The 57,671-nt window shown below is 69.2% G+C and carries 42 protein-coding genes and 1 riboswitch; of the genes, 15 read left to right on the top strand and 27 right to left on the bottom strand.

Annotated features, from left to right (window positions below; all coding sequences use genetic code 11):
* Positions 1-94 precede the first annotated feature (94 nt).
* The 11 genes from leuB to BMZ45_RS21760 all read right to left on the bottom strand — a co-directional run bounded on the left by leuB (position 95) and on the right by BMZ45_RS21760 (position 12,085).
* Positions 95-1,183: a 3-isopropylmalate dehydrogenase gene (gene leuB, locus BMZ45_RS20370; RefSeq protein ID WP_091638352.1), complete on the bottom strand. Its 1,089-nt coding sequence runs from the start codon at positions 1,181-1,183 to the stop codon at positions 95-97.
* Positions 1,173-1,754: a 3-isopropylmalate dehydratase small subunit gene (leuD, locus tag BMZ45_RS20375; protein ID WP_091638353.1), complete on the bottom strand. Its 582-nt coding sequence runs from the start codon at positions 1,752-1,754 to the stop codon at positions 1,173-1,175. Before leuD ends, leuB begins: the two co-directional genes overlap by 11 nt.
* Entirely contained in the window at positions 1,754-3,178 is a 1,425-nt protein-coding gene (gene leuC, locus BMZ45_RS20380) for a 3-isopropylmalate dehydratase large subunit (protein WP_091638354.1), read from the bottom strand. Before leuC ends, leuD begins: the two co-directional genes overlap by 1 nt.
* Before the next feature lie 144 nt (positions 3,179-3,322).
* On the bottom strand, positions 3,323-4,912 hold the full coding sequence (locus BMZ45_RS20385; RefSeq protein WP_091638355.1) for a 2-isopropylmalate synthase: 1,590 nt from the start codon (positions 4,910-4,912) through the stop codon (positions 3,323-3,325).
* Positions 4,909-6,057, bottom strand: a complete 1,149-nt coding sequence (locus BMZ45_RS20390) for a threonine dehydratase (RefSeq protein ID WP_091638356.1) — start codon at positions 6,055-6,057, stop codon at positions 4,909-4,911. The genes BMZ45_RS20385 and BMZ45_RS20390 overlap by 4 nt, the downstream gene beginning before the upstream one ends.
* Positions 6,058-6,061: 4 nt before the next feature.
* A complete protein-coding gene (locus tag BMZ45_RS20395; RefSeq protein WP_175489180.1) occupies positions 6,062-6,970 on the bottom strand; it encodes an aminotransferase class IV in 909 nt (302 codons plus the stop codon).
* A 47-nt stretch (positions 6,971-7,017) separates the two neighbouring features.
* Entirely contained in the window at positions 7,018-7,254 is a 237-nt protein-coding gene (locus BMZ45_RS20400) for an ACT domain-containing protein (RefSeq protein WP_056180214.1), read from the bottom strand.
* Positions 7,238-8,986: an acetolactate synthase 2 catalytic subunit gene (gene ilvG, locus BMZ45_RS20405; protein ID WP_091638358.1), complete on the bottom strand. Its 1,749-nt coding sequence runs from the start codon at positions 8,984-8,986 to the stop codon at positions 7,238-7,240. Before ilvG ends, BMZ45_RS20400 begins: the two co-directional genes overlap by 17 nt.
* Positions 8,986-10,017, bottom strand: a complete 1,032-nt coding sequence (gene ilvC / locus BMZ45_RS20410) for a ketol-acid reductoisomerase (RefSeq protein WP_091638359.1) — start codon at positions 10,015-10,017, stop codon at positions 8,986-8,988. The genes ilvG and ilvC overlap by 1 nt, the downstream gene beginning before the upstream one ends.
* 53 nt (positions 10,018-10,070) lie before the next feature.
* Entirely contained in the window at positions 10,071-11,804 is a 1,734-nt protein-coding gene (locus BMZ45_RS20415) for a dihydroxy-acid dehydratase (protein ID WP_091638360.1), read from the bottom strand.
* Between the two features lie 116 nt (positions 11,805-11,920).
* Complete coding sequence (locus tag BMZ45_RS21760) at positions 11,921-12,085, bottom strand: hypothetical protein (protein WP_175489181.1); 165 nt, start codon at positions 12,083-12,085, stop codon at positions 11,921-11,923.
* Between the two features lie 630 nt (positions 12,086-12,715).
* On the opposite strand from BMZ45_RS21760, the gene BMZ45_RS22180 reads away from it, so the two are divergent.
* From BMZ45_RS22180 to BMZ45_RS20435, 4 genes are all read left to right on the top strand, one after another.
* A complete protein-coding gene (locus BMZ45_RS22180; RefSeq protein ID WP_175489182.1) occupies positions 12,716-15,574 on the top strand; it encodes a prealbumin-like fold domain-containing protein in 2,859 nt (952 codons plus the stop codon).
* Between the two features lie 371 nt (positions 15,575-15,945).
* Positions 15,946-16,419, top strand: coding sequence for a hypothetical protein (locus BMZ45_RS20425; RefSeq protein ID WP_091638362.1), 474 nt, complete (start codon positions 15,946-15,948; stop codon positions 16,417-16,419).
* Between the two features lie 94 nt (positions 16,420-16,513).
* Positions 16,514-16,834 (top strand): hypothetical protein, encoded by a 321-nt coding sequence (locus tag BMZ45_RS20430; RefSeq protein ID WP_091638363.1) that lies wholly within the window; start codon positions 16,514-16,516, stop codon positions 16,832-16,834.
* A 26-nt stretch (positions 16,835-16,860) separates the two neighbouring features.
* Positions 16,861-17,211: a hypothetical protein gene (locus tag BMZ45_RS20435; protein WP_091638364.1), complete on the top strand. Its 351-nt coding sequence runs from the start codon at positions 16,861-16,863 to the stop codon at positions 17,209-17,211.
* Between the two features lie 30 nt (positions 17,212-17,241).
* Here BMZ45_RS20435 and BMZ45_RS20440 read toward each other — a convergent pair whose 3' ends face one another.
* The gene (locus BMZ45_RS20440) at positions 17,242-20,217 is read right to left on the bottom strand and encodes a serine/threonine-protein kinase (RefSeq protein ID WP_091638365.1); all 2,976 of its coding nucleotides are present in this window, start codon (positions 20,215-20,217) and stop codon (positions 17,242-17,244) included.
* A gap of 406 nt (positions 20,218-20,623) precedes the next feature.
* Between BMZ45_RS20440 and BMZ45_RS20445 the strand changes: the two genes are divergently transcribed.
* Both BMZ45_RS20445 and BMZ45_RS20450 read left to right on the top strand, forming a co-directional pair.
* Positions 20,624-22,705, top strand: a complete 2,082-nt coding sequence (locus BMZ45_RS20445; RefSeq protein ID WP_139215603.1) for a hypothetical protein — start codon at positions 20,624-20,626, stop codon at positions 22,703-22,705.
* A 236-nt stretch (positions 22,706-22,941) separates the two neighbouring features.
* Positions 22,942-23,685 (top strand): enhanced serine sensitivity protein SseB C-terminal domain-containing protein, encoded by a 744-nt coding sequence (locus tag BMZ45_RS20450; protein WP_175489183.1) that lies wholly within the window; start codon positions 22,942-22,944, stop codon positions 23,683-23,685.
* 131 nt (positions 23,686-23,816) lie between these two features.
* Here BMZ45_RS20450 and BMZ45_RS20455 read toward each other — a convergent pair whose 3' ends face one another.
* The gene (locus BMZ45_RS20455; protein WP_091638368.1) at positions 23,817-25,268 is read right to left on the bottom strand and encodes a serine hydrolase domain-containing protein; all 1,452 of its coding nucleotides are present in this window, start codon (positions 25,266-25,268) and stop codon (positions 23,817-23,819) included.
* A 350-nt stretch (positions 25,269-25,618) separates the two neighbouring features.
* Here BMZ45_RS20455 and BMZ45_RS20460 point away from each other — a divergent pair, with 350 nt between their 5' ends.
* Entirely contained in the window at positions 25,619-26,863 is a 1,245-nt protein-coding gene (locus BMZ45_RS20460; protein ID WP_175489184.1) for a pentapeptide repeat-containing protein, read from the top strand.
* A 196-nt stretch (positions 26,864-27,059) separates the two neighbouring features.
* A complete protein-coding gene (locus BMZ45_RS20465) occupies positions 27,060-28,022 on the top strand; it encodes an MBL fold metallo-hydrolase (protein WP_091638370.1) in 963 nt (320 codons plus the stop codon).
* Positions 28,023-28,073: 51 nt separating this feature from the next.
* On the opposite strand, the gene BMZ45_RS20470 is transcribed toward BMZ45_RS20465, so the two are convergent.
* The 3 genes from BMZ45_RS20470 to BMZ45_RS20480 are packed head-to-tail and all read right to left on the bottom strand — an operon-like array spanning position 28,074 to position 30,452.
* A complete protein-coding gene (locus tag BMZ45_RS20470; protein ID WP_091638371.1) occupies positions 28,074-28,970 on the bottom strand; it encodes a DMT family transporter in 897 nt (298 codons plus the stop codon).
* Positions 28,967-29,578: a class I SAM-dependent methyltransferase gene (locus tag BMZ45_RS20475; protein WP_091638372.1), complete on the bottom strand. Its 612-nt coding sequence runs from the start codon at positions 29,576-29,578 to the stop codon at positions 28,967-28,969. The genes BMZ45_RS20470 and BMZ45_RS20475 overlap by 4 nt, the downstream gene beginning before the upstream one ends.
* A 37-nt stretch (positions 29,579-29,615) precedes the next feature.
* Positions 29,616-30,452, bottom strand: coding sequence for an AraC family transcriptional regulator (locus tag BMZ45_RS20480; RefSeq protein WP_175489185.1), 837 nt, complete (start codon positions 30,450-30,452; stop codon positions 29,616-29,618).
* 278 nt (positions 30,453-30,730) lie between these two features.
* Here BMZ45_RS20480 and BMZ45_RS20485 point away from each other — a divergent pair, with 278 nt between their 5' ends.
* Positions 30,731-31,510 carry a hypothetical protein gene (locus BMZ45_RS20485; RefSeq protein ID WP_091638374.1) on the top strand — a complete coding sequence of 260 codons (780 nt, stop codon included), beginning with the start codon at positions 30,731-30,733 and terminating at the stop codon, positions 31,508-31,510.
* Positions 31,511-31,523: 13 nt separating this feature from the next.
* On the opposite strand, the gene BMZ45_RS20490 is transcribed toward BMZ45_RS20485, so the two are convergent.
* Together BMZ45_RS20490 and BMZ45_RS20495 are read right to left on the bottom strand one after the other, a co-directional pair.
* Positions 31,524-32,132, bottom strand: coding sequence for a GyrI-like domain-containing protein (locus BMZ45_RS20490; protein WP_091638375.1), 609 nt, complete (start codon positions 32,130-32,132; stop codon positions 31,524-31,526).
* A gap of 130 nt (positions 32,133-32,262) precedes the next feature.
* Complete coding sequence (locus tag BMZ45_RS20495; protein WP_091638376.1) at positions 32,263-33,690, bottom strand: tectonin domain-containing protein; 1,428 nt, start codon at positions 33,688-33,690, stop codon at positions 32,263-32,265.
* A gap of 571 nt (positions 33,691-34,261) precedes the next feature.
* Here BMZ45_RS20495 and BMZ45_RS20500 point away from each other — a divergent pair.
* Positions 34,262-35,770: an FAD-dependent monooxygenase gene (locus BMZ45_RS20500; RefSeq protein WP_091638422.1), complete on the top strand. Its 1,509-nt coding sequence runs from the start codon at positions 34,262-34,264 to the stop codon at positions 35,768-35,770.
* A 126-nt stretch (positions 35,771-35,896) separates the two neighbouring features.
* Here the strand turns inward: BMZ45_RS20500 and BMZ45_RS20505 are convergent, their stop codons facing one another.
* Positions 35,897-36,382 carry a VOC family protein gene (locus BMZ45_RS20505; RefSeq protein WP_091638377.1) on the bottom strand — a complete coding sequence of 162 codons (486 nt, stop codon included), beginning with the start codon at positions 36,380-36,382 and terminating at the stop codon, positions 35,897-35,899.
* Between the two features lie 242 nt (positions 36,383-36,624).
* Here BMZ45_RS20505 and BMZ45_RS20510 point away from each other — a divergent pair, with 242 nt between their 5' ends.
* Complete coding sequence (locus BMZ45_RS20510) at positions 36,625-37,302, top strand: class I SAM-dependent methyltransferase (RefSeq protein WP_091638378.1); 678 nt, start codon at positions 36,625-36,627, stop codon at positions 37,300-37,302.
* Positions 37,303-37,345: 43 nt separating this feature from the next.
* Here the strand turns inward: BMZ45_RS20510 and BMZ45_RS20515 are convergent, their stop codons facing one another.
* The 7 genes from BMZ45_RS20515 to BMZ45_RS20545 all read right to left on the bottom strand — a co-directional run bounded on the left by BMZ45_RS20515 (position 37,346) and on the right by BMZ45_RS20545 (position 48,915).
* Positions 37,346-38,461 carry a serine/threonine protein kinase gene (locus BMZ45_RS20515; RefSeq protein WP_091638379.1) on the bottom strand — a complete coding sequence of 372 codons (1,116 nt, stop codon included), beginning with the start codon at positions 38,459-38,461 and terminating at the stop codon, positions 37,346-37,348.
* A gap of 124 nt (positions 38,462-38,585) precedes the next feature.
* Positions 38,586-41,636, bottom strand: a complete 3,051-nt coding sequence (locus BMZ45_RS20520) for a serine/threonine protein kinase (RefSeq protein ID WP_091638380.1) — start codon at positions 41,634-41,636, stop codon at positions 38,586-38,588.
* A gap of 43 nt (positions 41,637-41,679) precedes the next feature.
* Complete coding sequence (locus tag BMZ45_RS20525) at positions 41,680-42,255, bottom strand: ECF-type sigma factor (protein WP_175489186.1); 576 nt, start codon at positions 42,253-42,255, stop codon at positions 41,680-41,682.
* Positions 42,256-42,691: 436 nt separating this feature from the next.
* Positions 42,692-43,987, bottom strand: coding sequence for a threonine synthase (thrC, locus tag BMZ45_RS20530; RefSeq protein WP_091638382.1), 1,296 nt, complete (start codon positions 43,985-43,987; stop codon positions 42,692-42,694).
* A gap of 462 nt (positions 43,988-44,449) precedes the next feature.
* Positions 44,450-45,403, bottom strand: coding sequence for a homoserine kinase (locus BMZ45_RS20535; protein ID WP_091638383.1), 954 nt, complete (start codon positions 45,401-45,403; stop codon positions 44,450-44,452).
* Positions 45,400-47,907, bottom strand: a complete 2,508-nt coding sequence (gene thrA, locus BMZ45_RS20540; protein ID WP_254776716.1) for a bifunctional aspartate kinase/homoserine dehydrogenase I — start codon at positions 47,905-47,907, stop codon at positions 45,400-45,402. The genes BMZ45_RS20535 and thrA overlap by 4 nt, the downstream gene beginning before the upstream one ends.
* A 315-nt stretch (positions 47,908-48,222) precedes the next feature.
* Complete coding sequence (locus tag BMZ45_RS20545; RefSeq protein WP_091638385.1) at positions 48,223-48,915, bottom strand: hypothetical protein; 693 nt, start codon at positions 48,913-48,915, stop codon at positions 48,223-48,225.
* A 420-nt stretch (positions 48,916-49,335) separates the two neighbouring features.
* Between BMZ45_RS20545 and BMZ45_RS20550 the strand changes: the two genes are divergently transcribed.
* Positions 49,336-50,490 (top strand): M23 family metallopeptidase, encoded by a 1,155-nt coding sequence (locus tag BMZ45_RS20550; protein ID WP_139215605.1) that lies wholly within the window; start codon positions 49,336-49,338, stop codon positions 50,488-50,490.
* A gap of 95 nt (positions 50,491-50,585) precedes the next feature.
* On the opposite strand, the gene BMZ45_RS20555 is transcribed toward BMZ45_RS20550, so the two are convergent.
* Positions 50,586-51,197, bottom strand: a complete 612-nt coding sequence (locus BMZ45_RS20555) for a hypothetical protein (RefSeq protein WP_175489187.1) — start codon at positions 51,195-51,197, stop codon at positions 50,586-50,588.
* Positions 51,198-51,408: 211 nt separating this feature from the next.
* Positions 51,409-51,513, top strand: a riboswitch (TPP riboswitch).
* A gap of 91 nt (positions 51,514-51,604) precedes the next feature.
* Between BMZ45_RS20555 and thiC the strand changes: the two genes are divergently transcribed.
* The 3 genes from thiC to BMZ45_RS20570 all read left to right on the top strand — a co-directional run bounded on the left by thiC (position 51,605) and on the right by BMZ45_RS20570 (position 57,577).
* Positions 51,605-53,482 carry a phosphomethylpyrimidine synthase ThiC gene (thiC, locus tag BMZ45_RS20560; RefSeq protein WP_091638388.1) on the top strand — a complete coding sequence of 626 codons (1,878 nt, stop codon included), beginning with the start codon at positions 51,605-51,607 and terminating at the stop codon, positions 53,480-53,482.
* A 754-nt stretch (positions 53,483-54,236) separates the two neighbouring features.
* Positions 54,237-54,923: an ion channel gene (locus tag BMZ45_RS20565; RefSeq protein ID WP_091638389.1), complete on the top strand. Its 687-nt coding sequence runs from the start codon at positions 54,237-54,239 to the stop codon at positions 54,921-54,923.
* Between the two features lie 311 nt (positions 54,924-55,234).
* Positions 55,235-57,577: a winged helix-turn-helix domain-containing protein gene (locus BMZ45_RS20570; RefSeq protein WP_091638390.1), complete on the top strand. Its 2,343-nt coding sequence runs from the start codon at positions 55,235-55,237 to the stop codon at positions 57,575-57,577.
* Positions 57,578-57,671: the final 94 nt, after the last annotated feature.

A 57,671-nucleotide genomic window follows, 5' to 3' on the forward strand; every position in this document is an offset into this window, starting at 1 on the left:
GCAACCGCAACCGCAACCGCAACCGCAACCGCAATCGCAATCGCGGTTGGTCTATTCAAGGCCTGGGCTGCGCGTTCGAATGCGCAGCCCGCACTCAGTCGCGCAACTCCGCCACCTGACACGGCAACTCCAACTGCGCCAACACCGCTGCGGTCACCTCGGCTGTGCTCGCCCCGCGGCCGCCCGGCGCCAGATCGGCGCTGAGCACGCCGCGCTCCAGCACCGCCGCCACCGACTGCTCGATGCAGTCGGCTTCGTCGCTCAGACCCAGCGAGTGGCGCAGCAGCAGCGCCGCGCTGAGGATGGTGCCGACCGGGTTGGCGATGCCGCGGCCGGCGATGTCGGGGGCGGAGCCGTGGATGGGTTCGTAAAGGCCGATCTTGCCTTCGCCCAGCGAAGCAGAGGGCAGCAGGCCCAGCGAGCCGGCCAGCATCGAGGCTTCGTCGGTGAGGATGTCGCCGAACATGTTCTCGGTCACGATCACGTCGAAGGCGCGCGGCTTGGCGATCAAGTGCATGGCCATCGAATCGACCAGCTGATGCTCCAGGGTCACGTCCGGGAACTCGTCGCGGGCGACGCGAGCGGCGACTTCGCGCCACAGACGCGAGGTCTCCAGCACGTTGGCCTTGTCCACCGAGACCACGTGGCCGCGGCGGCCGCGCGCGAGCGCGCAGGCGCGGCGGACCACGCGTTCGATTTCGGCCACGCTGTATTCGCACAGGTCGCTGGCGCTGTCGGCGCCGCGCTGCTTCTGGCCGAAGTAGATGCCGCCGGTGAGCTCGCGCACCACCAGCAGGTCGACGCCGGCCAGCAGGTGCGGCTTGATCGGCGAGGCGCCCAGGGTGGCCGCGTGCGGTTTCACCGGGCGCAGGTTGGCGTACAGGCCCAGGCCTTTGCGCAAGGCCAGCAGGCCTTGTTCGGGGCGCACTTTCGCCTTGGGGTCGGACCACTTCGGGCCGCCGACCGCGCCCAGCAGTACGGCGTCGGCCTTGCGGCAGGCGGCCAGCGTGGCTTCGGGCAGGGGCTCGCCGGTGGCGTCGATCGCGGCGCCGCCGATCGGGTGCTCGCGTAGCGCGAAGGCGTGGCCGTAGCGACGGCCGACCGTGCGCAGCACTTCGACCGCGGCGGCGGTGACTTCGGGGCCGATGCCGTCGCCCGGCAATACGACGATCTCAGCGTGCATGACGCAGTTCCTCATAACGTTGGATGGCGGGTTGTTGTTTGAGCAGATAGCCCAGCTGGTCCACGCCTTCGAGCAGGCAGGTCTGGGCGAAGGCGTCGAGTGGGAACTGGACGCGGCTGCCGCCGGGCAGGATCACGCTGCGGCTGGCGACGTCGATGGACAGCTCGATGCCGGGCCGCTGCAGCAGCTCGTCGACCACGTCGTTGTCCAGCACGATCGGCAGCAGGCCGTTCTTGAGCGCGTTGCTGCGGAAGATGTCGGCGATCTCGGTGCTGATCACCGCGCGCAGGCCCAGGTCGGTCAAGGCCCAGGGCGCGTGCTCGCGCGAGGAACCGCAGCCGAAGTTGCGCCCCGCGACCAGGATCTGCGCGCCGGCGTTCTCGGGCCGGTTGAACGCGAACTCGGGGTTGGGCGAGCCGTCGGCCAGATAGCGCCAGTCGTTGAAGGCGTAGCGGCCCAGGCCCTGGCGCTGCGTGGTGGTGAGAAAGCGCGCGGGGATGATCTGGTCGGTGTCGATATTGCGTTCGCGCAGAACGACGGTGCGCGAGGTCAGTGCGGTGAAAGCGCTCATCACGCGGCCTCCGTTGCGACGGCTTGCAGGTAGGCGCGCGGGTCGGTGACCTCGCCCGCGATCGCGCAGGCGGCCGCGGTCAGCGGCGAGGCCAGCAGCGTGCGCGCGCCCTTACCCTGACGGCCTTCGAAATTGCGGTTGCTGGTGGAGACGGCGAGCTGGCCCGGGCCGACCAGGTCGCCGTTCATGGCGATGCACATCGAGCAGCCCGGCTCGCGCCACTCGGCGCCGGCCGCGCGCACGATGCGGTCGATGCCTTCGGCTTCGGCCTCGCGCTTGACCTGCTCGGAACCCGGCACCACCAGCATGCGCACGCGCGGATGCACGCGCCGGCCCTGCAGCACCTGCGCGGCCTGGCGCAGATCGGTGAGGCGTGAGTTGGTGCAGCTGCCGACGAAGACCACGTCGACCGGCGCGCCGGCCAGTGCCGCACCGCCGCTCAGGCCCATGTAGGCCAGCGCCTTGGCGGCGTCGGCGTCCTGCGCGATCGGCAGCTGCGCGTCGACCGCGGCGACCTGGCCGGGGTGGGTGCCCCAGGTCAGGGTGGGTTTGATCGTGCTGGCGTCGATATGCACTTCGCGATCGAAGCGCGCGCCCTCGTCGCCGACGAATGCGCTCCAGCGCGCGACCGCGCGTTCGAACTCCGCGCCCTGCGGCGCGCGCGGGGTCGTGGCGAGGTAGTTATAAGTGACCTGGTCGGGCGCGATCAGGCCCGCGCGCGCGCCGGCCTCGATCGACATGTTGCAGACCGTCATGCGCTCGTCCATCGACAGCGCGCGCACGGTGGAGCCGCGGTACTCGATCACCTGGCCGGTGCCGCCGTTGACGCCGATCTCGCCGATCACGTGCAGGATCAGGTCCTTGGCGCCGACGCCCGGCGCGAGCTCGCCTTCGATGTTGATCGCCAGCGTGCGCGGCTTGCGCTGCAGCAGGCATTGGGTGGCGAGAACGTGACCGACCTCGCTGGTGCCGATGCCGAACGCGAGCGCGCCGAACGCGCCGTGAGTGGCGGTGTGGCTGTCGCCGCAGACGATGGTCATGCCGGGCTGGGTCAGGCCCAGCTCCGGCCCGATCACGTGCACGATGCCGCGGTGCGGGCTGTCGTAGTCGAACAGCTCGATGCCGTGGCGCGCGCAGTTGCGGCGCAGGGTATCGACCTGACGCTCCGCCTCGTCGGTGTAGTAAGGCAGACGGCCATCGGCGCCGCGCGGCAGGGTCGGCGTGGAATGGTCGAGGGTGCCCTTGGTCAGGTCCGGCCGGCGCGGCGACAGGCCGCGCGATTCCAGCTCGGCGAAGGCCTGCGGGGTGGTGACCTCGTGGATCAGGTGCAGGTCGACGTAGAGCACGGCGGGCACGGCCTCGGTTTCGGGCGTGACCAGGTGGGCGTCCCACAGCTTGTCGAACAGGGTTCTGGGTGCGGTCATGGCGGGATGTGCGGCTTCGATGTTGGGCGGCTGTTGCGTTGGCGGGAGCGGTTCGGGGCGTGGGGCGCTGTGCGGAGCCGTCGTCGTGGCTGCTTGGCGCGTGTCCTCATCCCAACCCGTCTCCCGCAGGCGGGAGAGGGGCTCTTAGGCGGTGGCGGCTAAGCGCTGCGGGGGCTGCTGCTGGGTGCGCAGCACGCGATTGGCGATCTCCAGCCAGGCCAGCGCGCTGGCCTCGAGGATGTCGGTGCTGGTGCCCGAGCCGGTCAGTTCGACGCCGTCCACGCGTGTGGTCACGCTGGCCTGACCCTGGGCGTCGTCGCCGGTGGTCACGCTGGACACGTGGTAGCTGTCGATCTGCAGCTGCACGCCGGTCGCGCGCGCCAGCGCGGCGAACAGCGCGTGCACCGGACCGTCGCCGACCGCGGCTTCGCTGATCGCCCCGCCGTCGGGATCGACCAGCTGCACGCTGGCGGTCGGCAGGCTGTCGCTGGCGATGCCGGTGCTTACGTGCGCGCGCACCAGGCGATGGCCGCGCGCGGCGCGCGCGTCGGCGCCCAGTACCAGCGCTTCCAGGTCGGCGTCGAAGACCTCGCGCTTCTTCTCGGCCAGGGTCTTGAAGCTGGCGAACACCGCGTTCAGACGCGCCTCGTCGACCACGAAGCCCAGGGTTTGCAGGCGATCGCTCAACGCGGCGCGCCCGCTGTGGCGGCCCAGCACCATCTGCGACTGCGCCCAGCCCACGTCCTCGGGATTCATGATCTCGTAGGTGCCGCGGTGCTTGAGCATGCCGTGCTGGTGGATGCCGGATTCGTGCGCGAACGCGTTCTGGCCGACGATGGCCTTGTTGCGCTGCACGGCCATGCCGGTGATGCGCGACAGCAGGCGCGAGGTCGGCACCAGGCGGCGCGTGTCGATGCGGGTCTGGGCGTTGTAATAGCCGCCGCGCACGCGCAGCGCCATCACCAGCTCTTCCATCGCGCAGTTGCCGGCGCGTTCGCCGATGCCGTTGATGGTGCACTCGACCTGACGCGCGCCGCCTTCGATCGCGGCCAGGCTGTTGGCCACGGCCAGGCCCAGGTCGTTGTGGCAGTGGGCGCTGAAGATCGCGCGTTCGGCGTCGCGCACGTTCGCGCGCAGGTACTCGAACAGCGCGCGGATCTCGCTGGGGGTGGTGTAGCCGACGGTGTCGGGAATGTTCAGGGTGCGCGCGCCGGCGGCCAGCGCGGCGCCGCAGACCTCGGCCAGGAACTCGGGTTCGGTGCGCAACGCGTCCTCGGCCGAGAACTCCACGTCGTCGACGTAACGGCGCGCCAGTTCGACGCCCATCACCGCGCGTTCCAGCACCTGCTCGCGGCTCAGGCCCAGCTTGTGCTCGCGGTGCAGCGGGCTGGTCGAAATGAAGACGTGGATGCGCGGCTTGCCGGCGCCGTCCAGCGCGCGTGCGCAGGCCTCGATGTCGCCGACATGGCAGCGCGCCAGGGTGGCCAGGGTCGAGCCGCGCACTTCGCGCGCGATCGCCTGGGTGGCTTCGATTTCGGCGCCGGAGCTGGCCGGGAAGCCGGCCTCGATCACGTCCACGCCCAGCTCGGCCAGCGCGTGCGCGAAGCGCAGCTTCTGGCTGGAGCTCATGCTGCAACCGGGCGATTGCTCGCCGTCGCGCAGGCTGGTGTCGAAGATGGCGATGTGCTGCGGGGCGTGGTCTATGGGTACTACCGGTCCGGGCGACTCGTTCATGCGGGGACGTCCTCGATCAAAGTGGAATGCGGGGCAAGGGAGGGCGTGTGGGTCGTGCGCGCGGGCGGCGACGACCCGGATCTAAGTCGTGCCAGCCTGAAGATGTCGCTCTCGATGGCGGCGGCCTCGCGCGCGGGCGCCTCGCGGCTGCGTCGGCGCGGGCGGCGCGGTGCGCGCGGACGCACCTCCGACAGCAGTCGCGCGAGCACGCCGGCGTCGAGGTTGCCGCCGGAGACCACCGCGCATTTGCGCTTGCCGGCGATGCGGCGGCCGGCCGCCAGCGCGAGCGCGCCGGCGCCTTCGGCGATGATGTGTTCCTCCAGCGCCAGCCGGACCAGGGTTTCGCGCAATTCGGCCTCGCGCACGATCACCACATCGTCCAGCAGGGCGCTCAGCACGCGTTCGGTGATCCGGCCCGGGTCCTTGACCCGCACACCGTCGGCCAGCGTCGCGGCCGGCTCGATCAGACGACGGTCGCCGCGCAGGGCGCGCGCCATCGAGTCCACGCCTTCGACCTGCGCGCCGATCACGCGCACCCGGCGCGCGGCAGCGCTGCCGCACAGCAGCTCGGATTTCAGTGCCAGGGCGACGCCGGCGGCCAGGCCGCCACCGCCGATCGGCACCAGCAGCACGTCGGGCGCGAACGCGGCCAGTTCCAGCGCCACCGTGCCCTGGCCGGCGATCACGTCGGGGTCGTCGAAGGCCGACAGCAAACGGTAGTCGTGTTGCTCGGCCAGCTCGATCGCGAAGGCCTTGGCTTCGTCGTAGCTGTCGCCGTGCAGGCGCACGGTGGCGCCCCAGTGGGCGACGCCGGCGATCTTGGTTTGCGGCGCGCAGCGCGGCATCACCGTGATCGCGTTGACGCCCAGGCGATAAGCGGCCCAGGCCAGGCCCTGGGCGTGGTTGCCGGCGGAGGCGGCGATCACGGTGCGGTGATCGCCGCGCTCGCGCGCGGCCAGCAGCGCATTGAGCGCGCCGCGCACCTTGTAGGAACCGGTGCGCTGCAGGTTCTCCAGTTTCAGCCAGCAGCCGAAGCGCTCGGCATGGTGCAGCGGCGTCGGGTCCAGGTAGCGGCGCAGGCGCGCCTGCGCCGCCAGCAGGTCGGCGGCGCTCACGGGTACCGCGCTGGCTACGTCGCCGTCCATGCGCTCAGACCGGCGTCAGCCACGCGCGGTAGCGCGGGTCTTCGCCGCGCACCACGCGCGCGTACTGCGCAGACAGCTCGCGCGTGACCGGGTTGTCGCCGAACTCGCGACGGTCCAGCACGGCGATCGGCGTGGCCTCGGCGGCGGTGCCGCAGACGAACACTTCGTCGGCATCCAGCAGTTCATGTAAGGTGACTTCGCGCGATTGCGCGCCGGACAGCGCGATCATGGTGTCGCGGGTGATGCCCGGCAGCGCGTCGCGGTGCTCGACCGAGGTGATCGCGCCGTTCTTGACCATGAACACGTTGGCGCCGGTGCACTCGACCACATAGCCCTTGTCGTCGGTGAACAGCGCCTCGTCGAAGCCGCGTTGCTTGGCTTCGCGCTTGGCCAGGATCGAATTGACGTAGGCGCCGCTGAGCTTCAGCGCCGGCAGCGAGGTGGCCGGGTTGCGCTTCCAGGGCGAGACCGTCAGGCGCGTGCGCGCGCCGCCCAGGTGCACGACCTTGGCCATGGTCGCGATCATCAGATGCTGGCTCAGCGGGTCCACGTCCAGGCCGATGGTGCCGGTGCCCATCCAGGTCAGCGGGCGGATGTAGGCGTCGCGATGGCCATTCGCGCGCAAGGTCTGCACGGTCGCGGCGCTCGCGCGTTCGACGTCGAAATCGATGCCGAACAGCTCGGCGCCCTTGCGCATGCGCTCCATATGCTCGGGCAGGCGGAACACCGCCGCGCCGCCGTCGGCGGTGGCGTAGCTGCGGATGCCTTCGAACACCGCGGTGCCGTAGTGCATGGCGTGGGTGGTCAGCGGCGCTTCCGGGGCATCGGCGGCGACGAATTCGCCGTCGAACCAGATCAGCGGCGTTTGCGTGTCCAGGCGCAGCGAGATGCTCGCCGGAGCGGTGGAGAGCATTGGAGAGTCCGCACATGGATGTGCGGGGTTTTGCGAGGGATTCGCACTCAAGTACATGGAGACACCTCGACGGCTAGGCAGTCGTAGAGCTTGGCGAGCTGGCTCTGCAGGGCGGTGTCGGCGCGTTCGCCTTCCACCGTCATGCGCAGGTGCCAGCGATCGCCGTCGGGTTGCGCTTCGCCGTCCACCGACAGGGGACGGAAACCGCGCCGTTCGGCGGCGCCCAATACGCGAGCCAGCGCGCCCTCGGCCTGGCGCAGGGTCAGTTCAAGCTGGTATCGCATGGGCATCCTCCTTGTCGGTGGTGGGGGTGGCAGAGGCGGCCGCCGCGATCGCGTCGGCCTCGGGGTCCAGCATTTCGGCATTGCTGCGGTTGGGCGGCACCAGCGGCCAGACGTTGGCTTCCTGATCGATCGCCACATGCAGCAGCGCCGGGCCCTCGCAGGCCAGCATCGCGGCCAGCGCGTCCTCGACCGCGTCGGCGCGTTCGACATGGAACGAGGCCACGCCGAAGGCCGCGGCGATCGCGCAGAAGTCCGGGTTGTCGGACAGGTCGATCTCGGAGTAGCGGCGTTCGAAGAACAGCTCCTGCCACTGCCGCACCATGCCCAGGGCCTGGTTGTCGAGCAGCACGATCTTCACCGGCAGGCGATAGCGCGCCACGGTGGCCAGCTCCTGCACGTTCATCAGGAACGAGCCGTCGCCGCTCACGCAGATCACGCGCGCCGACGGGTCCTGCATCTGCGCGCCGATCGCGGCCGGCAGGCCGAAGCCCATCGCGCCCAAGGCGCCGCTGGTCAGGTGCTTGCGCGGATCGTCGAAGCGCCAGTGCTGGGCCACCCACATCTGATGCTGGCCGACGTCGCAGGTCACCACCGCATCGGGGGCCAGGTCGGACAGGCGCCGCAGCAGCGCCGGCGCGTACACGGTCTCGCCGGGCGCGTCGTAACGCGGGGCGCAATCGCGCTTGCGTTGCAGGCAGGTGTCGCGCCAGGCGCGGCGCGCGCCGCCGTTGCGGCCCTGGGTCTGGGCGGTGCAGGCCGGCGTCAGCGCCTCCAGCGAGCGCCGCAGATCGCCGTTGACCGCGGCGTCGGCGTGACGCAGCTTGCCGATCTCGGCGGGGTCCAGGTCCAGATGGACCACGCGCGCGTTCGGCGCGAACTCGGCCAGCTTGCCGGTGGCGCGATCGTCGAAACGCGCGCCGACCACGATCAGCAGATCGCATTCCTGCACCGACAGATTGGCGGCGCGGTTGCCGTGCATGCCCAGCATGCCCAGGTTCAACAAATGCTCGGCCGGCAGCGCGCCCAAACCTTTCAGGGTCAGCACGGCCGGGATCTGGCTGCCCTCGACGAAATTGCGGAACGCGCCCACCGCGTCGCCCAAGGCGATGCCGCCGCCGCCGTAGATCAGCGGCTTGCGCGCATGCGCGATCAGCGCCGCGGCTTCGTGGTAGGCCGCATCCGGTGCGCTGGGCAGCGGATCGGTCGGCAGCGGCACGTGCGCGGCCAGATGCGCGGCGTCGGCGTTCTGCACGTCCTTGGGCAGGTCGATCAGCACCGGGCCCGGTCGTCCGGAGCGCGCCAGGCGGAAGGCCTCGGCGACCATGCGCGGCAGATCGTCGACGCTGCGCACCAGGAAGCTGTGCTTGACGATCGGCAGGGTCATGCCGAACACGTCCAGTTCCTGGAATGCGTCGGTGCCCATCAGCGACGTCGCGACCTGGCCGGTGATCGCGACCATCGGCACCGAGTCCAGCATCGCGTCGGCGATGCCGGTGACCAGGTTGGACGCGCCGGGACCGGAGGTCGCCACGCATACGCCGACTCGCCCGCTGGCACGGGCATAGCCGTTGGCAGCGAAAGCGGCGCCTTGCTCGTGGCGGACCAGCACATGCTTGAGGTCCGACCCGTGCAGGGCGTCGTAGAAAGGCATGATGGTGCCGCCCGGATAACCGAACAGCGTGTCCACGCCTTCTGCGGCCAGCGCTTGCGCCAGCCAGCGGGCACCGTTCATCACGCAGCCTCTTCCTGTCGTTCGCCGCGCGTGGCGGCGGGAGCGGGAGCGGCCGGCTGCGCCTTCGGCGCGGTGTCCAGCCACTTCATGTTGGCGCGCAGCTTCTTGCCGACCGCTTCGATCGGGTGATCCAGATCGGCCTGCTTGAGCGCCTTGTAGTTGGCATTGCCCGAGGCGTACTCGGCGATCCATTGGCGGGCGAAAGTGCCGTCCTGGATTTCCTTGAGCACGCGCCGCATCTGCGCGCGGGTGTCCTCGTCGACCACATAGGGGCCGCGGGTGAGCGCGCCGTACTGCGCGGTCTCGCTGATGAACTCGTGCATGCGCGTCACGCCGCCCTCGTAGAACAGATCGACGATCAGCTTCAGTTCGTGCAGGCACTCGTAGTAGGCGACCTCGGGCTGGTAGCCGGCCTCGACCAGGGTTTCCCAGCCGGCCTGGACCAGCTTGGTCGCGCCGCCGCACAGCACGGCCTGCTCGCCGAACAGGTCGGTCTCGGTCTCTTCCTTGAACGTGGTCTTGATCGCGTTCTGGCGCGCGCCGCCGATGCCGGCGCAGTAGGTCAGGGCGAATTCCTCGGCGCGGCCGCTGCTGTCCTGATGCACCGCGTAAACGCTGGGCACGCCGCGGCCGATTTCGTATTCGCGACGCACCAGCGCGCCCGGGCCCTTGGGCGCCACGAGTACGACGTCGAGGTCCGCGCGCGGCGCGATCTGGGCGTAGTGGACATTGAAGCCGTGCGCGAACAGCAGGCAGGCGCCCTGGGCGATGTTGGGTTCGATCACGTCGCGATAGAGCTGGGCCTGGACCATGTCCGGCGTGAGCACCGCGACCAGTTCGGCGCCGGCCACCGCCTCGGCGGGCGACTGGACGGTGAAGCCGTCGGCCTTGGCCTTGAGCTCGGTCGGGCCGCCCGGGCGCAGACCGACGGTGACGTCGAAGCCGGAGTCGCGCAGGTTGAGCGCGTGGGCGCGGCCCTGGCTGCCGTAGCCGACGATGGCGATCTTGGGGCGGAAGGTCGTAGCGGTCATGTCTGTGATCTCTGAGCGAGGAGTGAGCGGAGAGGAGTGCGGAGCGGGTGGGGTCAAGCGGTTTCGGTAGGGGCGTGTTCGACTAAAGCGGCTGGGATCGTTCGCGGCGGCGGCGACTGCAGCGGACCGGGCGCGGTGACCGCGCCTTGCGAGGCCGAGCCGACCAGCAGCGCGTACTTGGCGAGCACGCCGGTGGTCACGCGCGGTGCGATGCGCGCGGGCTCGCGCGCGGCCAGGTCGGCGGCGACGTTCAAGCGGCGCGTGCGCACATCGATGCTCACGCGGTCGCCTTCGCGCAGACGCGCGATCGGGCCGCCGTGCGCGGCTTCCGGCGAGATGTGTCCGACCATGAAGCCGTGAGTGGCGCCGCTGAAGCGGCCGTCGGTGATCAGGGCGACGTCGTTGCTCAGTCCCTGTCCGACCAGGGCCGCGGTCACCGCCAGCATTTCGCGCATGCCGGGGCCGCCGGCCGGGCCTTCGAAGCGGATCACCACCACGTCGCCGGCCTGGATGCGGCGCGACTGCACCGCGGCGAACGCGTCCTCCTCGGAGTCGAACACCCGCGCCGGGCCTTCGAACTGCTCGCGGCCGTGGCCGGCCAGCTTGAGGATGCAGCCCTCCGGCGCGAGATCGCCGTACAGCACCGAGTAGCCGCCGCGCGGCTTGATCGGATCGGCGACCGGACGCACCACGTCCTGCTGGTCGGCCATGCAGGCGTCGGCCAGCTCCTGGAAAAAGGAACGGCCGGTGACCGTCGGAATATCCTCGATCAAGCCGGCCGCTTTGAGTTCGCGCGCCACCAGTGCCGCTCCGCCGAATTCGTACATCTCCGCGGCGGTGTAGCGGCCGCCCGGTTTCAGGTCGGCGATCACCGGCGTATGCGCGGCGGCTTCGAATTCTTCCAGATCGAAGGGCACGCCGGCTTCGTGCGCGATCGCCAGCAGATGCAGCGCGGCATTGGTGGAGCCGGCGGTGGCCGAGACCGCGCGCGCGGCGTTGCGCAGCGCGGAGGGAGAGAGGAGCGCGCGCGGCCTCGGTCCGCCCTTACGCAGTTGCTGCATGACCAGCTCGCCGCAGCTGCGCGCGGCTTCGGCCTTGTCGGCATGGATCGCCGGAATGTCGTTCAGGCCCAGCGGCGACAGGCCCAGGAAGGTCAGCACCATCGCCATGGTGTTGGCGGTGAACTGGCCGCCGCAGGCGCCGGCGCCGGGGCAGGCATGCGACTCGATGCGGTGCAGTTCGGCGTCGTCGATGCGGCCGGCCGAATGCGCGCCGACGGCTTCGAACACGTCCTGCACGGTCAGCGGCTTGTCGTCGGCCGCGCCCCGCTTGGACGGGCAATGGCCCGGCATGATGGTGCCGCCGTAGAGGATCACGGTCGGGATATCCAGGCGCGCCGCGGCCATCGCCGCGGCCGGGATGGTCTTGTCGCAGCCCACCAGCAGCACCATCGCGTCCAGGCAATGCCCGGACACCGCCAGCTCGATCGAGTCGGCGATGGTTTCGCGCGAGGCCAACGAGGCGCGCATGCCGTCGGTGCCCATGGCGATGCCGTCGGTGACGGCGATGGTGTTGAACTCGATCGGCGTGCCGCCGTTGTCGACCACGCCGCGGCGCACGTGCTGGGCCAGATCGCGCAGGGTGATGTTGCACGGCGAAACGTCGGACCAGGTATGGACCACGGCGACCAGCGGTCTGGCGATGGCCGCGTCGTCGAGACCGGTCGCGCGCAGCATCGCGCGTGCGGGGGCTCGGGCCGGGCCTTGCTTGATGGCGTTGCTTCTCACGGAAAAACGTTCCTGCAGTCGTAGTCGACAAGGAACCCGAGGCCTCAGAAACGAAAAACCCCGCGCCTTTTGGGCGCGGGGTTCAGGTTCTTTCGACCTTGGGTTGTGTGGTTTTGCTACACGAACCCGACTCCCGCGCTGGTAAGCGAGGTAATAAGTACGAGGACGAGAATAATCGTGGCGATCGCGGGTGCGAGGCGGAGCGCAACGCGCGCGGCGTCGTTCGAGGCCGTGGCGGCCTTGAGCGTCGTCGTCTGCGAATGGTTGTTGCGCTGCGTCATGCGATCGAGAAGATCACGGCCGATTGCGGCTTGTCAATAGTTTCTTTGCCAACCGTTCGCATTGCGTGGCGGCGGTCGCAATCCGCCGCACCCCGCGAACGCAGGCGGCCGACGACGCCCGGAGGACCTGCATCGCCTGCGTTTCCCCGCAGATCCCGCGCTCGCGCCGAGGCGGCGGCAGCGACGGGAGCTGCGCCCCGCGAGTGCATCGTTTGCGTACGAATAGCCCAGGCAATGCGCGCTTTATGTCATTGATTGCATGAGATTTTAGTGCCTTTCGTATTGACCAGCGGCGCAGAAGAAATGCCATCGCCCGCCGCTCTCGCGTCCTTGTGTGACCAGGTTGCGATTTTTCTGTGACGAATAATAAGTTTCCTATAGGATATCGACCGTCCTGTTGTGGCGTGCCGGCGCAGACGGTGGGATCGACTCTGCGACGGGGTCGCGGGCACGCCCGCGACGCGTCGAGCGCGCATGGGACAGGGGCGAATTCGGTGGCGGGACCTGCGGCGGCACACGCATGGCGTGGGCTCGCCACGGGGTGCGCGAGACCGATGGACGATCAAGGCTAGGTTCGCGGCGCGTCGTCTGGCGCGTCGCGCCGAGGTGCAGCAAGGGGATAGGCATCCGATGGAGCGTGTGCAGCAGTGGTTGGGTGGCCTGTTGGTGCTGGCCTGCCTGGTTTGGGTATTCGACGCGAGCGCGCAGACGACGGTGCGTTACCAGCAGGTGCTGAAGGGCGGCGCCGCGATGATCGGCAATGCGCATTACCTGCGCTCGTCCGACTTCGGCAATCCCATCGTGGTCAACGATATCGACGGCGACGCGAGCACGGCGATTTCGTCGTCGGCGGATCTGATCCTGCCGTCGGGCTCGACCATCGTGTACGCCTATCTGACCGTGCAGACGGGGTATCAGACCAGCCAGGGCATCGGCGCGATGACCAGCGTCAAGTTCCGCGTGCCCGGCGGCAGCTATACCACCCTGACCGGCGCCTCGCCGCAGTTCCTGCAGGCGCGCACCACCACCGAAGCGGCCAGCGGCGGCACCCGCTTCTATCGCCAGATCATGTTCAACGTGACCAGCCTGATGCCGGCCAACGGCTACGTCAGCAATGCCGGCGGCAGTCCGCTGGCGCGCTACTTCGTCGCCGACCCGGTGCCGGGTTTCACCGCAACCGGCACGGGCGACGCCGCGCGCAGCCGCCTCGGCGGCTGGTCGCTGATCGTGGTCTATCGCCACGCCAACGCATTGCCGCGCTCGGTCACGGTGGCCGACAACTGGCAGTTCTTCGGCTCCGGCGCCTTGTCCATCGATACCGACGTGCCGAACGTGCAGTTGCCCAACGGCGGTACGGTCACCGCCACCGTCGGCGTGGCCGCCACCTACGGCGATCCGTCGGGAACCACGGGCGGCTTCACCTGCGGCAATTGCGACGATTTCCTGTCCTTCGGCATCGCCGGCGGCGCGCTCACCGATCTGAGCGATCCGGTGCGCAACGTCACCAGCGATGCGCTCAATTCCACCATCGGCTGGGCTGCGGGCAACGACGTCAGCACCGACGGCGGTCCGGCGATCTCGGGCAGCTATGCCGCGCGCAACCCGGCCACGGGCTTCACGCCGTCCACCTACACCACCGTCGGCACCTGGGGATCGGCGGACTACGACTCCGACATCTTCAATGCCAGCAGCATCCTGCCTGCCGACGGTTCGATCCGCACCTTGCGCTTCCGCCAGCGCAGCCTCGGCAACGACTGGCTGGTCAGCGGCTCCTACTTCGTGTCGGTGGAAACCGGTACCGCGGCCCTGCGCAAATCGCTGACGCCGGCCACGATCGTCGATGGCGGCGTCGGCACCTATACCTTCACCTTGGACAACGCGTCGCCGACTTCGGTGAACCTGACCGGAGTCGGGTTCACCGACAACCTGCCCAGCAGCCTGCGCGTGGCCAATCCGGCGGCGATCGCCAACAGCTGCGGCGGCACGGTGACGGCCGCGTCCGGCGCGACCGCGATCGTGGCCAGCGGCATCACCTTGAACGCGGGCGTGTCCTGCACGATCAGCGTCAACGTCACCAACGTGCCGGGGCAGACCAATACCAGCTGCGCGGCCAATCCCGCCGCCTTCACCAACAGCACGACCAACATCACCGGCACCACCAGCGCGCTGTTCCCGGACTTCAATCCGGTATGCCTGGTCGTGCAGCCGGCAGCGACGATCGTCGTCGTCAAAGACGCGGTACCCAACGACGCTCAGGACTTCGCGTTCACCGCGACCGGCACCGGTTTGAGCGCCTTCAGCCTGGACGACGACGGCGACGCCACGCTGTCGAACACGCGCAACTTCACCGGCCTGGCCGCGGGCAGCTATACCGTCACCGAGACCGCGACAACCGGCTGGGCGTTGACCGGCCTGGTCTGCAGCGATCCCACCGGCAACAGCAGCGGCAACACCGGCACCCGCGTCGCCAGCATCGACGTGGCCGCCGGCGAGACGGTGACCTGCACCTACACCAACACCAAGCGCGCGCAGTTCCGATTGGCCAAGGCCTGGAGCAGCAACAGCGCGGCCGGCGACGTGGCCACGATCGCCGCCAGCACGGGCCTGGCCAACAACACCGCCGCCTTCGATTCGCCGGCGAGCGCCGCCCTGCAGGGGGCGGCCGTCGGCGTGCTGGCCGGAGAGACCGCCAGCCTGGCGGCCGAAACCATGGCGCCGGCCGGCGCGCTGGCCAACTACCTCACCTCGCTGACTTGCGACAACGGCGTGGTGCCGTCGGGCGCGAACGGCCAGGCCGCCAATACGGTGCAGATTCCCGCCAATCTCGCCGCCGATACCCTGATCACCTGCACCTACACCAACACGCGCAAGACCGCCACGCTGCAACTGCGCAAACAATGGTCGGGAGCGGCGCCGGGCGACGCGGCCACGGTCACGCTCACGCGCGCCGGCGTCGCCGTCGACAGCCTGGTGTCGAGCGCGGGTACGCCCGGCGAAATCGATGCCGATGCCACGCCGACCGTGGTGTTCGCGGGCGAAACCGTCGCCATCGCCGAAACCCTGGCCGGCGCCAACGAGGGCGCCTACAACGGCAGCCTGAGCTGCACCGGCGGCACCGACGTCAATCCGGGCGACGGCATCACCATCGCCGCGGCCGACACGGCCATCGTCTGCACCTACACCAATACGCGCAGATCGGCGGACCTCTCGGTCGCCAAGAGCAACGGCGCGAGCCTGCTCACCGCCGGCAGCACCACGACGTATACCGTGACGGTGCGCAACCAGGGCCCGGATGCGGCGCACGGCGCGGTGGTGCGCGATACGCCAGGCGCGCAGCTGACCGGCTGCACGGTGATCGGCTGCGCGCCGATCGGCGCCGCGACCTGTCCGGCGATGCCGGCGAATCTGCTCGCGGGCGGCGGTACCGCGGTGCCGACACTGCCGAATGCGAGCGGGGTGGTCTTCACTCTGCAGTGCACGGTGCTGTAAGCGCTGCCGATACCGGCACGGCGGCGCCGCGCTCCGCGATCTGGCCGACGGCGCGGTCTGGACGCGCCGGATGCGGTTCGCGCGCGCGAAGCGGAAGATCCGAAAGCGCCAGTCGTAGTCCATGGCCTGCGGTTCGGCACCGGTTCGGCGACTCGCCACCGCAAAGCGGCGATCGCGCGTTGACCCGGCGCCATGGGCCCCCGACCATGGATATGCATCGCACCCGGCGCTCGGATCGCGACGGATCGAATCGAATTCGAGGTTTTGCGGCAAGTGGCCGGTCGCCGGCGCGCGGTACAATGGCGGCACAGCCTTGTGCGCAAAGGTCCGCTTGCCCGGCGAGCGGGTTCGAACTCAACGACTACTCTGGCATGCCGCAACTCTCCGTTCCCGCCGAATCCGTCCTCAAGCAAGCCATCGACATCATCGGCCAGGAGGGCATCAGTGAGGATGAGATCGAGCGGCAGATTGCGGCTCTGATCGATGAGCCCATGCTGGCCCGGCGCGTGATCGACTGGCTGCCCGAAGTGTTCGGGCTGGTCCTCGTCTCCCATATGGACCAGGTCGAACTGCCGACCCGCTTCAGCGCGCGCGACCAGCGCGGCCGCTGGCATCGCTTCGAGTTCGAAATCGAACCCGTCTTCAAGAGCGGCCTGGTGCTGGCGGTGGAGATGTATCACGCCGGTCCCCGCCGCGGCTTCGGCGCGTTGGCGCTGCGCAGCTCGGTGGTGGCCGCGGCCAGCCAGGCGCTGCGCGAGAACGGGACCCTGGAGGGCGCGGAGCTGGCCGGACCGGCGCTGGCGGGGATACCGGCCGAGCTTTACGCGAGTGCGGTGGCTGCGTAGCGCACAAATTGTGCGTTACAGGTGCTGTCTTGACGGTGCTGTCGATCCCGCCCCACTCTGGCTCATATCGATTTCCGCTAAGTCGGGCGAGGCCATGTCGAAACCGCTGAATTTGTCCTGGGGCCGTTTCGCGCTGGCGATGGGCGTGCTGAACAGCCTGCCTTTGTTGCTGGCGCTGGCGAGTGGGGGGCTGGATACCGGCATCATGATCGCCTGGCTGATGGTGCTTTCCTTGTCCGTCTTCTCGATCTTCGGCTGGAGCCGTCTGCGTCGCGCGAACGCCGTCGCTCCGCTTTCCGCCTTCGACGCAGACCGTTTCAGGCGGGTGCTCATAGGCCCGCCGGCGGCCGCCATCGTATGGTGGGTCTGCACGGTGGCCGTGGCGATCGGGTTGGCGATCATCACCGCGCTATAGCGGCCGCGAAGAGGCGAACGGGACGCATGGAATTCATCTGCCGCTTTCACGATGGCGAGGCCTTGTCGGAGGCGCGCGAGCGGCTGCGCAAGAAGGGCATCCCCAGCTTCGCCCCCGAGGTGGAGCCGCGCAAGATGGGCAGTCAGTGGGCGCTGTTCGTGTACTTGCCCGAACAGGCCGACGATGCGCGACGGCTGCTGCGCGATCCGGATCACGAACCCGCGGTGCGGGTGGACGCCACGGCGTTCGAAACGGCTATCGAGCAGGCCAAGGCCGCTCCCTTCGATGCGAGTTTCGTGCGCAGGATCACCATCGTGGGCGCGGTGGTGGTCGCCGGCTTTCTCGCCCTGATGTATCTGCGCTCGCTGTGGACGTGAGCCGGTGCGGCCGGGTATGTCCCGATCGCGCTAACGCGTTTCGCCGCGACAGGCCTGTGCATGCAGCGGCTCGGCCGCGACCAGCGCGGCCTTGATCGGTACCTGAGCGCCGGTGGTGTTGATCAGCCGGCCATGCCGGCGCAGCGCGGCGAGGAAGCCCTGGGTGTCGCGGGTGGCGAAATGGGTGGGCCCCAGGCGGGCCTGTTCCGAAGCCAGCGCCTGGCTCAGATAGCGCTGCGCCTGCGCGTTGTCGCAGCGCTCGTAGGCGTACAGAGCGCGATACATCCAGGAGTCGTGCAGGTACAGCTGGGCGAGATAGCTGGTGTCGTCGCGGTACGCGTCCAGGGTGCGGGCGAAGTCGCGGTCGGCCTCGGCGCGATGGCCTTGCTGGTGGCGCAGGGTGATCCAGAAGATATCGACCATGCCCCGATAGCTGCTCTTGGGCTCGAAGTAACGCTCGCCCTCCGCGCGGCTCTCGCGCAGCAGAGCTTCCACCTTGGGCAGGTCCGCCGCCTGGCCGTGCAGCAGCAGCGAATGGGCCAGCAGCAGTTTTTCCCACGGCCCGGGGATGCGCGCCTCGCGCTTGATCCGCAGGTTGTACTCGAACAGCGCCTCGGCTTCCTTGTGGTCGCCAGGCGTCAGGATCGCCGGCGCCAGATCATGCAGGCGCGCGGCCAGGGTGCGGCGCACGAACAGGGTGGTTTCATGGCGCGGACCCAGCCGCCGCTCGCAGATGCGCAGCGCCTCGCGCAGGGCCTGGACGTTGTCGCGCGACTCGCGTGCGGACACGGTGGAGCTCATCAGCAAGGACAGCGCGTACTCGGGGTGGTCGCGGCCGTAGGCGGCTTCGATCAGGTCGCGTCCGGCGTCGATGTTCTTCAGCGCGTCGATCTTGCGGCCGCTCACGTGCTGGCCGTAGCCGAGCAGGATCCAGGCGCGCGCGGTCTTGGGATGGCGCTCGCCCAGGGTCTTGCGGCGATCGCGCAGCAAGCGTTCGGCCATGACCAGGTCGGACGAGCGCCGGTAGCGCGCCGACATGGTCAGCAGGTAGTCGCGCGCGTCGTCGGCCAGCACGGGGTTGCGCAGGTCGACCAGGGCGATGGCTTGCTCAGCATCGGCCTGGGCCTCCTTGAGGCGGAACAGGCGGGCGCGGAACTTGCTGCGCTGGATCAGCAACTGCGCGAGCAACTCCTCCTGCCCGCGACCCAGCGCCCGCGCCTGGCGCAATGCGGCGTCCAAGCTGCCCAGGGCCGCCGAGGGATCGCCCAGGCCCCATTGCGCCTGCGCGAGCTCGACGCCGAAGGCGACCTTGGATCGATGCGCCTGCGCGTCGTGGCGATCGACCAGGGCGGACAGGCGCGCGCGCGCGACCTGCTCGGCCTCGGCGTAGCGCGACTGCAGGTTGAGCAGCGACAGGCGCGTGGCGGCGACGTAGTCCTCTTCGTCGACCTCGTCGCCCAGACTGAGCTGCGCCTCGTCTGCCAGGCGCTCGGCATGCCGGTAGTCGCCGATCACCGCGTAGCTGCGCGCCAGCGTCGCCAGGCTGTGCGCGCGCAGCACGGGATGGCGGCGCAGATCGAGCTTGCGCAATTCCGTCTCGGTCTTGGTCAGCAGGTTCCGCGACGAGAACGGCGTCGAGCCCATGCCGGACAGCGTGGCCGTGCCCAGCGTGGACGCGAACAAGTTGCTGACCGCGTATGCGGCCTGGGCTTCGTGCAAGGCGCGTTGGCGCTGCCAATGCGTGAGGCCCAGCGCCGTGCCCAACGCCAGCAGCAACGCGGCGCCCAGGACGGCGGCGCCGCGATTGCGGCGCAGCAGCTTGCGCGTGCGCGGCCACCAGCCGATCGGGTGGGCCTGGACCGGGTGGTGAGTGCGCCAGCGCCGCAGGTCGTCGGCGAACTCCTGGGCGCTGGGGTAGCGGTCCTGCGGCCGTTCGGCCACCGCCTTGAGCGCGATCGCCGACAGGTCGCCGGCGAGCTCGCGCGTCAGCGCCGCGATGCCGGCGGCGCCGCGCTCGCTCGCGACCGAACGCGGCGCCTGCACGAGCAGGCGCTCCATCGGCGTGGCCGCGTCCTGCGCGGCATCGGGGATCAGCGCGCTCAGGGTATGCAGCGCGCTCGGCCACTGCCCGCACAGCAGGCGATAGCTCAGCACGCCCAGCGCATAAATGTCCGCGGCCGTACCGCCGGCGCCGCGACTGTGCGCACCCGCGCGCCGTATCTCGGGCGCGGCGTAGTCCAGGGTCAGCGCGATGCGCTCGCTGTGCGCACCGGTCAGCGCCTCGAAGGTGGAGGACAAGCCGAAGTCCACCAACTGCACGCGGCCGTCCGCGGTCACCAGTAGATTGGAGGGCTTGATGTCGCGATGCAGCAGGCCCTGGGCATGCGCGTAGCCCAGCGCTTGCGCGGCCTGCATCAGCAGGTCGACGCGTTCGCGCACCGACGCTCGGCGCTGATCGCACCACTGATCGATGGCGATCCCGTCGACGTAGCGCATCGCGAACCAGGGCTGGCCGCTCTCGTCCACGCCGCCGTCGACCAGCGCGGCGATGCCGGGATGGTCCAGGCGCGCAAGATGGTTGCGCTCGTTGCGGAAGGCGGCGAGCAGTTCCGGCGTGGCCAGTTCGGCGCGCACGCATTTGAGCGCGACGCGCTGCTGATAATGGCCGTCGTCGCGGTGCGCCTCGTAAACGCTGCCCATGCCGCCATGCGCGACCGCGCGGTCGATGCGCCACGCACCCAGGCGCGTGCCGATGCGCGCGTCCGCCTCGCGGACGTCGTCGCTGGCGGCAGCCTGCGCCGGCTGTTTGCTTGCGATCAGTTCCGCGGGCGAACGCGCCAGTATCCCGGATTCGCCGTCGTCGTCGGCCTGAAACAGGGCGCGCACTGCCTGATGCAAAGCCGGATCGCGACGGGCCAGTTCGGCCAGGGCGCTTTGGCGTTCCGCCCACGGCAGATCGATCCATTCGTCGAACAGGTTCAGCGCGCGGGAGATGAGTTCGCTCATGGAAGGGGCGCCGCCCCGGTCGCTGGATGGATCGGAGCCAAGGCCTGCGCTTTCAGCGCGCTGCTAGCTTTCAGGATGAGTAGGCGTCAATAAATACGCCAAACTCGAACAGCTGTCGAATGCGCGATACGCATTCCATCGCGTCGCGTGGAGCCCGGCGCGATCGACGGCGCGTTGCGCCGGTATCGGATCGTTCATGCATTTGCGACCACCGCGTCGCAGCGCGCTATGACGGTCAAATGATGAGGCTTAAGTGTGCATTTATGGTGATTATTCGCTGCCTATAGGTACTTTCACTCTCTTTATTTACCGCAGTGGATGGTGCGATGAATGCGCGAAACGGAGCGTCTTCGGTGCGGTTTGCCGGAGTCGGAGTGCGATGCCGGTGCGATAAGGGAGCGCGACTATGGATAGAAATTCGCTTGCGTGGGTGCGCGATGCACACAGTTGGCACATGGGTGCAGGGTGTCGCATCGATAGCGCGCCGCACACGGGTGCCAGAGCAGGCGTCTCGCGCACGCTGACCGCGCAGCGCCGTCTGCTTCCGTCCGTGACATTCGCTACGGTGCTGGCGCTGCTGCTGCCCGCGGGCGCGGCGCTGGCCCAGATCCGCCCGACCCTCGAGATGCAGACCGCCAACGGCGGCCCCGCCGGCACCGGGCCCACGGTCGCCAGTCAGGTCGTGACGTTTCGCAGGAACAACAACAATCCGGCCGGCAACACCTTTGCCGCCCAGGCGCCTACGCCCGCGGTCACGGTGACCTACAGCCTGTCCAACCAGCAGTACACCCTGAACACCACGACCGAATCTCCGGCGGGCTTCGCCGTCGCCTTCGGCAGCAATTTGAACAACGCCGGGACGCTGGCGGGGCCGCTCAATCTGTATATGAACATGAACACCATCGGCGCGCCGGCGAATGGCTCGTTTACGTCCACCGGCACCTCGACCGCGGGCACCGGCATCGAGATCGCGCAGAACGGCGCCATCGAAATGTTCATATCCACTCGCGGACTCTTCAACGCCGGTGTGCCGACCAATGCCAGCTATCGGATGGCGGATCTCACCTTGAGCTTCAGCCGCCCGGTCACCAATCCCGTGCTCCATTTCGCCGGCGCGGGCGGCATCTTCGGCGCCATGGGCATCGCGCCGACCTTCGACCTGCTGACGCCCGGGCTGTCCTTGAACCCGCTATCCGGCAACGCGGCCTTCGCCACCGGCATCAATCCGGTGACCGGCTTGCCCTCCATTCGGAACTCGGCGGCCACGCCCGCCAGCTTTTGCAATGTCGCCGACGAGGCGGCGTGCGGCTCGGTACGCGTCGTCGGCAACAACCTGTCGTCGATCAGCTTCCGCATCTACCTGCGCGGCGATGGGCTGGAGCCTGCCTGGTCCACGCCCACCCAACATCCGGGCGACGGATTCACCATCGGCGTTTCCGTGGACGTGCCTCCACGCATTCGGCTGCAGAAGGCGCTGGGCGCCAACGGGCGCGCAGCCGCGGCCGATCAGTTCGCCTTGAGCATCGCCGGTCCGGCCGGCGGCATCGCCACCGCGGCGACGGCCACCACCACCGGCACCGGCGCCACCGCGACCGGCACCGCCGACTTCGCCCAGGCCGATGTAGGCGCCACCTACACCTTGTCCGAAGCCATGGCGGCGGGCAGCGCCACCCCCTTGGCCGGCTACACCAGTTCGATCGCGTGCGTGAACGCCACAGCGAACTCCACCACCGTATTGCCGAGCGGCGCGGGCACCAGCTTCACCTTGACGACCACGGCGGCCGACGACATCACCTGTACTTTGACCAACACCCGAAAAGCCGTGCAGTTCCGCTTGGCCAAGGTCTGGGGCGCGAACAGCATCGCCGGCAACGTGGCGTCGATCGCGGCGACGACGGGGCTGGCCGCCAACACCGCGGCCTTCAACTCCACCGCACCCACCAACACCACCGGCGCGACGGCGACCGCGTTCGTCGGCGAGGTGGCGACGCTACCGGCGGAAACCTTCAGCAGCGGCAGTCTGAGCAACTACAACACGACGTTGACCTGCGACAACGGCGTCGCGCCCTCGGGCAGCAATGGCCAGGTCAGTAACACGGTGACGATGCCGAACAATCTGCCCGCCAGCACCCTGGTCACCTGCACCTATACCAACACGCGTCGGCAGGCCAACCTGTCGATCACCAAGACCAATACGCCAAGCACCAACGGCGAGGTCGACCCATCGGCCGATACCGTGATGACCGGCAATTCCACGGTGTACACGCTGATCGCGACCAATGCCGGACCGGACCCCGCGCACGGCGCGATCGTGCGCGACCAGCCCGTCGGCGGTTTGAGCGGCTGTGTGGTCAGTGGTTGCACCCAGAACGGCGGCGCGGCCTGTCCGGCGGTGCCTAACGATATCCTCAACGCCGGCGGCGCGGCGCTACCGGTATTTCCCGCGAACGCATCGGTGCACTTCGTCGTGGCTTGCACGGTCAACTAGGCGCGGCTGCTGGACTCCGTGGCGCGGCGCCGAGCGCCACGGAGCGACTGCCCGCGCCGCGCCGGGCCCGACCCCGTGGGGGCGCCGGGCACACCGGTCTGCCGCAGCGCGGTGTCGCCGAGATTGACGCGGGCACCCACGCCATCCGAGCATCCGTCCATCGCTCGGCCGCAACGGCCAGGCCTCCTGTTTTCGGAACCCGCATGGACGCAGCGCGAAATGCCCTGGAAATCGCATTGGCGCGCGCCGCCGCCGAGCCCGCGGCGCGGCCGGCGTTCTATCGGCTGCTGCTGGACTCGGAAATTTTCGCCATCGGCCATACCCGAAACCCGAACGATGGCGGCGACAAGCTCAAGCTGGCGCTGATGCAATGGCAGACGCAAGACGGCGCGCCCTATCTGCCGTTCTTCACCAGCATGGAAGCCTTACGGCGCGAGTCGGAAGCGGACGTAGCAACGGTAACGATGCCGGCGCGTAACTTCTTCGAGCTCACCCGCGGCGCCACGGTGGTGCTCAATCCCAGTTCGAACTGCGGCAGGGCGTTCACGCCTGCCGAGATTGCCGCCTTGCTGGACACCGGCATGTCCCAGCGCGTGAGCGCGCATACGCTTCCCCATAGCAGCCAAGTGCTGCTGGGCCAGCCGGTGCAATTGCCGGCCCGGATGCTGGCGTCCTTGAGCGCCTTGCTGGCGACGCAGCCCGAGGTGCGCGCTGCCTATCTATGCCAGATGCACGACCCTGCCCGGATGTCCGAGCCCGGCCTCGTGGTCGGCTTCGAAGGCGTGGGCGACTTGGATCGCGTCATGCAGGACGCCGGCACCGTCGTCGCCGATACCGTACCGCCGGGGCAGGCCGTCGACTTCGTGGTGATCGCGCGCGGCGACGGCGGCCTCAGCGACTATTTCCTGAGTTCGGTCGCGCCGTTCTATCGGCGCTCCTGGAGCAGCAGGTTGAAGGGGCTGTTTTCGTCGTGGGCCTAATGCAGGCCCGCGCGCGTCAGGGCAAGAGCGAGCAGCGGTAGAGATTTCTTGAGCATACGTGCGCGACCTATAGGCGATGGCGCGGATGGCCGTCAACTTCCGTCGTCATCGCTCGACAGTGCGCGTAGTCATCACGGACTGGTTTCCAGCCGCCGCAGCTGCGCCGCTGCGTGGGTGTTCTTGGGGTCCAGCGCCAGCGCCCGCCGATACGCCTCGATCGCGCCCTTGCGGTCGCCGTTGACGCCGCGGGCTTCGGCCAAGCTGTCGTAGGCGTTGCCGCTGTTCGGATACAGGTCGACGATGCGTTCGAAAATGGCCTGGGCCTGCTTCGGCCGGCCGGAGGCGAGCAGACGGTAGCCCCAGTCGTTGAACTCGGCCTCGGGGAAGCTCGCTTCCGGATGCCGGGCGCGCAGCGCGCTCAGTACCGTTTCGACGTGTTCGTAATCGCTGTCGTCCAGCGCGATCCGCAGCGCGGGTATGCCGGTCAGCGGCAGGTCGGGCGCGTAGATCTTGGCGATGCCGTCGATGAAGTCTTCCGGGTAGGCACCCGACAGGTTGGTGAGCACGATCACCGCGAGCTCGTCGTCCGGATACAGGAACACCGCCGAGCGGCCGCCGCCGGTCATGCCGACCATGCGATGACTGCCGCGCGCGAACACCTGCCAGCCCAGTCCCCATTGGCCTGGCTTGCCGTCGGCGTAGCGCACCGGCGTCCACAGCAGTTCGCGCGTGCGCGCGTCGATCAACCGGTCGCTCAGCACCGCCTTCGCCCAGTTCGCCATGTCTTCGGCGGTGCTGTTGATGCCGGAAGAGGCCTGCCGATAAGGCGGGAAACGCTCGTAGATGGGCCGCAGAGTGCGTGGCGTTCCCGGCCCGTTGTCGCGATAGCGATAGTTCGGGCCTTTGCCTGGGACGACGGCATCGGCATCGCCATAGCCGGTACGCCGCATACCGGCCGCGGCGAATTGCGGTGTGGCCAGGGCCGCGTCGGCCGGGCGCGCCATCAGCTTGTTGAGGATGCGTTGCAGCAGGGTGTAGTTGGTCTGGCAGTAGTCGTAGCGTTCGCCCGCGGCGAAGCGGATCGGCTGCGCCAGGGTCCAGGCCCACGCGGCGGCCGGGTCTTGCTCGACGGTGGGGGCGCGCATGAGGTCGGGCAGGCCGGACATGTGCGCCATCAGCTGTTCGATCGTAACGGCGCGCCAGGCCTGCGGCAGATCGTCGAGGTAGCGCGACAGCGGGGCTTTGGGGTCGAGGCGGCCCTGCGCGATGGCGGTGCCGGCGGCGATGCCCGAAAACGCCTTGGTGATCGAGTTCAGCGAAAACACCGACGCATCGGTCACGGGTACGCCGAGTTCCACGCTCGCGCTGCCGTAGTTGCGCAGCAGCACGGTCCGATCCTTGCGCACCACCGCGACCTGCAGGCCCGGAATGCCCAGCTGCTGCATCCGCCGCTGCACCAGGGTGTCGACGGCGCGCGTGTTCGCATCCGCGGCGGGCGCGAGCGGTGCCGAAGCCGGACCGGCGTGAGCGCTGCCGACGACGACCAACGAGAGTGCGAGGGCGAGCGGGAACGCTGGGTTCATGAGTGGGTGCTGCCTGCGATTAGCCGGGCGCAGTGAGACGCCCGGGTACGTTGCGATTCAAGGTAGCCCACGATTGCAACCATGGGCCGTGTTCCGATACCGACGCGTTGCCGGACGCACTGCGAGAGCTCCGTGATCGGTCCGTGGCCGGACATGCGGGCATTGTGGGCCGCGCTTTCGCGGTGGAGCAATCGGCATCCGACGATGGCCGCCGGGATTGCGCCAGGCCGGGGCGTCGCGGGATCGGCGCTGTGCGCGTCCGCCCGATGAGCCGCGGCCGGCGCGGACGGGCGGCACGCAGTCTGCCGCGCTATCGGCTACTGTCCAGCCTCTGCCACAGGGGGCGTGCCATGAAACAGTTCGGATGGATACTCGTAGGCGTGTTGGGTGCGATGTCGATGCGGTCGGCCACGGCCGCCGATGCCGACGCGCTGTATCGGCTGCTGCATCCCAGGTCGTGCCTGGGCTGCGATCTGAGCCAGGCCGAGTTGCCGGACGGCATCGACCTGAGCGACTACGACCTGAGCAAGACGCGCTTCAGCGGCGCGCAGCTGCGCGGCGCTATTCTGCGCGGCGCCAATTTCGCCGAGGCCGATCTCACCGGGGCCGATGTCAGCGGCGCCAATCTGCGCGCCGCCAAGCTGGGCGCGACCAAGCTGACCGGCGTCGATTTCAGTCGCGCCCAGACCGACGGCGATTTCAGCGACGTCGACCTGACCCGCACGCGCTTCAAGGGCAGCGAGCTCAACGGCAACCGTTTCAATCGCGCGCAACTGGGCGATGCCGACTTCAGCGAATCCAGGCTGGTCGGCGTCGATTTCGCCAAGGCCGTGGCCCAGCGCGCCGACTTCAGCGCCAGCCGCATCGACAACACCCACTTCGTCGGCGCGGTGTTGAGCGGGGCCAGCTTCAAGGATCTGCAGGTGCAGAGCTACAACGTCGGCAAGCCGATCGACTTCAGCGGCGCGGATTTGAACGGCGCCGATTTCAATGGCGCCAACTGCCGTGGCAAGTCCTTCCGGATCTGCACGCGCACCGACGCCGCGACCACCTGTCCGGCAGGCAATAAGGGCCCTTGCCTGGACTTCGGATCGGCGCTGGTCGCGCGCAATCGCGAGACCTTGAACGGCACTTCGGAGTGCAAGGGCTGCGATCTGCGTGGGGCGACGCTGGACAACAAGGGCGGCGCGCGCATCGTCCTGGATGGCGCCGACCTGCGCCACGCCTCGCTGTATCGCTTCAACGCGCCGGGCGGCAGTTTCGTCGACGCCAAGCTGCAAGGCGCGGACGTGGTGGGCGACTACACGCGCGCCAAGATGCAGGGCGCCGACCTGCGCGCCGACCGCCTGATGGGCACCTTCGTTGAAGCCCAACTGCAGGGCGCCGACCTCAGCGGCGCGGACATCCAGATGTCCGACTACCGCCGGGCCAACCTGGTTAAGGCCAAGCTCAACAACACCCTGGTGTACGGCACCGACCTGCGCGGCGCGGACCTGACCGGCGCCGACATCCAAGGGCTGCGCTACGGCAGCACGGCCAAGACGGATGCCACCACGACCTGCCCGAACGGAAAGCCAGGACCTTGCGCCTGGTGAACCGTCGATGGGTGCGAGGGCCCGATCGAGCTTGCACGCAGGCACGCGCGCAAGCTCGATGCAGGCGAAATGAGCAAGACACTGTTGCGTAGATGCCGGCTTGTTGGTCGATAGCGGCGGGGCTAAGCTCGCCGGGCCGCAACGCCCGGTCACCGGCGAGTGTCGCCGCTCCCCACTTCGCATCCGAGACCTGCCCATGAATCGCACCGCGCTCTCTCTCTTCGTCGCCGCCGCCTTGGCCGGCGCAACCTTGGTCGGTTGCGCCAAGCCCGAGCCCGCCGCGACCGCCACGCCGACCCCGGCCGAGACGCCCGCCACGGCCACGGCCTCGACGCCGGAAACCGCGAGCCCGGACGTGCATCGCTTCAAGATCGGCGCGCTCGATGCCGCGGCCTTGAAGGACGGCGATATCGATGCCGCCAACGACGGCAAGACCTTCGCCATCGGCCACCCGCCGGCGGACGTCGCGGCGCTGCTGAGCGCGGCCGGCCTGCCGACCGACGTGCTGCATCTGAGCATCCAGCCTTTGCTGGTGCGCAGCGGCTCGCGCGTGTTGCTGTTCGACACCGGCGCGGCCGACGCCTCGTTCGCACGCGCCGGGCGCCTGCCGGCTTCGCTGCGCGCCGACGGCGTCGAGCCTTCGCAGGTCACCGACATCTTTCTTTCGCACCAGCATCAGGATCACACCGGCGGCCTGCTCACCGCCGACGGCAAGCTCGCGTTCCCCAACGCCGCCATCCATCTGTCGGCACCGGAATGGGAAAGCCTGAAGGGCGACAAGGGCGCCGCGGCCCTGGTCGCCGCGATGACGCCGAAGGTCGCCACCTTCCAGCCGGGCGCGGTCCTCATTCCCGGCGTCGTCACCGCAGTCGCCGTGGACGGACATACGCCCGGCCACAGCGCCTACGAGATCGCGTCGGGCGATCAGCGCCTGCTCTACATCGGCGATACCGCGCATCACCACGTGATCTCGGTGCAGCGTCCCGAGTGGACCATCCAATACGACACCAACGCGCCGCTGGCCCAGACCAGCCGCCGTGCGCTGCTGCAGCACGCGGCCGACGGCCATCTGCGCGTCTACTCGGTGCACTTCCCGTTCCCGGGCCTGGGTCGCATCGAAGCCCAGGGCGACAGCTTCGTCTGGGTGCCGGAGCGCTGATCGCGCGGCGGGGCAGCGCGTTACCGCGTCGCTGCCCCTCGCTGGTGTCGGTCACCTGCTTTCGTCGCTGCCTATCGGTACCGGTTCGGCGCCATGCTGCGACGCGCCCCGCGAGGTGGCCAGGAATGAGCCCAGCAGCACCAGGGCGAAGCCCACCAGCATGCCGGGCGTCAGCGGCTCATGCAGCAGCCATACGCCCAGCAGCAAGGCCACCACCGGATTGACGTAGGTGATCACGGTCGCGCGTGTGGGCCCGGCTTCGGCGATCAGCGAGAAGAACAGCAGGAACGCGATCGCCGTGCAGAACACGCCTAGCACCAGTACGGATCCGGCGGCTTTCATCGTGACCTGCGGCGGCCAGGCCGGAATCGCGAACGGGATGTACAGCGCCGCCGCGACCGCGAGCGAAGCGGCGATCACGCCCAGCGGCGGTACCCCGGACAGGTAGCGGCTGATCACGATCGGGCCCAGCGCGTAACCCAGCGCGGTCGCCAGCGCGGCGCCCACCGCCCAGCCGTTGGAGACGTCGATGTCCAGGCCGACCAGCGCGACCACGCCACCCAAGCCCACGGCCAATCCCAGCGAGCGCCGGCCGTTCAGCACCTCGCGACCGCTCAGCGCCATCAGGCCGGCGGTCAGTACCGGCACCAGCGCGATCAGCAGGCCGGCGGTGGAACTGTTGATGCGGGTCTCCGCATACCCCAACAGCCACCAAGGAATACTGATCTCGACCAGGGTGAAAGCCAGCAAGGGTTTCCAGTAGCGCAGCAGCGGCCGCAACTCCCCGCGCATCGCCGCGATCGGCAGCAACAGCAGGGCGCCGATCAGAGTGCGTGCGAACGCCACGCACACCGGCGGCAGGTCGGCCACCGCCACCCGGATCAGCAGATAGGGAATGCCCCAGATCAGGCCGAGCGCGAGGAACAGCCACCAGGCGCGCGCGCTCATGCGGCCTTCCTCGCCAGCACGGAGCGCCAGGGCCCGGAGCTCTCGTCCTGGTGCGCGTCCCACACCACGACGAAGCCTGCGCGCCGCAGGCGCTGGTCCAGCGCTTCGCCGGTCCACAGCACCACGCGATAGTCGCCCGAGTTCGCATGCTCCCAGTACTCGGTCTCGCCCAGCGGGTAGGACAGCAGCACGGCTCCCTCCGCGGTCAGGGCGTTGGCGAGTTTGTCCAACACGCCATCCAGGTCGGCGCGCTCGAAATGCTGAAGCACGCACAGCATCAGGATGCCGTCGTAGGTGTCGGCGATCTCGTCCGTGAGCACGTCCAGCGCATCCACACGATGGCCGCGCTCGGCCTGGACCTCGCGGAAGGCCGCGGTCACGTCGGTGCGGTGCACGCGCACGCCCAGGGTTTCCAGGAAATCGGCATCCCAGCCCGGGCCGGAGCCCACGTCCAGCACGCGTCCGTCACCGGGCAGCAGCTCGACCAGTTGCCGCAAGGCCGTGGCATACAGCCCGGTCGGCTGTTTCGGCACCGTGGCCGCGTAGTCGTGCGCGCATTGCTCGTAGCCGGCGACGGTGCGGCGGTTCGAATCGGGCGAATCGGGCATGGCGTGTGCTCCTGCGGTGTAGCGATGAGGCGAGGGCTTAATCGGCCAGCGGTATCCACAGCGAGAGCCCGCCTTCGCCGGTGTCGGGATCGAACGCAGGCGAATGCCGCTCGATGATAGGCGACTGCGCCGGCGTCCATCCGTGCTCGGGCAAGGCTTCGTTCCAGATCGCGGCATAGGTATCCAGCAGCGTCGAGACATGTCCGCGGTGTTCGAACACCGCGTAGCGGCAAGGCGCGATCTCGATCCGCAGCAGATCCTCCGGTACACGGCCGAACGCGCCGACCTCGGCGGCGCAGACGTAGTCGAATCCGCCCTGATCGTCCGCGGGGTACTGAATGCCGATCGGTATGCCCGCGATGCGGTGCGGGATCTGGGCGTAGCTGCCGGCCATGAAGACCTGCCACTGGATGGGAATGCCGATGACCTTGTCGAAGCTGTGCCGGCGCGACAGACCGACCGCGCGCACGGCCGGGCCGTCGGCCAACCAGGGCGGCGCCAGCGCGGGCCGCGCTCGGGCGTGCAGGTCCAGCGGCGCGACCAGCGCCAGGCCCTGCGTGCTCGCGCGCTCGCGCACGCGCTCGGGCGGCAGTTCGAACTGGTCGCGGAATGCGCGGGTGAAGGCTTCGTGCGATCCGTAGCCCGCGTCCAGCGCGACCGCCAGGATGTCGGGCGCGCCCTGCGCCAAGGTTTGCGCCGCGCAGGTCAGGCGCCGTGCGCGCAGGTACTTCATCAGCGGCCAACCGGTGCTGCTGCCGAACGCGCTGGCCAGGTGCGAGCGCGATACGCCGCAGGCTTCGGCCACGGTCGACAGGCTGAGCCCGCATTCCGAGTTGCGCTCGATGACCCACAAGGCTTTGTCCACGACCGACATGCGAGTCCTCCCGTTTCGAAAGGCGCAAGCTAGCAAGCGCCCCGGCCGGCGGTTTGATCGTTCGTACGGTCGCAGGGTGGCCGTTGCCGGCCGGGCGCGGTAGTGACAAGTCTCACAAGAACGCGATGATGCGCGGATCCGACTAACCTGCGCTGCTCCAATGCGCCTGGCCGCCATGTCGGCGACCGGACTCGCGCGACGTCCGCATGGGCGAACGCTGGCCTGTCCGCGCCGCATCCGACGTTGGCCCCGGATGTCGAGCCAACGGAGGGCGGATCATGATCGTCTCGGTGTTCAATCTCAGCCACGGCGCCATCAGCGACATCCGGATGCAGGAAGTGATCCGGGCCATTAACGTGCAGGTCGAGCGCGACTTCGAACCCTACTGGGGCTTCGGCGCGACCCTGCGCCTGGAAGGCCACACCGCGCGCAGGGGCAAGCAGCGTTTCGAGTTCGATCCCTTGGACATGCGCGGCGACGGCGTGCTGTACGTGCTGGACAAGTTCAACCAGGACCTGGCCGGCGCGCACGAGACCGATTTCCGCGGCGTGCCGGCCGGCGTGGTCTATCTGGACCTCAGCAAGGGCCTGCAGGAGGACTGGACGGTCAGCCTTTCGCACGAAGCGCTGGAAATGATCGCCGATCCGCAGGTCAACCTGGTGGTGCAGGGCCCGCATCCGGAAGCGCGCGATCGCGACGTGTTCCACTGGTTCGAGATGTGCGACGCCGTGCAGGCGCAGTCCTACGCGATCGACGGTGTCGGCGTGTCGGATTTCGTCCTGCCGCTGTATTTCACGCCCTCATCCGAGCCGGGTTCGCGCAACAACTTCATGGGCGCCACGGTGCGCGGCAAGAAGCGCGTCGACCTGCCTTCGTTCGGCGTGGCCCACGGCGGCTACATCGGCTACTTCGATCCCAAGAAGGCCGACAACCTCACCTACGAACACGAAGGCGACACCCTGGCCCGGAAACGCCGGGCGCTGAAGCAGGGGCGCACCGGTCGCCGCGCCCAACGCATGCTCAAGACCGCCAACTTCGCCAAGATCCCAAAGGCCTAGGCTGCCGCCGCGCCTACTTCATGGGCTGACGGATCACGGTCTTCCACTTGGCCGGATCGCCGCGGCGGATGTCGCTTAGATAGATCTCGTGGTGTTTGCCGGTCAGCGCCGAATGCGCGCCGATGTAGTCGTGGACGCGCTGTATGGTCGGCCCTTCCTCGCTGAAGGGGCCGATGTGCAGCGTCTGCGCGCAGCGCCCCTCGCTGAAGCGTTCCAGTCTCAGTTCGTCCACGGCCGGCAGGGCCTTCTTTCGCCGCACCTCCGCGATGGCCGCATCGACGACCGCGTCCTCCACGAAATCCGGCTGCAGGATCATCATCGTCCATCGCCACTTCGAGCGCTCGTTGGCGGCGAAGGACGCCAGCTCGTCCGACCACCACAACCCCTCCAAGGGCATCACGGCGTAGTCGATGGCCTGTCGGCCCTTCTTGAGCATGAACTTGGCCGTGTAGGACACCGAGAACAGCGCCTCCACCGCAGCGGCGTACGCGGGCGCGGTGTTGGGATCGCCCGCGCCGTCGATCATCAGGAAGCGCAAAGTCGGAACCTCGACTTCGACCACGGCCTTCGCCGAGGGTTGGTACAGGTGCTTGAGTTCCTTCTTCAGGTCGATCTTCTGCATGGAGGCTCCCGAGGGCGGAGGACACGCGACGCTGCGCGGCCGAATCCGGCCGCCGCACGCGATGGCGTCGATCGTGTGCGGTGGCCGGATCGCGATAGTACGAAGCTAGGCGGCGCTCGGGAAAGCGGCCTCAGGTCGACGTCTGCGCCTGTTGGCGCTGCTGCAGCAGCGACGACTTGAAGTAGTGGTGCAGGTGGTGGTCCGCGCCTACCGCGACGCCGGAGCCCGACCACACCGCATTCTGGCCGGAGCCGTCGTCCCAGGTGACGCCGCACACGTGGTAGCGGTCGGCGGCGTCGATCTGCTGCAGTTCCATGGTGCCCGCCTGGCTCCAATCGCCGGGCGCGATCCGCGACCACAGATGGTGATTGCCGTCGATCGCGAACAGCGAAGCGTCGGCGCCGATCGCCACGTCCAGCATCGCGCCTGTGGTGGGCGAGGAGACCGCCTGCCAGCCGCCGCCGGTGAAGAAGAACAGCTTGCCGCTGGGGTCGAGGCCGGCGATGTACTGCGAGGAGCCCACCGCGACCTTCTGCATCCGGCCCGGCACCGGCTGCCAGGCGGCGCCGTCGAAACTCCAGATGGCTTGCGATCGGTCGACGCCCCACAGGCTGCCGTCGACGCCCGCCGAGATCGAGGCGAAGTTGCTGCCCGCGATCTTCTGCCAGGTGCTGCCGCCCCATTGCAGATAGACGCCGGTCTGCACGTCGAGCGCATACATCTTATGGGCGTCGATGGCGATCTTGTCCAAGGTGCGATTGGGAAAAACCAGCGACTGCCAGGCGCCGAAGCCGGCCAGCCGGACGACCGGATCGCCGTCGACCAGCAGGGTGCCGTCCGCGGCTACGCCGGCCGAGGCGCAGTACCCCAGGGTGTCGATGGGCTGCCAGAAGCCGCCGCCCAAGACCCAGAGCAGGCCGAAGTCCCAGCCGTAGACCAGCCCGCCGTTGCCCGCGACGATGCCGAACAGATTCGGCGTGTTGGTGGCGGCGACCCGCCATACGCCGCCGTCGAGATACAGAGTGCGATCGTCGTGCGACTGCAGCCAGACCGTGCCGTCCGGGGCGATCGAGATCCACTGCGCGTTGGGTGCGTCGGTCACCGGAGCGAAGGTGCTGCCGTTCCACTTGTAGGGAACGCCGGGGCCGCCCCACCAGCCGCTGGTGTTGTCGATCGTCCAGACATTGCCGCCGTCGCCGACCGCCACGAACAGGGCCAAGGCGCCGCCGTTGGGGCGTTGCTGCCATTGCCCGCCGGACCACTCGAAGATATTGCCGTTGCCGTCGACGCCCCAGGCCGAACCGTCCGCGCTGGTGCTGACATGCCACATCGGCGTCCAGGGCGCGGCCTGGTACGGCGTATTGACCAGTTGATAGACCTCGCCGGCGGCGCTGAGGCCGTAGATGCTGTTGACGTTGCCGACCGCGATGTAGGTCAGCGCCTGCGAGGTTTCGGGTTGCACCGCGGAATTGCCCAGATACCGGAGCGCCTGATGGGCCGCGTTCAAAGCCCAGAACGTACCGTCGTTGCCGTTCGTCGCCATCAAGTACTTCGCCATGCGCTACTCCGAGAGTGGGATAGAAGGGATCGGGAGCCGGCTTGCGACCGTGCCTGGCGCCGCGACGGCCGGCAGGCCGAACGGCGATCGCGACGCGGTGTCCGCATCGGGTCGTGAGCTAGGAATTCCCCGGGTGAGTCCGTGTTCGTGATGCGGCGGCAGCGACGCCGCCGCATCGCGCCTTGCAGGTCGTGCCTGCACCGCGGCGAAGACGGGGTTCGTAGCGCCCAGCGCAATCCTACGTCCGCTCCAGGGCGGAAACGACCGCGCCGACGTCGGCGGTCGCCCTGGAGGCGCCGCTCATCCGGCGCGGCCGCCCGGCGATGCCGATGTTGGCGGGTCGGTGGCGGGCAAGCGGCGATCCGCGCCGGTGCGCGGGTCAGGGCGGGAACGGGGATGGCGCGGGCCCGCGCAGGGGGGGCGATTGCCGGAGAGGGGGAATGGACGCCCCTGTCCCTATCAATATCTTAGCGCATGGGGGGCTTGCGGCAAGCCCCGGGCCCTGGCGCCAAATCGCCGACCGTAAGCCGGACTCCCCGGCGGCTGGAGCGACGAAATGGGCGAGCGGTCGATGCAAGACGCGGTACATACGCATGCGGTGGCGATCGCCGGAGGCGGGCCGACCGGCTTGATGCTGGCGGCCGAACTGGCCTTGGCGGGCGTGGACGTCGCCATCGTCGAGCGACGCGCGAGCCAGGAGCTGGCGGGCTCGCGCGCGGGCGGCCTGCACGCGCGCACGCTGGAGATCCTCGATCAGCGCGGCGTCGTCGAGCGCTTCCTGGCGCAAGGGCAGGTCGCCCAGGTCGCAGGCTTCGGAGGCGCGCGCCTGGATATCAGCGACTTTCCCACCCGCCATCCCTATGGCCTGGGGCTATGGCAGAACCATATCGAACGCATCCTTGCCGGCTGGGTCGATGAGCTGGCGGTGACGATCTATCGCGGCTGCGCAGTGAGCGGCTTCGCGCAGGACTCCGCGGGCGTCGACATCGCGCTGTCCGACGGCGCGACGCTGCGGGCGGACTACCTGGTCGGTTGCGACGGCGGGCGCAGCCTGGTGCGCAAGCTCGCCGGCATCGATTTTCCCGGCTCGGATCCGACCACCAGCGCCTTGATCGCCGAAGTCGAGCTCCGCGGGCGGCCGGAGCTGGGCATCCACCGCAACGCCTGGGGTGTGCATTCCTTCGGCAAGCTCGAATACGAGATCCGCGACGGCAAGGTGATCTACAAGGACGGCGGCCCGACCCGGGTGATGGTGACCGAAGCGCAGGTCGGCACCGGCGAGCCCGGCTTGCGCGATCTCAGCGAGGCCATGATCGCGGTGTACGGCACCGACTACGGCGTCCACAGCCCCAGCTGGATCTCGCGCTTCACCGACACGACGCGGCAGGCCGCGAACTACCGCGCCGGACGCGTGTTGGTGGCCGGCGACGCCGCGCACGTGCACAGCCCGATCGGCGGACAAGGCCTCAACACCGGCGTGCAGGACGCGGTGAATCTGGGCTGGAAACTGGCCCAGGTGGTTCGCGGCACCTCGCCGGACAGTCTGCTCGACAGCTACCACGCCGAGCGCCATCCGGTCGGCGCGCGCGTGCTGCGCAACACCATGGCGCAGGTGGTGCTGCATCGTAACGACGATCGCAGCAAGGCCCTGAGCGAAGCCGTGTCCGAGCTGCTGAGCATGGACGAGCCGCGCAAGCGCTATGCCGCGATGATGAGCGGCCTGGACATCCGCTACGAGCTGGGCGAAGGACACCCGCTGCTCGGGCGCCGCATGCCTGATCTGGAACTGATCGGCGCCGACGGCCCGCTGCGGGTCTACACCCTGCTGCACGCGGCGCAGCCGCTGCTGCTCAATCTGGGCGCGCCCGGCGCCTGCGACCTCGCGCAGTGGGCGCGGCGTGTGCGGCGGGTCGACGCCCGCTACACGGGCGCCTGGGAGCTGCCGGCGCTGGGCGTGGTCGCGCCGCCCTCGGCCGTGTTGATACGACCGGACGGGCATGTGGCGTGGGTGGGCGAGGGCTCGGATGCGGGGCTGCAGGATGCGCTAGCCACCTGGTTCGGGCCGCCCGCGGCGGCCTAATCCGGCAGGCGCCCGCGCCGGCGACGAAGAGGCGCCGACGCAGTCTCGCAGAGCGCGCCTGTCCAGTCCGCGACCGATACCGATCGCGGGCTGGGCGCGCGGGAGCGCGCGTGCGACGTGCGGGAATCAGGCGCCCGTGTTCGCCACTGCGCGATCCAGCGCGGCGATGTCGATCTTCCTCATCCCCATCATCGCCGCGAACGCGCGCTTGGCGGTGTCGCCGCCCTGGGCCATGAGGTCGGTCAGGCGCCGCGGGGTGATCTGCCAGGACAGACCGAAGCGGTCCTCGCACCAGCCGCACATGCTCTCCTTGCCGCCGTTGCTCACGATCGCCTGCCAGTAGCGATCGGTCTCGGCCTGATCCTCGGTGGAGATCTGGAAACTCACCGCCTCGTCGAATTTGAACTGCGGGCCGCCGTTCAACAGTAGGAAGGGCATGCCGAAGATGGTCATCTCGACGGTCAGGACGTCGCCCTGCTTGCCGTCGGGATAGTCGCCGGGCGCACGCGCCACCGCGTCTATGTGGCTGCCGGGAAAGGTGGCGGCGTAGAACTGCGCGGCCTCTTCGGCATTCTTGTCGTACCAAAGGCAGGGCTGGATCTTGGCGGTCATGCTTAGCCTCCTGGAAACAATCCGAGCGCGCGAGGGTACTGCGGCGCGGGCGAGTCCGGCGTGAATCCCGGCGCCGCACGCGATGGCGGTGCCCGACCCAGCGCGGCTCCCGCGAGTGCGCGTGCGTCGACCCGCCTCGGCGGCGTTGCGCGATGCGCGACGGTCCGTGCCAGCCGCGCCCGATCGGCCATGCGGCCGTTGCCGTAGCATGAAGCACCCCGCATCGGCGCTGGAGTCCTGCTTTGTCTTCGTTCTCCGATCCCCAAGCGGTCGCCCGTTACGCGCAGGGTCCGGTGCGCCAGGTGCCGGGCTTTCACGCCCTGCAGCAGATGACCCGGTTGTTGCTGGCCGAGTCGGTACCCGACGACGGTCGCGTGCTGGTGCTGGGCGCCGGCGGCGGTCTGGAATTGAAGGTCTTCGCCGACGCGCAGCCGGGCTGGCGCCTGGTCGGTGTGGACCCGTCGGCCGAGATGCTGAAACTCGCCGACGTCACCCTGGGCCCGCTCGCGCCGCGTGCCGAACTCATCGAGGGCTATATCGACAGCGCGCCGCTGGGGCCCTTCGACGGCGCGACGTGCCTGTTGACCTTGCACTTCCTCGATGCCGACGAGCGCTTGCGCACGCTGAGCGAACTGCGGCGGCGCTTGAGGCCTGGCGCGCCGCTGGTCGTCGCTCATCACAGCATCCCGCTGCAAGCCGAGCAGAAAGTGCGCTGGCTCAGGCGCTATGCCGCGTTCGGAATCGCATCCGGCGTGGCCGAGCTGGACGCGAACAAGGCGATCGCCGCGATCGGCGAACGACTGCCGCTGCTGTCGCCGGAACAGGAGGTCGCGCTGTTGCAGCGGGCCGGCTTCGACACCGTCGAGCTGTTCTATGCGGCCTTCAGCTTCAAGGGCTGGGTCGCCTACAACCCGGGTTAGCGACGGGCCCTGCGCGGCATCGCCGGTTCGCGGCGCGCGGTGTTCACAGGTGCAGGGCCTGCCGCAGGCGCACCAGCCAGCCGCGGTCGCGGGCGATCGGCCGGCCCGCCTGCCAAAGACGCAGGTCGTCGGCGAAGGCGACCATGTCCGCGTAGCCGCCGCGCGAGGCCATGGCCCGGCCGACGATGGCGGCGAGGTCGCCGCCGAGCGCGCGCGCGAGTGCGCGGTTGTCGTCCAGGCTGCGGCGCTGGGCGATGCCGATCGGGGCGTCGATCAAGGCCAGCGCCATGCTGGGCGCCGCGTCGGGTTTGGCGGGCAGCGGCGCGCGGCCGCACAACAGCCGGAACGCGACCGCGGCGAGGGCGCGCACGTCGGCGCCGATGGCGATGCGGTCGGCGTCCGGCGGCGTGGGCTCGGCGTCGAATAGCGAGCCGGAGCGGGCTGCGGCGGGTAGGCCGAAGCCGATCAGTTGCAGTTGCCCGGTTTCGTCCATCAGCAGGTTGCAGGCGGCCACCTGGCGGTGGCGCACGCCGTGGGCGTGCGCGTAGGCCAGCGCGTCGCAGGCGCGGATCAACAACTCGACCCGCTGCGCCACCGGCAGACGGTGCGCGTCGCACCAGGCGTCGATGGCCTGACCGTCGACGGGGCGGGTCGCGAGCCAGGGATGCCCGTCGCCGTCGATGCCGGCGTCCAGGGTGGTGACGATGCCCGGATGGCGCAGGGCGACCAGGCGCCGCCGCTCGGACAGGAAGGCGCCGATCGCATGCGGCTCGCGCAGGCGCGGGTGCAGACAGTCCAACACCACCTGCTGGCGATAGCGGCCGTCGTCGCGATAGGCGAGGTAGCGACGGCTGCCGCAGCCGTCGGCGAGGGCGTGATCGATGCGCCAGGCGCCCAGGCGCTCGCCGATGCGCGGATCGGCTGGGTCGGCGTTCGCGTGTTCGGGCGAGGCCAGCACCGCCAGGTGGGCCACCAGTCCGCTGGGCAGTTCGTCGTCCAGGGCGTGGTGGCAGCCGTCGGCGCGCAGCAGATGGGCCAGGGCCCCATGCAGGCGCGGATTGGCGTGGCGGAGCGATTGCAACCATTGCGCGCGTTGCGCGGCCGGCAGGTCGACGTAGTCGTCGAACAGGTCCAAGGCGCGAAGCTTGAGTTCGTCCATGGGTGAGCGGTAAGGCCGGCGGTGGGCGCGGTTGCGCCTGACACAGCAGATATCGCGGCGAGGGGCGGAATCAGGGCATGTGCAGGACGCCGTTCGTCGCTGGAAACACCAATCTGCGACCCCGTTAGCGTTTCGCCCCGTTGGCGCCGGGGCGCGCCTTGCCCTTGTCGAGGGTTGCTGACAGATTTTGAGTGGATTTATGGCGCTCAAAAGCTGCGCCGCTTCCACAGTTCTGAGTGTGCCTCAAGGCCGCTGCCCTGAGTTCGTATTGTGGGATCCCCTGAGCGCGCGGGGCCGACAACATGGCGCCGTCGCGCAGGGCTGCCAGATAGGCGCGCGACTCGCGGATAGCGGTGCCGTCCGGGCCTTGGCGGCGTAGGTCGTCATCCGCCGCTTGGGTCAGTAGCGCCGCGGCGTCGTCATCGCGGCAGGTCTCATAAGCGTAAAGCGCCCGATAGATGAAGCTCTCGTGTTCACCGGCACCGGCAAGGTCGCTGGAACTGTCTTGAACTGCCGCGAGTTGGCGTGCGAAATCGGCATCGGCCTCGGCGCGATGCCCGAGCAGATAGGTCGCGGCCGTCCTGGTCTGGGTGACCAGCTTACTGAACAAATCGTCGGGTCCGTAGTAGCGATCGATGGCGACTTGGGTCTGGCGCAGCAGGGCTGCTGCGCGCGGCAGGTCGGATCTATGTCCATGGAGCATCAGCGCGCGCGCCAAGACGTAGGTTTCCCGTGCAGTAGGCAGGCCGGCTTCTTGCTTGAACTTCAGGTTTTGGGTCGACAGAGACAGCAGCTCGGCGGCATCTCCGGGCTGTTGCGCGCGCGGCGACAGGTTCAACAGCCGGATCGACAGAGAGTTGCGCGCGCGTATCGTGATTTCGTGGCGCGGCCCCATGGTCTTGTCGCAGATGCGCAGTACCTCGCGCAGTTGAGCCACGCTGTCGCGGTTGTCGCTCGGCGCGGTGTAGGCCGTGAACATCAACGCCTGTGCGTAGTCGGGGTGCTCGCGGCCATAGGCGGCTTCGATCATGGATAGGCCGGCCTGCAGTTTCTGTCGCGCGATTACCTTGCTGCCCGCGTAGTACTGGGTGAAGCCGAGCAGGATCCATGCACGTCCGGTTTTGGGGTGCTGTTCGCCCAGCGTGTGGCGGCGGCTCGTGAGCAGGCGTTCGCTGAGCGCGGGATCGATGCGCTGGCTCTTACGCACCAGCATGAACAGTTCTTCTTCGCGGCCATCGTCGGCGAGCACGATATTCTTGGAGTCGGCGAGCGTGATCGCAGACAACAGGTCGGCCTGCGCCTCCTTGAAGCGCGACATGCGGGAGAGGTAGTTGCCGCGCCGGATCAATACCTGCGCCTGAAGCTCCTCGTTGCCGCGACCCAGCGCCTGCGCTTGCGCGAGCGCTTCATCCAGCGTGCGCACCGCTACCGGCGGGTGACCCTGACCCCATTGCGCCTGAGCCAATTCAGCGCTGAAGTTGATCTTCTCGCGTCGCGCTGACGCATCGTTGCGATCCGCCAACTGAGCCAGGCGCGCCGTAGCCAAGCGAGTGGCTTCATCAAATTGCATGCGTGCATTGAGCATCGAGACCTGGGTCGCCGAGACGTAACCATCGTCGTCGCCGGTCCCGCCCAAGGCCTGCATAGCCTCATCGGCCAGGCCTTCCGCGTGTTTGTAGTCGCCGATCACCGCGTTGCTGCGCGCGAGCGTGGCCAGGCTGTGCGCGAGCAGCTGCGGGTGGTCGCTGAGCGACATCCGGCGCAGTTCCGCCTCGGTCTTGTTCAACAGGGCGCGCGAGGAAAACGGCGCGCTGCCCAGACCCGACAAGGTGGCGGTGCCCAGCGTGGAGGCGAACAGTTGGCCGACCGCGAGCGTCGCGCGCGCCTCGCGCGCGGCGCGCTGGCCCTGCCATAGGGTGATGCCGGTGCCGGCGATCAGGACCAGCAGCAGCGAAGCGGCCAGGCCGGTGGCGGCGCGGTTGCGGCGCATGAGCTTGCCCAGACGCGCCAGGCGGCCGAGCGGACGCGCCAGTACCGGCCGGTCTTCCTGCCAGCGGCGCAGGTCGGCGCCGAATTCGGCGGCGCTGGCGTAACGGTCCTGCGGTTGCGCGGCCACCGCCTTGAGCGCGATCGCGCTGAGGTCGCCGGCCAGCGCCCTGGCCAAGTCCGCGACGCTGCGCGCGCCGCGCTGTTGCGCCACCGATGCGGACGCGGGTGCCTGCAGCAGCAGGCGCTCCATGGGCTCGGCGGCCGCCGAGCTCCAGCCGGGCATGAGCCCGTGCAGGCTGTGTCTGGGTGCGGGCCATTGCGCGCACAGCAACCGATAGGCGAGCACGCCCAGCGAATAGATGTCCACCGCGGGGCCGCGGCTGCCGTGTTGCAGGCTCTCCGGCGCGCTGTAGTCGGGCGTGGCCGCGAGTTTCGGGTCGGCCGGTGCCGTGCCGGTGAACAGCGAGGAGATGCCGAAGTCGACCAGATGCAGATGACCGTCGGGCGTGACCAGCAGGTTGCCGGGCTTGATGTCGCCGTGCAGCACGCCTTGCGCATGCGCGTGCGCGAGCGCGTCGCAGGCCTGGACCAGCAGGCCCACGCGCGTGCGCAGGTCGGCGTTGCGGGCATCGCACCATTCGTCGATCGGGCTGCCGTCGACGTAGCGCATCGCGAACCAGGGCCGGCCCTCGCCGTCGAGGCCGCCGTCGACCAGGCTGGCGATGCCGGCATGGTCCAGGCGCGCGAGATGGTGGCGTTCGTCGAGGAAGGCGGCGACCAGTTCGGCCGAGACCAGTTCGTTGCGGATGCACTTGAGCGCGACGCGCTGCTGGTAGTGGCCATCGTCGCGATGCGCTTCGTAGACCGCGCCCATGCCGCCGCGCGCGATCAGGCGTTGCAGACGCCAGGGGCCCAGGTGGCTGCCGATGCGCGACTGGTCGGCGCAGTCGGCGTCGTCGTCGAGCGGGTCCTCGGAGTTGGCGGGCTGCTTGTCGGCCAGGAAGTCCACCGCCGAGCGTTGCAGGATGCCCTCGTGTCCGGCGTCGGCGTCCAGCAGCGCGCGCAGGAGCGCGTGCAGCGGCGTATCGCTGCGCGCCAGCGACGCCAGGGCGCACTCGCGCGCGGCCGGCGGCATGGCCACGTACTCGTCGAACAATGTCAACGCACGCACGGACAAGGAGGTCATGGCGATGTCGGCCAGGTCGGGCGTCCTGCGTTCGGTGATGTCTTCAGACCGAGTCGTCGTCCGTATCGCCCGGGTCCAGCGATGCGGCGAGGAAGGCGCGCGCCTTGCGCCAGTCTCGCCGCACGGTACGCTCGGTGACGCCCAGCACCTGGGCGATCTCGCCTTCGCTCATGCCGGCGAAATAGCGCATCTCCACGACCTGACCCAGACGCGGATCGACCGCGGCCAGATCGGTGAGCGCGCGGTCGATCGCGACCAGTTGATCCAGTTCGGGGTCGTAGGAGGGTTCCTGGACCGCATCGATTTCGCCGGGATGGTAATGCTCGGCGCGCTTGCTGGCTTGCAGCCGGCGCACTTCGTCCAGCACCGCGTAGCGCATCGCGCGCGACAGCACCGACAGCAGGTGCTGGCGATTGTTGAGGGTGACTTCGTCCTGATTGAGGCGCAGCCAGGTGCGGTTGATCAGCGAGGTCGGCGAACGTTCGCTGCCGCGCCAGCGCCGACGCAGGTGCAAGCCGGCGACCTTGTGCAGTTCCTGATACAGCAGGGAGTAGACGCGATCCCAGGCACCGGCCTGGCCGTTCTGGGCGGCCAGGATCAGCTGGGTGACGGAGTCCATGGTGTCGCAGCCGAATTCGAACCCGGACGGACTCGCGTCCGGGGCGCCCTGAACCGCTTCTTGGGCTTCGTGCGTCATGGTCTCGAGTGTTTCCGAATACGAAAGTTGTGTCCTTGAGAACGATAAATACGCCAAAGGCCGTCCACTGTCGATTGTTGCGGCCGCAACCGATGGAGAGTGGTCAGGTTTCGCTAACAAGCGCGCCGAGATGCAGGGGAAAACCCCTACATTTTGTTAGTGATATGGCGTAGTTGCAGGCGGCGGTGGGGTCACGCTTTGCTGCGCCTGCAGGCCGTGCTTGGACATTTTCGGGGTGCCTTCCTGCCCGCCGACGAGCGGTGGCGGCCACGCCCGTCGCGCGCTGCCGGCGTGCGCGCGACGTTGGAGCTTGGCGCTCCGCCATATTGTGATTGCTGTCACATTTTTCTCGGCCCGCTCAGGCGGCCATGCTCGCCAGCCGCGCGCGCAGCGCCGCGTAGTCGGCGCGCAGGGGCTCGGCCGCGGCCGGGCGCGCCAAGGCCTCGGCCAGTGCCTGCGGCGGTGGCACGGCATGGCCGACCAAGGGCTCGACGATGCTGTCGAACTTGGCCGGATGCGCGGTCGCGACCACCGCCCACGGCCGGGTATCGCCTTGCGCGCGCAGGCCTTCGAGCAGATGCAGGCCGGTGGCGGTGTGCGGGCAGGGCACGATGCCGTGGCGTTGCGGCGCGCGCCGGATGGTTTCTCCGATGGTGGCGTCGTCGACCGCGGTGGCGGAAATCGCGGCGCGCAGTTGCGCGTCGCTGCCGAACCAATGGCGCAGGCGTTCGTAGTTGCTGGGCGCGCCGACGTCCATGGCGTTGGCGAGCGTGGCGCGGGTCGGCTGCGCGGCGTAGTCGGCGCCGGCGAAGTAGCGCGGCAAGGTGTCGTTGGCGTTGGTGGCCAGACGGATCTCGCCGATCGGCAGGCCCATGCGCTGGGCGACCAGCGCCGCGCAGGCGTTGCCGAGATTGCCGGTGGGCACGATGAAGTTGAGCGCGTCGCCGTGACGCGCATGGTGTTGGGCGGCGGCGTGGGCGTAGTAGGCGGCCTGCGGCAGCAGGCGACCCAGGCTGATGCTGTTGGCCGAGCTCAGCGACAGGGTCTCGCGCAGGGCCTGATCGGACAGCGCCTGCTTGGCCAGGCGCTGGCAGGCGTCGAAATCGCCGTCGACGCGATAGGCCTGGACGTTGTCGCCCCAGCAGCCCAGGCCGTGGGCCTGACGCGGCGAGACGCGACCGTCGGGGTAGAGGATCAGCACGCGGAAACCCGGACGGCGATGGAAGGCGGCCGCGACCGCGGCGCCGGTGTCGCCGGAGGTCGCGACCACGATGGTGGTCGCTGGCGCGTCCGGCGCGCGCAAGGCCGACAGCGCTTCGGCGAGGAAGCGCGCGGCGTAGTCCTTGAACGCGGCGGTGGGGCCGTGGAACAGCTCCAGCAGCAGATCGTCGGGCCGCGAGAGCGGGCGCAGCCGCGCGGCGAAGTCGTAGGCGCGGCGGCACAGCTCGGGCAGGCGTTCGCGCAGCGCGGAGTCGGCGAAGTAGGGCGCGAGCAGGGCCTGCGCGGTATCGGCGAGCGCGTCGCGCGCGGGCTGCGGCGGCAGCTGCGGCAAGGCTTCGGGTACGTAAAGACCGCCATCGGGCGCGAGTCCGGCCGAGAGCGCGGCGTCGATCGAGGTCGCGGGCGTCTGGCCGCGCGTGCTGTAGTAGTTCATGGGCGGTCTCGGGACGGGGCGGCTTGGCTGCCGACGGCGGTCGAAGAGCAAATCCCCCTCGGTCCCCCTTTTGCAAAGGGGGAGGACCAACGGGTCCCTGGTGGGAAGGGAGAGGCGTGCGGCGGTGGACGACCAGCGGCGGTCGAAGAGCAAATCCCCCTCGGTCCCCCTTTTTCAAAGGGGGAAGACCAGCGGGCTTTTGCAAAGGGGGAGGACCAACGGCATTTTGCAAAGACGGAAGGCCAGCGGGCTTTTGCAAAGAGGGAGGACCAGCGGGTCTTCAGCGCGATGGGAGATATGGGCGACGGCGCAAGACGAGGCGCGCGACGCCCTGCTGTTCCCCCCTTTGAAAAAGGGGGGCAGGGGGGATTTGCCGTTGCCGTTGCCGTTGTCGTTGTTGCCGTTGTTGCCGTTGTTGCCGTTGCCGTTGTTGTCGCTGCCATTGCTGCTGCCGTTATCGCCTCACTCCTCACCGATCACCTCCGCGCGCGGCCCCGCCACCGGCGTCACGTAGGCGCGCGCGTCGTAGCCGGCGTCGGCGAAAGCTTCGCGCATCGGCGCCGCCGCGGCCTGCGCCTGCGCCCGGGACTCGAACCAGGCGAAACAGCTGGGTCCGGCGCCGGAGATGCTGGCGCCCAGCGCGCCCTGCGCGAGCGCGGCGGCCTTGACCGCGGCGAAGCCGGGGATCAGCGGCGCGCGGCGCGGTTCGACCAGCAGATCGACCAGGCCTTCGCGCAGCAGACTGGCGTCGCCGCGCTGCAGGCCGGTCAGGAACAGGGCCAGGTGCGCGCTCTGTTCGACCACGGTGTGCAGCGGATAGGGTTCGGCGAGTACGGCGCGCGCACGCCGCGTCTCCAGTACCTGGTCCGGATGCACGACCACCGCATGCAGCCACTCGGGTACGGCCAGCGGAATCATGCGTGTGGCGGTGGCCATGACCACGCCGCCCAGCAGCATCGGCGCGACGTTGTCGCCATGGCGGCTGCCGCTGGACACCGACTCACCGTCCAGCGCGAATTCGTACAGCGCCTCGCGCGGCAGCGGCGCGTCCAGCAGCCCATTGGCGGCGACCACCGCGGCCACGCAGGACGCGGCCGAGCCGCCCAGGCCGGAGCCCAGCGGAATGCCTTTTTCCAGCTCCAACTCGAAGCCGTACGCCAAGCCGAGCTTGGCGCGCAGCGCGATCAGGGCCTGGCCGGCGGTATTGCGTGCGGCCTCCAGCGGCAGGCCGGCGGCGCCGGGGCTGTCGCCGCGGATCGCGGCGATGCGCACCGTCGGCTCGGCGATGCGCCGCACCACGGCGACATCGCGCGGGCCGTCGATGGAATGACCGAGCAGGTCGAAGCCGACCCCGATGTTGCCGACGCTGCCGGGCGCGAAGGCGCGCACGCGGGTAGGGGGTGTGGCAGCGCTCATGCGCGGGCTCCGAGGGTCTGCGCGATGGAAAGGATGTCGCCGAACACGCCGGCCGCGGTGACGTCCGGCCCCGCGCCGGGCCCTTGCACCACCAGTGGATTATCCGCGTAACGGCGGGTGCGGAACTGGATCAGGTTGTCGGTGAGCGCGCCATGCAGGGCGGCATGGCCCGGCGGCGGCGAGACCACGCCGACGCTGGCGCGGCCGTCGCGATCCAGGCGGGCCAGGTAGCGCAGGCCCAGGCCGGCCGCGCGCGCCTCGTCGAAGCGCTGTTTCAACGGCGCGTCCAGCTCGGACAAGCGCGCCATGAACTCCTCCTTGGAGACCGTGCGCAGCGCTTCGGGCACCAGGCTTTCGACCTCGACCTGCTCCAGCGACAGCGCGCGACCGGCCTCGCGCGCCAGGATCACCAGCTTGCGGGCGACGTCGGTGCCGGACAGGTCGTCGCGCGGATCGGGTTCGGTGTACCCCAGGCGATGGGCCTCGCGCACCAGTTCGGAGAACGCGGCGCTGCCGTCGTAGCGGTTGAACAGCCAGGCCAGGGTGCCCGACAGGATGCCCTCGACCTCGGTGAGCTCATCGCCGGTGTCCAGCAGCGAGCGCAGGGTCTGGATCACCGGCAGGCCGGCGCCGACCGTGGCTTCGTAACGGAACTTGGCGCCGCCGTTGCGGCTGGCGGCGCGGATCGCTTCGTAGCGCGGCAGCGGGCCAGCGCCGGCCTGTTTGTTGGGCGTGACCACATGGATGCCGGCTTCCAGCCACTGCGGGTAATAGGCGGCGACCGCGTCGCTGCCGCTGCAGTCGACGATCAGCGCATGCGGCAGGTGCTCGGCGCGCACGTGCGCGGCGAAGCGCTCCAGGTCCAGCGCTTCGCCCTCGGCCAGCGCCTCGACCGCGCCTTGCGGCGCCATCGCCTTGGGCGTGAGCTGCATGCGCCGGCTGTCGGCGATCGCGCGCAGGCGCAGTTCCAGTTTCGAATCCGGGTGGTGTTCGGAACTCAGGCGCGGCTGCGCGTCGGCCAACTGCGCGAGCAGGGCGCGGCCGACCTTGCCGGGGCCGATCAGGCCGACCGACACGCATTGCGGCGACAGCCAGAACGCGGAGTGGGCGGCGCGCAGCGCGCGGGTGGCGTCGCGTGCGCCGATCGCGACCGAGATGTTGCGCTCGCCCGCGCCCTGCGCGATCGCGCGCACGTTCACGCGCGCCTGCGCGAGTCCGCCGAGCAGGCGCGCGGCCACGCCGGGCGTGCCGACCATGCCGTCGCCGACCGCGGCCAGCACGCACACGTCCGGGGTCACGCTGACTTCCTGGGCCTGGCCGTCGGCCATGGCGTCGGCGAACGCGGCGACGATCGCCGCGCGCCCGCGCTGGGCCTGATCGGCGCGCACCACGCAGCAGATCGAGTGTTCGGACGAGCCCTGCGAAATCATGGTCACCGACACGCCCGCGCCGCGCAGCGCGCCGAACAGACGCTCGGCGGTGCCGGGCACGCCGACCATGCCGTTGCCGACCAGTTCCAGCACCGCCAGATCGTGGACCAGGCTCAGGCCTTTAACCGGCGCGCCGTCTTCGGACGGCTGCGGCGTGATCAGGGTGCCGGGCGCGGCCGGATTGCGCGCGTTGCGGATGCGCAGCGGGATGCCGCGCTGCTGCACCGGCGCCAGGGTCTGCGGATGCAGCACCTTGGCGCCGAAATAGGCCAGCTCGCAGGCCTCGGCATAGGACATCGCCGGCAGACAGACCGCATCGGGCACCAGGCGCGGATCGGCCGACAGCACGCCGTCGACGTCGGTCCAGATGGTCAGCGCGTCGGCGTCGAACAGGTGGGCGAAGATCGCCGCGGAATAATCGCTGCCGTTACGGCCCAGCGTGGTCGCTTCGCCGTGCGCGTCGCGGGCGACGAAGCCGGTGATCACGATGCGCTCGCCCGGATGGCGCGCGCGCCAATCGGCCAGGCGCGCGCGGCTGGCGTCCCAATCCACGCCCACGCCCATCTCGCCCGGATGCACCACCAGCACCTCGCGCGCATCCAGACGCGTCCAGCCGGCGGCGTCGCCGCCGAGGGTGGCATGCAGCAAGTACGAGGACAGCACTTCGCCCAGCCCAGGCAGGGCCGCGGCCATGCGTGCGGCTCGATCGTCGTCCCACTGACCCGCGGCGAGTCGATCGAGTTGGGCTTTGAGTTCGGTGAGTTCGTGCCGCAGCGCATGCGCCAAACCCAGCCGGCCGCTGGGGTCGAGGTCGGCGGCGACATCGAGATGACGCTGACTCAGCGCCGACCAGGCCGGCTCCAGCGCTTCGCGCCCGCGCGCGGCCGCGGCCAGCGCGACCAGGGCGTCGGTGACGCCCTGCATGGCCGAGACCACGACCATGCGTGCCGGCGCGCCGTCGTCGATCAGCGGCGCGACGGCGCGGTAGCGGACGGCGTCGGCGACGCTGCTGCCGCCGAACTTGTGCATGTGGCGTACGGGAGGAACGGCGGGCGAGGGTGGCGCGGACGACATGGCGAGAGCTCCGTTGGGGGCTCCGCGTCGCGACTCGGGGGTGGCCGGCAGGCCGCACCCGGATCGGGTGCGGAGCGGCGTGTTTGGATCAGTTGGACACGCCCGTCCGCACCACTGGGGTAGTGGTGGTACCGGTGGTGGTAATCGCCAGCGCCCGCGCGGCCGGGGCCCGGCCTTGCGGCTGGGCGGCGATGCGGGCGGTGGCGAAGGCGGGGTGCATGACGACAGCAATAACCGAGGTTTGTGCGGTGCGTCAAGCGCCGCGAATGGCCGTCACGCTCCGCAGGCGTTCGCCGACGGCGGCGAGGGATCGCGTTAGCGCGGTTTCTTCGCGCGCGGCGCGCGCTTGGGCTTGGCCGGCGCGGGCGGCGGATCGCTCGCCCCCCAGGGCGGCGGCGGGGTCGCGATCGGCCGGGTCAGATCGAACTCGACCCGGAACAGCCGCCCGGGGCGCGCCAGTTTGTAGACGAAGCGGCGGCCGCCATCGAGCTCGATCGTCCACACGTTCTGCGTGGCCTCCGGCCGGCCCATGCGCCGGAACAGCGAACGCGACGCGGCGTCGGCGGGGAATTGCGCTTCGGCGCTGTCGGCGGAGATCGCGATCTGCGCGCTGTCGCCGCCGTAGTGAGAAAGCGGATCGGCGGCGCCGTCGGCATGGCGGTGGTCGTGCTCGAGCCGCAACTGATGCCCGCGCGGGCTGAGCACCCAGGTGCGCGAGCGGTCGCTGCCGACCTGGAACGGGATGCGGATCTCCTGCTTGCTGCATTCGCGCACGTGCATCACCAGGGCGCGGCCCGAATAAGGATCGGCCGCGTTTTCGGGGATGTCGGCGACCACGCGCCCCAGATACGCCTTGCCGCACAGGGCGGACAGGCGGCGGAACAGTTCGTGGGCATCGTCGGCGACCGGTTCGGGGGCTTCCTCGCCGCGGAACGGCCATAGGGAGCAGGCGCTGGTCGCCAGCACGACGCAAAGCAGGGCGATCAGGCGCGGCGAAGATGGGTTCATGCGGCCGGAGCGTGCGTCGAAGTGATGACGTCATCGTGGCACGCGGTGCGGCCGTGCCGATAGGTGCAGCGAGTGCGGTTCTAACGCACATCAAAGGCGCGCGATGTGAATGCGAAAGCGCGGATCCATTCGCCTTTCGCTTGGCCGGGCCGCCGACGTCGGGGGCGGCGAACGGGCTCATGTCGAAATGGAATAACAGAATTGGAGAATTGGTCTCATTTGAAACTAAATGAACGGGCCTGCGTCTCACGACAGCGCGGCCCCTGGGCGCCAGAGTTTTTTTGCTGCGCGTTCCTCAAGGGCGACGGATGCCAGCGGAGTGGCGGGACGTTTAGCCGGACGTTACGGCTCGGCGCCGGAGCCCGACGGCTAGGGCAGGCGCACGCAGTTCGCCCATTCGTTCACTTAAGGAGCAAGGCAATGAAGGAGATTTCCAAGGCAAGACGGGCGCTGCTGGCGTGTTGCATGGCGCTGGCGATCGGCGGAACGGCCACGGCGGCGGAACCGGCCGCCGACGGTCTGACCGGACGGGACCTGATCTACAGCTACGACGAGATGTTCGATTTCGACATCGACGCCTACCTGGTCAAGCGCGCGCCGCATCTGTCGCGTTACGGCGAGACCATCTCGCACTGGGCCGGCTACAGCGGCATCAGTCCGAAGGTGCTGATCGCGCTGATGGAGCAGCAGAGCGGCGTGGTCACGCGCCGGCGCGCGGCGGCCGACGGCATGAGCCGGCCGTTCGGCAAGCTCGCCCAGAGCCGCGACTTCAGCGCGCAAACCCGCGAGGTGGCGGTGGCGCTGCGCGAGGCGCTGTACGCGCAGGATGCGGCCGACGCCCGCGGGCCGGTGTCGCTGGCGCGCGTCAATCCGCTGCAGACCTTGTTCGCACGTACGGGCGTCAGTGCGGCCAGCGCGGCGTTGAGCGGCGACGGCGAGTTCCAGCAGGTCTATGCCGGCTTGTTCAACGAGACCCGCAAGGCGGCGGCGCCGTCGCCGCGCTTCGCGGCGCAGGCCGGTCCGGACGTGGGCGCCCTGGCGGGCCCGGCGAACGGCTTCCTGCAGTTCCCGTTCCCGCGCGGACAGCGCTGGCATGTGGGCGGCGCGCACACCAACACCGGCTCGGGCAACTACCCGATGTCGTCGCTGGACATGTCGATCGGCGGCGGCTGGGGCAGCAACCAGAGCAATACCTGGGTGTCTTCCTCGGCGGCGGGTTCGTTCAAGCGCCACTCCTCGTGCTTCGCCGAAGTCGTGCACAGCGGCGGCTGGTCGACCACCTACTACCACCTGATGAACATCCAGTACGGCACCGGCGCCAGCGTCGCGGCCAATACCCGCATCGCCAATCCGGCCAACACCCAGAGCCAGGCGCTGTGCAACGGCGGCAGCTCTACCGGCCCGCACGAGCATTGGTCGCTCAAGTCCAACGGCAGCCACTACCACCTCAACCAGGTGTATCTGTCGGGCTTCCTGATCACCGCGACCGGTAGCAGCTACGACACCAACTGCAATCGCTTCTATCTGACCAAGAACGGAACCAAGTACTGCTCGGGCTACTTCACCAACCCGTGATGCACGCGGGCGCGCCGGCGCCCGTGGTTCTTCCTGCGGCGTGTCCGACCGGCTAGTGCGGTCGGGCGCGCCGCAGCTCGATCAAGCGCGCGCGTTCAAGCGCCCCATGGCGGCGGAGGCGGCGCGACCGGCTGGGTGAGGTCGAATTCGACCCGGAACAAACGCCCGGGGCGCGCGAGTTCGTAGACGAAGCGCTGCGCGTCGATCTCGACCGCCCACACGTTCGGCACCGAGACCTCGCGGCCCAGTTTGCGGAACATGTCCTGGCTGTAGGCGTCGGCCGGAAATTCGTAGCGGCCGGCGATCTCGCCCGGGTGCTGCACGCCGGGCGCACGCTGATCGCCGCCGTACTGGGTGAGCGCATCGGGGCTGCCGTCGGCATGGCGATGGTCGTGCTTGAGCCGCAGCTGGCCGTCGTGCGCGCCGAACACCCAGGTGCGCGAGCGGTCTTCGCCGACATGGAAGGGCACGCGGATCTCGATCAGGCCGCATTCGCGTACGTGCATGATCAGCGGCTTGCCGGCGAAGGGATCGTCCGCGCTCTTGGGCGTGTCGACCACGACGCGGCCGGCGTAGGCCTTGCCGCACAGCGGGCGCAGGCGCTGCAGCGGATCGGCCGGGTTCGGCGCGGCAACGGCATTCGGCGTCGCTGGCGCGGGCTTGGGCGCGGGCGCGGCGCAGGCCGACAGGGCCAGGAGGAACGCCACTGCCCCTCCGGCGCGGGCGCCGAGGGTGGGCTGCGAAGGAAGCTGACTGGGGTGGCTGGTCATCCCCACACGCTAGCCTGCGCGGCCGCGAGCGGCAATGCGCGGGCGCCGCGGCGGTTCGGCGGCGCCCCTGCGTCGATGCGCCGATGCCCGGCGGGCCGCGCCCGCGCGGCCGCGGATTGGCGGCGGCCCGGATTTCCATGTCTAATGCGCACTGAAGCGGGGGTACCGCGGCGGTTCCAGGCCGACGGTTGAGACAGTCCCTTCGAACCTGATGCGGTTGAGACCGCCGTAGGGAAGCTTCGCCGGCCGCCGATGCGGCCGTGCGCCGCCCGCTTTGTGCGAGTCCCTCGCATGCGCCCGCACGTCTCGTGCGGATGTCCTCATCAAAAAGCGGATCCGATCCCATGAATGCGGTGCCCTCCGAACTGCTGCAGCAGGCCGAACGTCTTTCGGCCGACGTCGTGCGTCCGATTCCCGGTTCGCGCAAGATCCACGTCGAAGGTTCGCGCGCGGACCTGCAAGTGCCGATGCGCGAGATCGCGCTGGCGCGCACGCCGACCATCTTCGGCGGCGAGGACAACGCCGCGCTCGCGGTCTACGACACCTCCGGCCCCTACACCGATCACGACGTCGAGATCGATCTCGCCGCCGGCCTGAAGCCGCTGCGCGCGAACTGGATCGCCGAGCGCGGCGACACGCAGGCGCTGAGCGGCCTGTCGTCGGAGTTCGGCCGCAAGCGCGAGCACGACCCCAAGCTGGCCCACGTGCGCTTCGGCAACCGTCCGCTGCCGCGCCGCGCGATCGCCGGCGCCAACGTGACCCAGATGCATTACGCGCGCCGCGGCATCGTCACCCCGGAGATGGAATACATCGCGATCCGCGAGAACCAGCGCCTGGAAGCGATCCGCGAGGCCCACCTGCTCAACCAGCACCCCGGCCACAGCTTCGGCGCCGACATCCAGAAGATCATCACGCCGCAGTTCGTGCGCGACGAGGTCGCGCGCGGCCGCGCGATCATCCCCAATAACATCAACCACCCGGAAAGCGAGCCGATGATCATCGGCCGCAACTTCCTGACCAAGGTCAACGCCAACATCGGCAATTCGGCGGTGTCCTCGGGCATCGCCGAGGAAGTCGAGAAGCTGGTGTGGTCGATCCGCTGGGGCGCCGACACGGTCATGGACCTGTCCACCGGCAAGCACATCCACGAAACCCGCGAGTGGATCATCCGCAATTCGCCGGTGCCGATCGGCACGGTGCCGATCTACCAGGCCCTGGAAAAGGTCGACGGCCGCGCCGAGGAGCTCAACTGGGAGATCTTCCGCGACACCCTGATCGAACAGGCCGAGCAGGGCGTGGACTACTTCACCATCCACGCCGGCGTCTTGCTGCGCTACGTGCCGCTGACCGCCAAGCGCGTGACCGGCATCGTCTCGCGCGGCGGCTCGATCCTGGCCAAGTGGTGCCTGGCGCACCACAAGGAAAATTTCCTCTACACCCACTTCGAGGAAATCTGCGAAATCATGAAGGCCTACGACGTGGCCTTCTCGCTGGGCGACGGCCTGCGTCCGGGCTCGATCGCCGACGCCAACGACGCGGCCCAGTTCGGCGAGCTGGAGACCTTGGGCGAGTTGACCAAGATCGCCTGGAAGCACGACGTCCAGACCATGATCGAAGGCCCTGGCCACGTGCCGATGCAGCTGATCAAGGAGAACATGGACAAGCAGCTGGAGGTGTGCGGCGAGGCGCCGTTCTACACCCTCGGCCCGCTGACCACCGATATCGCGCCGGGTTACGACCACATCACCTCGGCGATCGGCGCGGCGATGATCGGTTGGTTCGGCACCGCGATGCTGTGCTACGTGACGCCCAAGGAGCATCTGGGCCTGCCCAACAAGCAGGACGTGCGCGAGGGGCTGATGGCCTACAAGATCGCGGCGCATGCGGCCGATCTGGCCAAGGGGCATCCGGGCGCGCAGGCGCGCGACAACGCGATGAGCAAGGCGCGCTTCGAGTTCCGCTGGGAGGATCAGTTCAATCTGGGCTTGGATCCGGAGCGGGCGCGTGAGTATCACGATGAGACGCTGCCGAAGGATGCGCACAAGGTGGCGCACTTTTGTTCGATGTGCGGTCCGCACTTCTGTTCGATGAAGATCACGCAGGACGTGCGCGACTACGCCAAGGAGCACGGGGTGGAGGAGACGGCTGCGTTGAGCGAAGGTATGGCGGAGAAGTCGGCGGAGTTCTTGGCGCAGGGCGCTGAGGTTTATCGACGCGCGTAAGTCTGCTGGGGTGGAGTGTTCTCTCCAGTCTTTGTTCCTCCTTGTTGCTTCGCCTTGATTCCCTCTCCCGCTTGCGGGAGAGGGCTAGGGTGAGGGGATGCAGCGCCAAAGGCGCAAATGCCGTTGCTGCGCATGCGGGTCACTCCTCTAGCTCCTAGCTCCTAGCCCTTAGCTCCCTCCTTTATCAAAGGAGGGTTGGGGAGGATTTGCTTTTGCTTTGCTGTCGCTTCTTCTGACCGAAGGTCAAAGGCTTCCGCCTGCTGCGCATGCGGGTCACTTTCTCTTGCTAGCCCAAGAGAAAGTAACCAAAGAGAAGGGCTAGCTTGACCAAACCTCCCCTGCGGGTTCGGGGCTGGCGCCGGGATTTTTCGAATGGACATCCCTGTCCATTCGAAAAACGGCGCGCGTCCTGCGCGCCGCCCTTCGGGTCTACGGTTGGTCGTGTGAGTGCGGGGCTTTTGGACTTCAATGCCGCGGCAACCGCAACCGCAACCGCAACGGCGGCCGCGGCCGCCGTTGCGAAGACACGCGGCAACGGTGCTCCTGGCTAGGCGGGATAGGCGCCTCCTTGTGAGCTTGCGTACCCGTTTCGGCCGATCGGTATCGCCCGAGGATGGTTTGAGCCGGACCTGGGTGCGGGGCGCGAAACGAAGGCTCGCCTCGGCGCGGCTTTCGTTTTGGGGTGGTACGGGCGCGTTGGGTCGGGGTCCCCGCCCCCTGTGCGCCGCCCGCCAAGTCCTGCACACTCCGCCGCATGAGCGATCGCAGCTACGCTTCCTTGAAATGGCGCGCCATCGCGCGTCGGCATCCGTCGGCGTTCCTGCTGGCCGCGCAGCTGTTGAGCATGCTCGCGTATCCGCTGTTCGAGCCCTCCGGCGGCGGGCGGGTGGTGTTCGGCGCGTTCGGCGTGCTGGTGCTGACCCTGGCGGTGTGGGTGGTGGACCGCAGCCCGGCGATCAAATGGATCGCCTGGTTGCTGGCGGTGCCGGCGTTCGCGCTGTCGATCCTGTCGGTGCTGGTGAACAGCGAAGTGCTGCTGGTGGCCTCGTCGGCGCTGGAGGCGCTGCTGTACTTCTATGCCGCCGGCAGCCTGATCGCCTACATGATGAGCGACCACCGGGTCACCGCCGACGAACTGTTCGCGGCCGGCGCGACCTTCACCCTGTTGGCCTGGGGCTTCGCCTACGCCTTCCTGGTCTGCCAGGCCTGGTACCCCGGCAGTTTCGTCGGCGCCGAGCGCCCGGGCGAGCCGCGGACCTGGATCGAGCTGCTGTTCCTGAGCTTCACCAACCTCTCCGCGGTCGGCCTGGGCGACGTGATCCCGTTGGGCTCGGGCGCGCGCGTGCTGGTGATGCTGGAGCAGTTCGCGGGCGTGGGCTATATCGCCGCGGTGGTGTCGCGCCTGATCGGCCTGACCATCCTGCGCCAGGAGCGCCGTTGAGTCCGGCGAAATCGCGCGCATTCGCGGCCGCCATTAAGCACGCATGCAGCCAAGGCGCGGATAAAAAAATCGCGCCCCGGCCCCGTGAAGGCCGCGACGCGAAAGTGGAACGATACGTTCTGTAAGACGTCGGCGAGAGAGGGCCTGTGTGCCACCCGCGATGAATGCGGAGGTACCCGGCGACGTTAGAATGGCGGCCTTAGGCGCGTTAGCCCGTTCGCGCCCCAGCGTTGTGCCGGGTGTGGCCGTTGGCCTTACACGTCTTCAGGCACATGACGCCGTAGCGGCCCGCCGCGACCATTGCAGGATTCATGTCACGACCCCCCGAGCCATCGCCGCCGCCGCCGCTGCCGTCCGAGCGACTGCGCGTGGGCGATTGCCTGGTCGACGTGCCGCTGCGCGAGATCCTCGCGCCGGGCGCGCGCCGGGCGCGCCGGATCACGCCCAAGGCCATGGGCGTGCTGCTGAGCCTGGTCGAGCACCAGGGCCGGGTGGTGAGCCGCGACGCCCTGCTGACCGAGGTCTGGCCCGACACCCTGCCGACCAACGACGTCATCACCCAGGCCATCACCCAACTGCGTAAGGCCTTCGACGACGAGCGCGGCAATCCGCGCTACATCGAGACGATCGCCAAGAACGGTTATCGCCTGCTCACGCCGGTGGTGTGGCTGGACGCCGCCACGGACGCGCCCGCGCGCGCCGAACGCGCGCGTCAGGAAGCGGCGCTGGTCGATCCCTCGCGCACCACCGCCGAGCATCCGGCGTTTCCCGAACCGCGGCGCGACGAGACGGTGGCGGCGATTCCGGTGGTCGCCGCGCCCAGCGCGCGCGGCGCCTGGACCTCGATCGTCGGCGCGATCGTGGCGGTGACGGTGCTGGTCGGTGCGATCGTGCTGTGGTCGATGCTGCGCGCGCCGGCGCCGCAGGACGCGCGCGCCAACAGCGCGATGCCCTTGCCCAGCGAACGCCCGTATCGCCTGATCACCTCGATGCCCGGCTTCGAGCTGGCGCCGACGCTGTCGCCGGACGCGTCGATGGTGGCTTACGTCGCCATCCCCGAGCGCGCGCGGGCGACCGCGATCATGGTCCAGACCACCGACCAGACCCAGCCGCGCGTGCTTAGCCATCCCAGCGGCGCCGCCGAGGACAGCGCGCCGGCGTGGTCGCCGGACGGGCGCTGGATCGCGTTCGTGCGGCTGGAACCGGGCGTCGCCTGCCGGGTCATGATGATCGCGGCCAACGGCGGCGCCGAGCGCGAAGTCGGCACCTGCGACCATCGCAGCCCGCCCAGCTTCGACTGGACGCCCGACAGCCACGGCCTGGTGTTCGGCAGCATGCCCACCGCCTTGGGCGTGGTCGGCATGCGCCAGCTCGATCTGGCCAGCGGCGAATGGACCGCGCTCAACTACCGCCGCGGTCGCGACGACCTCGACACCGCGCCGCGCTACTCGCCCGACGGGCGCTGGATCGCCTTCGTGCGCAACGCGCCGCTGGGCGACTTCTGGCGGGTGCCGGCCGAGGGCGGCGAAGCCGAGCGCCTGACCGAACTGCGCGCCGACGTGCGCGGCTGGGACTGGCTGCCCGACGGCAGCGGCCTGTTGTTCGGACGCGCCATCGACGGCGATGTGCGCATGTACCGGCTCGACTTCGACAGCGGCCGGATCACCGACACCGGCATCGCCGATGCCCAGAGCCCGGTGTCCGCGCGCAGCCGCGAGGCCGCGGTGTTCGTGCAGCGCAAACCCTATTTCGGTCTGTACCGGGTGATGGTGCCGGAGCATTCCGGCGGCCTGGTGCACGTGGTCGAACCCCTGTTCGCGTCCTCGGCGCGCGATGTGCTGCCGTCGATCGCGCCCGACTCGCGCCAGATGGTGTTCGTGTCCGACCGCTCCGGCAGCAACGGCCTGTGGTGGGCCGACCTGCAGCGGCCGGAATCGCTGCGCATGATCGCCGGCGTGCAGCCGGCCACCCGTTACGTCTCCAGCTGGTCGCCGGACGCGCGCAGCGTGCTGGTCAGCGGCCGCGACCGCGAGGGCCGGCCGGTGGTGCACGAGGTGGTGCCGTCCAGCGGCCGGGTCTCGCAGCTGGACCTGCCGCTGAGCGAACCGGTGCAGGCCCTGTATCTGCCCGATCCGGACCGGATCCTGGTCCTGGCCGGCGCCGGCGACGGTCACCTGCGCCTGCACCTGTTCGACCGCCGCCAGAACCCCATGAAGGCCCTGGCCACCATCGACGACGTGTCCCAGGTTCAGCTGGACCCGGTCGGCCAGCGCGTGCTGTTCACCCGGCCGACCCGCAGCGGCCTGTGGCAAGCCGACCTGGCCCTGAGCGCGGGCAGCGTGCGCGAGCTGAACGCGGAGATGCCGATCTCCGACCGCTACCGCCTGTGGGCGGTCGCCGGCGACGGCCAGATCCGCTACCTCGAACAGCTGCAAAGTTGCGCTGCCCGCCTGCGTCGCATCGGCCTGGGAGACACCACCACGGCACCGGCCCTGTGCCTGGACCAAAGCCGGCGCGCCGCGGTCAACGGTTTCTCGGTCAGCCCGCGCGGCGACGCCGTGTATGTGGCCCTGGTCGAGTGGGATGGCGCTGATATCGGTTACATGGACCTGTTGCCGGCTCCGAAGACCGAAGTGCCGGGTTGGTTCAAGTAATTGATCCGAAAGCGAAACATGCTTTCGGAAGTTCTTCGGTTTTGCTCTCGTTGCGATTTCGCATAACTGTCCGACAACTTTCCTGAAGCCGCCG

This window comes from Lysobacter sp. cf310 (genome assembly GCF_900114355.1).
In the GTDB taxonomy this organism is placed as follows: Bacteria; Pseudomonadota; Gammaproteobacteria; order Xanthomonadales; family Xanthomonadaceae; genus Lysobacter.

Excerpts from the sequence above, each read along its gene's own strand:
- leuB (WP_091638352.1), bottom strand. The coding sequence starts at position 1,183 with ATGCACGCTGAGATCGTCGTATTGCCGGGCGACGGCATCGGCCCCGAA.
- leuD (WP_091638353.1), bottom strand. The coding sequence starts at position 1,754 with ATGAGCGCTTTCACCGCACTGACCTCGCGCACCGTCGTTCTGCGCGAA.
- leuC (WP_091638354.1), bottom strand. The coding sequence starts at position 3,178 with ATGACCGCACCCAGAACCCTGTTCGACAAGCTGTGGGACGCCCACCTG.
- BMZ45_RS20385 (WP_091638355.1), bottom strand. The coding sequence starts at position 4,912 with ATGAACGAGTCGCCCGGACCGGTAGTACCCATAGACCACGCCCCGCAG.
- BMZ45_RS20390 (WP_091638356.1), bottom strand. The coding sequence starts at position 6,057 with ATGGACGGCGACGTAGCCAGCGCGGTACCCGTGAGCGCCGCCGACCTG.
- BMZ45_RS20395 (WP_175489180.1), bottom strand. The coding sequence starts at position 6,970 with ATGCTCTCCACCGCTCCGGCGAGCATCTCGCTGCGCCTGGACACGCAA.
- BMZ45_RS20400 (WP_056180214.1), bottom strand. The coding sequence starts at position 7,254 with ATGCGATACCAGCTTGAACTGACCCTGCGCCAGGCCGAGGGCGCGCTG.
- ilvG (WP_091638358.1), bottom strand. The coding sequence starts at position 8,986 with ATGAACGGTGCCCGCTGGCTGGCGCAAGCGCTGGCCGCAGAAGGCGTG.
- ilvC (WP_091638359.1), bottom strand. The coding sequence starts at position 10,017 with ATGACCGCTACGACCTTCCGCCCCAAGATCGCCATCGTCGGCTACGGC.
- BMZ45_RS21760 (WP_175489181.1), bottom strand. The coding sequence starts at position 12,085 with ATGACGCAGCGCAACAACCATTCGCAGACGACGACGCTCAAGGCCGCC.
- BMZ45_RS22180 (WP_175489182.1), top strand. The coding sequence starts at position 12,716 with ATGGAGCGTGTGCAGCAGTGGTTGGGTGGCCTGTTGGTGCTGGCCTGC.
- BMZ45_RS20425 (WP_091638362.1), top strand. The coding sequence starts at position 15,946 with ATGCCGCAACTCTCCGTTCCCGCCGAATCCGTCCTCAAGCAAGCCATC.
- BMZ45_RS20430 (WP_091638363.1), top strand. The coding sequence starts at position 16,514 with ATGTCGAAACCGCTGAATTTGTCCTGGGGCCGTTTCGCGCTGGCGATG.
- BMZ45_RS20435 (WP_091638364.1), top strand. The coding sequence starts at position 16,861 with ATGGAATTCATCTGCCGCTTTCACGATGGCGAGGCCTTGTCGGAGGCG.
- BMZ45_RS20440 (WP_091638365.1), bottom strand. The coding sequence starts at position 20,217 with ATGAGCGAACTCATCTCCCGCGCGCTGAACCTGTTCGACGAATGGATC.
- BMZ45_RS20445 (WP_139215603.1), top strand. The coding sequence starts at position 20,624 with ATGGATAGAAATTCGCTTGCGTGGGTGCGCGATGCACACAGTTGGCAC.
- BMZ45_RS20455 (WP_091638368.1), bottom strand. The coding sequence starts at position 25,268 with ATGAACCCAGCGTTCCCGCTCGCCCTCGCACTCTCGTTGGTCGTCGTC.
- BMZ45_RS20460 (WP_175489184.1), top strand. The coding sequence starts at position 25,619 with ATGAAACAGTTCGGATGGATACTCGTAGGCGTGTTGGGTGCGATGTCG.
- BMZ45_RS20465 (WP_091638370.1), top strand. The coding sequence starts at position 27,060 with ATGAATCGCACCGCGCTCTCTCTCTTCGTCGCCGCCGCCTTGGCCGGC.
- BMZ45_RS20470 (WP_091638371.1), bottom strand. The coding sequence starts at position 28,970 with ATGAGCGCGCGCGCCTGGTGGCTGTTCCTCGCGCTCGGCCTGATCTGG.
- BMZ45_RS20475 (WP_091638372.1), bottom strand. The coding sequence starts at position 29,578 with ATGCCCGATTCGCCCGATTCGAACCGCCGCACCGTCGCCGGCTACGAG.
- BMZ45_RS20480 (WP_175489185.1), bottom strand. The coding sequence starts at position 30,452 with ATGTCGGTCGTGGACAAAGCCTTGTGGGTCATCGAGCGCAACTCGGAA.
- BMZ45_RS20485 (WP_091638374.1), top strand. The coding sequence starts at position 30,731 with ATGATCGTCTCGGTGTTCAATCTCAGCCACGGCGCCATCAGCGACATC.
- BMZ45_RS20490 (WP_091638375.1), bottom strand. The coding sequence starts at position 32,132 with ATGCAGAAGATCGACCTGAAGAAGGAACTCAAGCACCTGTACCAACCC.
- BMZ45_RS20495 (WP_091638376.1), bottom strand. The coding sequence starts at position 33,690 with ATGGCGAAGTACTTGATGGCGACGAACGGCAACGACGGTACGTTCTGG.
- BMZ45_RS20500 (WP_091638422.1), top strand. The coding sequence starts at position 34,262 with ATGCAAGACGCGGTACATACGCATGCGGTGGCGATCGCCGGAGGCGGG.
- BMZ45_RS20505 (WP_091638377.1), bottom strand. The coding sequence starts at position 36,382 with ATGACCGCCAAGATCCAGCCCTGCCTTTGGTACGACAAGAATGCCGAA.
- BMZ45_RS20515 (WP_091638379.1), bottom strand. The coding sequence starts at position 38,461 with ATGGACGAACTCAAGCTTCGCGCCTTGGACCTGTTCGACGACTACGTC.
- BMZ45_RS20520 (WP_091638380.1), bottom strand. The coding sequence starts at position 41,636 with ATGACCTCCTTGTCCGTGCGTGCGTTGACATTGTTCGACGAGTACGTG.
- BMZ45_RS20525 (WP_175489186.1), bottom strand. The coding sequence starts at position 42,255 with ATGGACTCCGTCACCCAGCTGATCCTGGCCGCCCAGAACGGCCAGGCC.
- thrC (WP_091638382.1), bottom strand. The coding sequence starts at position 43,987 with ATGAACTACTACAGCACGCGCGGCCAGACGCCCGCGACCTCGATCGAC.
- BMZ45_RS20535 (WP_091638383.1), bottom strand. The coding sequence starts at position 45,403 with ATGAGCGCTGCCACACCCCCTACCCGCGTGCGCGCCTTCGCGCCCGGC.
- thrA (WP_254776716.1), bottom strand. The coding sequence starts at position 47,907 with ATGTCGTCCGCGCCACCCTCGCCCGCCGTTCCTCCCGTACGCCACATG.
- BMZ45_RS20545 (WP_091638385.1), bottom strand. The coding sequence starts at position 48,915 with ATGAACCCATCTTCGCCGCGCCTGATCGCCCTGCTTTGCGTCGTGCTG.
- BMZ45_RS20550 (WP_139215605.1), top strand. The coding sequence starts at position 49,336 with ATGAAGGAGATTTCCAAGGCAAGACGGGCGCTGCTGGCGTGTTGCATG.
- thiC (WP_091638388.1), top strand. The coding sequence starts at position 51,605 with ATGAATGCGGTGCCCTCCGAACTGCTGCAGCAGGCCGAACGTCTTTCG.
- BMZ45_RS20565 (WP_091638389.1), top strand. The coding sequence starts at position 54,237 with ATGAGCGATCGCAGCTACGCTTCCTTGAAATGGCGCGCCATCGCGCGT.
- BMZ45_RS20570 (WP_091638390.1), top strand. The coding sequence starts at position 55,235 with ATGTCACGACCCCCCGAGCCATCGCCGCCGCCGCCGCTGCCGTCCGAG.